Genomic DNA, 54,707 nt, shown 5'->3' with positions numbered 1-54,707 from the left:
GGTGCAGCGGGAAATTTCCGGCTATGCCCAGCTCAGCCAGGCCGCGATGAAATCCACCCGCATGATCGCCGACAACGTCACGCAGTGGAAACGCGCCGCCGACGGGTTGCGCAACAGCTGATCGCCTAGATCTTCCATTTATCATCGCCGCCGCCCTCCCCGGCCGGGGAGCGCGGCGGCTATATTTTAACCAATTTGTATTGAACTTAACCGACCTGATTCGCGACCAAGACAGAGCGCTATTGCGGCGCTAGGCGCGGTGTGGGGGGAAGAGTTTCATGCAGACTATCAGGCCGGATAATGCCGATCCGATTCCGCTGCGGAATGATGCGCCTCGGATGGGCACCATCATGATCCGGTTTGTCGGTCTGCTGGTGCTGGCCGTGATCGTCCTGGCGCTGGCCTGGAGCCGTTAAGCGCTAGCGAGCCGCAATGGGGTGGCCCAGGCTCGCATTGGTCTCCAGCGAATAGGCGCCGTCGGCATAGCCCTTCACCACCATCCCGGTGGCCAGCATCACCGCCAGGGTCACGGTTGCGAAGATAAAGCCAAGAAATTTCAAGCCGCTACGGTCCGCCATCGTGTTCCCCTGCCCGTCCCCCGTGGATCGACTATGCGGGCACAGGGTTAAGATGCGTTACCAGAAGGTTGCCTCTCGCAGGCGCATTTGATGCAAAATGGTTTACGAAAGACTGCGCCGGCGCTGCCTTGGCTAGCCGGCACTGCGCCGCGGCACGAAGGCCGTCGCCAGCAACGAGAACACCGGTTCGCCGCGCTGGTTGGCGCCGCTGTTGCGGGCCTGCGCGATCCCCCATTCGGGACGCTTCTCGGAGGTCCGCAGCGTTTCGATTGCGCTGGCGAAACTGATGGTGTCGCCGGCCAGCACCGGCTTGATCCAGCGCAACTCACGAAACCCCGGCGACGGCCCCCAGACCGCGACCTTCTCGCCGCGCGCGGCCGCTTCCGCGGACTGACGCTGCCCGTCGGCCACCAAAAGCTTCATGCAGACCGACCCGACATGCCAGCCCGAGGCGGCCAATCCGCCGAACAGCGAGTTACGCCCCGCTTCCTCGTCGAGATGAAAGCGCTGCGGGTCGAACTCTGTCGCGAATTTCCGGATCAGTTCCGCGCTGAAGGTGAACGATCCCAGTTCACGCCGCTGCCCGATCTCGAGGTCCTCGAAGAAACGCATCAGCCTGGTTGCTCCGCGGCCGCATCGGCGCGGCGTTTGACGATGATCGGCGTGACGATCTCGCACAACGCCAGCCCGGCGGCGTTGTGGACCACGCCATGGAACGTCACGATCCCGGTTTGCGGGCGGCTCTGCGAAACCCTGGCCTCGGTGACGTCGATGTCCAGCGTCAAATCGTCTCCCGGGCGGAATGGCGCCAGCCAGCGCAACTCATTGACCCCAGGCGATCCCAGCGACGCGGTACGGCCGATAAAGCCGTCGAACATCATCCGCATCATGATCGAACAAAGATGCCAGCCCGAGCCCGCCAGCCCCCCAAGCAACGAACGCTTCGCCGCCTCGTCGTCGAGATGCATCGGCTGCGGATCGAACTCGGCGGCAAACGCCAGAATTTCCTCGCGCGTGACATGACGCGGTCCGAAACTGCCGAAATGGCCGAGCTTAAAATCTTCGAGGGTCAGCGTCATCATGGGGATTGCCGGAGGGAGGCCTGATTGTGGCCGTTATTTGCAGCAATCTCAAGCCATCGATGAGCATGGCTCGTGTCCGCGGGCGGACATCGCCCGTCGGTCCGGTCCGTGACTTGCCCTGTCTTGCCGGTCCTTTGCTCGACTTGCTCAAGACGGCGTTCGGAGCTAGGCCCTGTGCCATCAGGAGCCGGATTGGACGCCAATCACATTCGACTTGCCGGGAGAACGAGCGATGTTTGATTTTCAGGATCTGTTTCAGTGGGATCGCTTCATCACGCCCACCATCATCAAGACCTTTTACTGGCTGGTGATCGCATTGATCGTGCTGTTCGGCATCTCCGGCATTTTTTCCGGTCTCGCCATGATGGCGATCAGCCCGTTCGGCGGATTCATCATGTTGTTGTCCGCCATCGCCGGCGTGATCGTCGGCGTGATCTTCTCGCGCATCGCCGCCGAATTCATCCTGATCGTGTTTCGCATCAACGAACACCTCGGCGCGATCCGCGACCAGGGGCAGGGACACTAGGTTTCAACAACCCCACCATCATCCTGAGGAGCATCGCGCAGCGATGCGTCTCGAAGGATGGTGTTCAGCGCGGTGCTTGCGGCCATCCTTCGAGGCTCGCAAGAGCGAGCACCTCAGGATGACGCCGAGAGTGAGGCGGGCGCTGCTCTGATTTCTAAGTATTAAACCGGAAATGCATCACATCGCCGTCGGCGACGACGTACTCCTTGCCTTCCAGCCGCAGCTTGCCGGCATCGCGGGCGCCGGCTTCACCGTTCAGCGCGGCGTAATCGGCATAGGCGATGGTTTCGGCGCGGATAAAACCCTTTTCGAAATCGGTGTGGATGACGCCCGCCGCCGCCGGCGCCTTGGTGCCGCGATTAATGGTCCAAGCGCGGGCTTCCTTCGGCCCGACGGTGAAATAGGTGATGAGGTCGAGCAGTTGGTAACCGGCTCGGATCAAGCGGTCGAGACCGGCTTCCTCGAGGCCAAGCGTATCGAGAAACTCCGCGCGCTCCGCGCGTGACAGCGTCGCAATCTCGGATTCGATCTTGGCCGATATCGCCACCGCGACCGCGCCTTCCTTCTTGGCGTGCTCGAACACCTGCTTTGAAAAACTATTGCCTTCCGCGGCCGAACCTTCCTCGACATTGCAGACGTAAAGCACCGGCTTGGAGGTCAACAGCCCGAGCATGCCGAAGGCGCGTTCTTCTTCCGGCTTGCGGGTGAGGAACCGCGCCGGTCTGCCCTCACGCAACAGCACCAGCGCGCGATTGACGAGGTCGAGTTGTTCCTTGGCTTCCTTGTCGTTGCCCTTGGCCTTCTTGGTCAGATTGTCGACGCGCTTTTCCAGGCTGTCGAGATCGGCCAGCATCAGCTCGGTCTCGATAGTCTCGATGTCCGCCAGCGGCGCGATCTTGCCCTCGACATGGGTGATGTCGGAATCCTCAAAGCAGCGCACCACATGGGCGACCGCGTCGACCTCGCGGATGGTCGCAAGGAACTGGTTGCCGAGGCCCTCGCCCTTTGAGGCGCCACGCACCAGGCCCGCGATGTCGACAAAGGTCAGCCGGGTCGGGATGATCTGGGCTGATTTGGCGATCGCCGACAATCTGTCGAGCCGCACATCCGGCACCGCGACCTCGCCGACATTCGGCTCGATGGTGCAGAACGGGTAATTCGCCGCCTGCGCCGCCGCCGTCTCAGTCAGCGCATTGAACAGCGTCGACTTGCCGACATTGGGCAATCCGACGATACCGCATTTGAATCCCATCGCGTTTCTCGATCCTTCGCGACATCGCGCGCGTGAATTTATTCGGGGCCGTCATACCCGGGCTTGACCCGCGTATCCATCTTCTTCGAAAGATGGATCGCCGGATCAAGTCCGGCGATGACGCGTCATGCTTTATCTTCCTGTTCGAAAAATCCCTTGGCCTGCATCGCCAGATGCACCTTGTTCTGGAACGTCGAGTCGCGACGCGCCACCAGCAGTCCGGCGTTGTCGGCCACCGCCTCGCACAGCGCCTCGACCCAGGGCCGGTCGCTCTTGGCAAAGTCCGACAGCACGTGACTATGCACCAGTTCCTTGACGCCGGGATGGCCGATCCCCAGCCGCACCCGGCGATATTCATTGCCGATATGGGCCGAGATCGAACGCAGGCCATTGTGACCGGCAATGCCGCCGCCGACTTTGACGCGGACCTTGCCCGGCGGCAGCTCGAGTTCATCCTGAAACACGGTGATCTCGCTCTCGCCGAGTTTGAAGAAGTTCGCGGCGTCCTGAACCGCGCGCCCCGACTCGTTCATGAAGGTTGTCGGGCGAAGCAGCACCACCCGTTCGCCGTCGAGCGTGGCTTCGGAGGTCTCGCCGTGAAAACGACGGCGCCATGGTGCGAAACCATGACGCCGTGCAATCTCGTCGACGGCCATGAAGCCGATATTATGCCGGTTATGCGCGTACTTCGTGCCGGGATTGCCGAGACCAACAAAGAGACGCATGACGCGGCATCCCGCGCTTCGTTACTTCTTCTTGTCGCCACCGGCAGGCTTGGCGCCGGCCGCCGGCGCCTTCGCGGCCGCAGCGGGAGCTTTCGCACCCGCAGCCGGAGCAGCACCCGCCGCCGGAGCGGCACCGGCCGCCGGAGCAGCCGTCGCAGCGGGACCTGCCGCGGCAGCAGCCGCAGCCGCCTTGAGTTCTTCGGCATAGCCGGACGGCGGCACGATGGTCACCAGCGTGGCATCCTCGCGCGACAGCGATCGTACGCCGGTCGGCAGCTTGACGTCGGACAGATGCAGCGAGTGGCTGATCTCCAGAGAGCTGACGTCAACCTCGATGAATTGCGGAATGTTGTCGACCGAGCATTCCAGATCGAGGGCGTGGGTGACCACGTTGACGGCGCCGCCGCGCTTCACGCCCGGTGCCGATTCGGCGTTCTGGATGTGCAGGGGAACGCTGACGCGGATGGTGGCGCCTTCGCCGAGCCGCATGAAGTCGACATGGATCGGGAAATCACGCACCGGATCGAGATGGAAGTCGCGCGGAATCACGCGGTGCTTCTTGCCTTCCAGATCGATGTCGTAAATCGTGGTGAGGAACCGGCCGGCCAGAATACGCTGGCGCAATTCGGCATCTTCGACCGAGATGGTCACGGGGGGCTGGTTGTTACCATAGATCACTCCGGGCACTCTGCCGGCGCGACGCTCTGCCCGTGCGGCCCCCTTGCCGCCTGCCGGACGTGTGGTCGCCTTCAATTCCTTGACGGTCGCCATTGTCTTAAGTCCTTGTTTTTCAAAAAGTTAAAGGCCGCATCGCGGCCCGTTGAGCGCCGCAGCAAGCCTCCAGGGGTGCGGGGGCTGCGGACGTGGCGGGGTTCTAGCCCCAAAGTCCGGAAATGACAAGGAAATGAAGGGATTTTTGTAGGGTTTTGAGCCCCAGACCGTCATTGCCGGGCTCGACCCGGCAATCCATCCGCTTTGAAAGAGTCTCTGAAAATGATGGATGGCCGGGTCAAAGGCAAGCGGAAGCGACGCCGTCCTTTAGATGGCTATGCCCGGCCATGACGGAATTTCAAATGGCCGAGCCCGAAGCCGAACCGCCCAGCTTGGCTTCCAGCGCCGCGATGCGGGTCTTCAGCGCCTCGTTTTCCTCGCGCGCCAGCCGCGCCATTTCCTTGACCGCCTCGAACTCCTCGCGCTTGACGATATCGAGGTCGCGCAGGATTTTTTCGGCCTGATTGCGCACCACCGTATCGACTTCGCGCTTCACCCCCTGGGCGGCGCCGGCGGCGTCATTCATCAGGCGGCCGATCTCGTCGAAAAACCGATTGCTGGTCTGGGTCATCTGGGACGCTCCGGTCGTTGCAGTGGGGTGGCTTGAGGACGGCTTGGCAGAGGGACGGCTTGCCCCTCCACAATGGCGATCCCGGCCCGATGGTTCAAGGCCGGAATGCCCAAGCAAAGCCTTGATCGGCAAGCCAAGTCATCTGCGAAGTCACCTGCCAAGTCGTCTGCCAAGTCGTCTGCCAAGTCAGCTTGTCATGTTGCGGTTTCCTTGCAATCGTAGTGAGCGCCATCCGGCCAAGCCGAAAAATCACACCAGAAAAAGAAACGCCCATGATCGACCAGCAAATCGACATTCCGACCAAGGACGGCAAGACCACCACCTTCATCAGCCACCCCGAGCGCGGCGGCCCGTTTCCAGTCATCATTTTCTACATGGATGCGCCCGGTATCCGCGAAGAATTGCGCGACATGGCGCGCCGGCTGGCGACCTCGGGTTACTACGTGATGCTGCCCAACATGTATTACCGCGCCGGTGCCATGGAACTCGGGCCGATCAATCCCGATCCGGAATCGCCTGAACGCAAGCGCATGTTCGAGCTGATGCACTCGCTCACCATCCCGCTGGTGATGGAAGACACCAAGGCGCTGTTGGCCTACGCCGAGACGCAGAAGGCGGCGAACACCGGGATCGTCGGTACGGTCGGCTATTGCATGAGCGGACGATATGCCGTCAACGCCGCGACGCATTTTCCGGCGGTCAAGGCCGCCGCCTCGATGTACGGCGTGAGCCTGGCCACCGACCAGCCGGACAGTCCGCATCTTGCCGCACAAAAGACCAAGGCCGAGTTGTATTTCGGCTGCGCCGAGACCGATGTCTACGCGCCGATGGAAGTGATCGAGCAAGTCAAAGCCGGCATGACGGGATCCAACAACGAGGTCGAGATCTATCCCGGTACGCATCACGGCTTTGCGTTCCCCAAGCGCCCGGTCTATCACCGCGACGCTGCGGAACGGCATTGGGAGCGGCTCCTCGCGCTCTACCGCCGCAACCTCTCTGCCTGAGCTCTTTAAGGACTAAATGCCCTTTCTCACCATCGCCTTTCCGGTCTTCAATCCGATCGCGATCTCGATCGGGCCCATCGCGATCCGCTGGTATGCGCTGGCGTATATCGGCGGCATCGTGCTGGGGTGGATCTACGCCCGCGCGCTGCTCAAGAACGAGCGGTTGTGGGGCGGCCCGGCGCCGATCTCGCTGCTGCAACTCGACGATTTCATTCTCTGGGTCACGGTCGGAATCATCCTCGGCGGCCGCACCGGCTATGTGCTGTTCTACAATCTGCCGTTTTTCATCGCCCATCCGGCCGAGATTCTCGAACTGTGGAAGGGCGGCATGTCGTTCCACGGCGGCTTTCTGGGCTGCGTCGCCGCGGTGATGCTGTTTTGCCGCAAGAACGACCTGCCGATTCTCTCGCTCGGCGATATCACCACCGCGGTCGGGCCGATCGGGCTGTTCCTCGGGCGGCTCGCCAATTTCATCAACAGTGAGTTATGGGGCCGGCCGGCCGACGACAGCGTGCCCTGGGCGATGGTGTTTCCCAATGGCGGCCCGCTGCCGCGCCATCCGAGCCAGCTTTACGAGGCGACGCTTGAAGGTATCGTGCTGTTTACGCTGCTGGCGGTGCTGATCCGCATGGGGGCGCTGAAGCGGCCGGGCCTGATCCTCGGAAGCTTTATCGCCTTTTACGGTTTTGCGCGTATCATCGGCGAACATTTTCGCGAGCCGGACCCGCAGCTCGGATTTTTGTGGGGCGGGCTCACCATGGGTATGCTGCTGTCGGTGCCGATGATCATTGCGGGCGCAATCATTTTCGTGATGGCATGGCGCGGTAAATTTCCGAAGCACGTTCCCAGTTCCGTTCAAGGCACGCCGTGACCGAAACTTCGCCGCTGCAGTCCGAACTCAAGAAGCTGATCAAGTCGTCCGGGCCGATGCCGGTCTGGCGTTACATGGAGATGTGCCTGACGCATCCCCAACATGGCTATTACATCTCGCGCGATCCGCTGGGACGCGAAGGCGATTTCACCACCGCGCCGGAAGTGAGCCAGATGTTCGGCGAGTTGCTCGGGCTGTGGGCGGCCTCGGTATGGAAGGCGATCGGATCGCCACCGGTGCTGCGGCTGATCGAGCTTGGGCCCGGCCGCGGCACCATGATGGCGGACGCGCTGCGGGCGCTGCGGGTGTTGCCGCCGCTATACCAGGCGCTGAGCGTTCATTTGGTCGAAATCAATCCGGTGCTGCGCGAGAAGCAGAAGGCCGCGTTGTCGGGCGTGCGCAACGTCGCCTGGCACGACGGCATCGACGACGTGCCCGACGGCCCCGCGGTGATCCTCGCCAACGAATATTTCGACGTGCTGCCGGTCCATCAGGTGGTGAAGCGCGAGACCGGTTGGCACGAGCGCACGGTGGAACTCGACGTCAACGGCAAATTGGCGTTCGGCGCCGCCGCCGAGCCGATGCCGCGCTTCGAGGTGCTGCTGCCGCCGCTGGTCCGCGCCGCCCCGGTCGGCGCGGTGTTCGAATGGCGGCCCGACGGCGAGATCATGAAGCTCGCAAGCCGCGTCCGCGACCAGGATGGGGCGGCGCTGATCATCGATTACGGCCATTTGCGCAGCGATGCCGGCGACACCTTCCAAGCGATCGCCCGCCACAGTTTCACCGACCCCCTGAAAAATCCGGGCCAGGCCGACGTCACCGCCCATGTCGACTTCCAGGCGCTGGTGCGCGCCGCGGAGGATTTGGGCGCGGCGGTCCATGGCCCGGTGCCGCAAGGCGAGTTTCTTAAGCGCCTCGGCATTGAAACCCGCGCGGTTGGCCTGATGGCGAAGGCTACGCCGGAAGTCTCCGAGGACATCGCCGGCGCACTGAAGCGGCTGATCGGCGGCGGCCGCGGCGGCATGGGCTCGATGTTCAAGGTGCTGGCGGTTTCAGAACCCCGCCTCACCTCTCTGGTCGGCTTCAACGATGAAGAGCCGGCGGCACGGGCTGACACCGATGACGCCTGATTCAGACATTCTTGATTCCATGACTCTTGCGTCCCCGCTGCTCTCGGCGATACCCGGCCTGCGCCACGCTTTTTTCACCCGCGAAGGCGGCGTCTCCGGCGGCATCTACCAAAGCCTCAACGCCGGTGTCGGCTCGCACGACGATCCCGCCAATGTCGCGGAAAATCGCCGCCGCATGGCAGCGCGGGTCGGCGTCCCGTCGACGCATTTTCTCACCTTGCATCAGGTCCATTCGCCTGACGTCATCGTCGCCACCGAACCGTGGGATGCCGGATCGCGACCGCGGGCGGACGCCATCGTCACGTGCATCGAGGGGCTCGCGATCGGCGCTTCCGCGGCCGATTGCGGCCCGATCCTGCTGGTCGATCCCAGTGCCCGCGTGATCGGTGCGGCGCATGCGGGATGGAAGGGCGCGCTGACCGGCGTGCTGGAATCCACCATCGCGGCGATGGAAAAACTCGGCGCCGAGCGCAACGGCACCATCGCGTCGATCGGCCCGCTGATCCGGCAGCCGAGCTACGAAGTCGGCGGCGAATTCGTCGAGCGGTTTATCGAAGCCGACGCCGAGAACGCGCTGTTTTTCATTCCGTCGGTGCGTGAGGGCCATTCGATGTTCGACCTCGCCGGCTTTATCCGGCGGCGGCTCGAAAACGCCGGCGTGTTGATGATCGACGACCTCGGCATCGACACCTATGCCGACGAGAATTTCTTCAGCTACCGCCGCTCGGTACATCGCAAGGAGCCGGACTACGGCCGCCACGTTCATGCGATCGTCCTGGAGCCTTGAGTTCGACCGAACTGTTTCAACTTGAAGCAGATTTTCTCGATCGGAGCGCGCCACACCGGCCCGCCCAGCGATCTTTGTAATATTCCCGCCCTAGACCTTAATGCGTTTTAACGATATCGCTCGGGGTAATGAGGGAAGCGTCATCAGTTCTGTTCCGGGCCAGCCGGACCTGTTCGCGTGCGGCCGTTGCGGCAGCACTGCTGGTGGTGGCGTGCGCGCTTGGCGGCTGCGCCGCCGGCGGCGGCCCGAACAACGCTTTTGCGATGGCCGGTGCTGGTGGAAATGGCGCGACCGTCGCCTTCGAATCGATCGATGGACCGCCGCCTCAAGTGTTCGACCGCATGGTCGGCGTGCTGGACAGCGAGTCAAAGCTGCGCAACCTCTCGATCGTATCCCGCGAAGGCCAGGCGGCGTACCGCGTGCGCAGCTATCTCGCGGCCCAGCTCTACCACGGCCGCACCACCATCGCATGGGTCTGGGACGTCTATGACGCCAACCAGCAGCGCGCGCTGCGGCTATCCGGCGAAGAACCGGCCGGCAAAGGCGGGCGCGGCGATACATGGGCCGCGGCCGACGATCTGGTGTTGCGGCGTATCGCCCAGGCCGGCTTTGCCGGCCTGGCCGCCATGGTCAACGGAACCGCGCCGGCGGACCAACCGCTGCCGGCCACGTCCCCGGCGCCGGACCGAGGCGGCCCGGCGGTGGCGAGCGCGGAGCAGGCTGCGCCGGCGGCGGATGCATTCAACGTCAGCTCGCTAAGTTACAGCAGCACCCGCTGACGGCGAAATTAGCTTTCGTTTAGCCTTCTGGGGCGCATCTGGCCTGCATCACGATTTTGCGCAGGAAAACCGGGGGCTATGGGTTGCCAGCCGCGCCACCTCCTTGATATCACCTCGCTCGTCGAAGGCGCCGGTTCCGTGGGTATTCCGATATGCTGAACATCGTATCCAGCAAGGCGCGAGGAGAAGCCTCGATGTCGGCCAAAAACGGCTCCATCAAGCTCGTCACCGGCAATTCCAATCCCGCGCTGGCACAGGATATCGCTGCGGGACTTGGCCTTCCTTTGACCAAAGCCGTGGTCCGGCGTTTCGCCGACATGGAGATCTTCGTCGAAATCCAGGAAAACGTCCGCGGCTCGGATGCCTTCATCATCCAGTCGACGTCGTTTCCTGCCAACGACCATCTGATGGAATTGCTGATCATGACGGATGCGCTGCGCCGTTCGTCGGCGCGCCGCATCACCGCGGTGATTCCGTATTTCGGCTATGCCAGACAGGATCGCAAATCCGGTTCGCGGACGCCGATTTCGGCCAAGTTGGTTGCCAACCTCATCACCCGGGCCGGCGTCGACCGCGTCATGACGCTCGACCTGCATGCCCTTCAGATCCAGGGCTTCTTCGACATTCCGACCGACAATCTCTTCGCCTCGCCGGTGATGGTGCGTGATATCAAGGAGCGCTTCGACCTCGGCAACGTGATGGTGGTGTCGCCCGACGTCGGCGGCGTGGTCCGCGCCCGCGGCCTTGCCAAGCGCATCAACACCCCGCTCGCCATCATCGACAAGCGCCGCGAACGCGCCGGCGAATCCGAGGTGATGAACGTGATCGGCGACGTCGCCGGCTATACCTGCATCCTGGTCGACGACATCGTCGATTCCGGTGGCACCCTGGTGAACGCGGCCGACGCGCTGCTCGCCAACGGCGCCAAGGAAGTCTACGCCTATATCAGCCACGGCGTGCTGTCCGGCGGTGCCGCCGCACGCATCGCCTCGTCGAAGCTGAAAGAGCTTGTGATCACCGACTCGATCCTGCCGACGGAAGCGGTCAACAAATCGGCCAATATCCGCACGCTGCCGATCGCGCCGCTGATCGCGGAGGCCATCAGCCGCACCGCCGCCGAAGAGTCGGTGTCGAGCCTGTTCGACTGAGGCTGCGGCCTCGTTATCCAGACATCGTTTCGTCATTTCGCAGGGTGGGCAAACAAAGGCGCGCGTGCGCCGTGCCGTGGCTTGCACGAACGGATCACCAAGGGACGATGCGGCCGAGATAGTCGAGATATTGCAAGCCGGGTTTCCCCTGTTTTGCAATCAGGACATTCACCAGGTTCGGCACGCTGTCTTCGATGCTCAAGCGTGCGTCTGGTCCTCCCATTTCGGTGCGGACCCAGCCGGGAGCCATCAGCACCATCGCGCGCGCCGTCCCGGAGTGGCGAGCTGCGAAGCTCCGCATGTACATGTTCAGCGCCGCCTTGCTGCCGCGATAGACCTCCCGCATGCCGGTCTCGTTGTTGCTGACGCTGCCTTGCCCCGATGACATCACGCCGAGCAGGCCCGTCGCGGCGACGCATGGCTGCAGGCTTTCGATCACCCGCATCGGGCTCAGCGCATTGGTGACCATGACCCTGATAAACTCATCGGTCGTCACTTCCGCGATGGTTTCCTTTGCGTCGTTGGTGACCCCGGCGTTGACGAACAGCATGTCGAACACCCGGCCTGACAGGCGGTCGCGCAGCGCTGCGAGTTGATCCGGCTCGCAGATATCCAGAGCCTCGATCTCGACGCGGCCTGCAAACGCCTCCGCGAGGTCGTGCAGCCGTGTTCGGCCTCCGCCTCGAACCGTGCCGACGACGTTCCATCCTTTCGTCAGAAACTCGGCCGCCATGGCGTGGCCGAGACCGCGTGATGCGCCGATCAGAAGGATTGTCGGAGTGGCCGCGTTCAAAATCGCTGGGGGCATGGGCGCAATGTCTTTCGCTGATTGGGTTGACCACGAACATGAGCATCCCGAATGACTGGCGCTATACGCATCAAATGAAAGATATAGTTGCGTTTGACGCTAGGTCTGGTGGCCCGGGTGGGCTAGGCTCGGCGTCATGGATAACGTGGACATGAACCTGCTCGCCGCGCTGGACGTGTTGCTCGCTGAAGGCAGCGTGACCGGAGCGGCTCGCCGCCTCGGCTTGAGCTCGTCGGCGATGAGCCGGACTCTGACGCGACTGCGGTCGGCAACAGGCGATCCGCTGCTGGTGCGCGCCGGACGCAGGCTGGTCCCGACACCTCGCGCGGCCGAACTGCGCGACCGCGTCCATGAACTTAGCCGGGACGTGCGCGCGGTTCTGCGGCCGCAAATCGCTGATCTGGACATAGCCGCGCTCGAATTGACCTTCACCATTCGCGCCAGCGAAGGCTTTGTCGAGTTGCTTTCCGCTCCGCTGGTCGCAGCCGTCATGCAAGCGGCGCCACGCATCCGCCTCCGCTTTGCACCCAAGCCCGACAAGGATGCGGGTCCGCTGCGGGAGGGACTGATCGATCTGGAGATCGGCGTGCTGGGCGTGTCCGCGCCGGAGATACGCACCCAATTGCTGTTTCGCGACCGGTTTGTCGGCGTGGCACGGATCGGGCACCCGCTTCTGGCAGACCCCGGAGTGACGCCCGCACGATATGCGGCGTGCGATCATATCGTGGCGTCACGCAACGCGGATTTCACCGGACCGGTCGACGATGCCCTCGAGAAGCTCGGCCTTAGCCGGGCGATACGCGTCGTCGTGCCTGGATACCCGGATGCGATGCGGATCGCGCGGCACTCGGATCTGATCGCGCTGGTGCCGCGTTCGTGCCTGGGTAACAGCGAGGCGAGCGACCATGCCGCGACGTCGGGTCTTGAAAGCTTCGAACTGCCGGTCTCCACGCCGGAGATCACGATATCGGCGATGTGGCATCCTCGCGTGGATGCCGATCCGGCGCATCGCTGGCTGCGCGACACCGTGACGTCAGTATGCCGGACGGCCTATCCGCGAAGATGAAGATGGGAGGATGTTATGGAAATAAACGGTGTTGCCCACACGTTTATCACGGCTGGAAATTTTGCAGCCGCCCGCGCATTCTACGCGCAGCTTTTGCCGTTTCTGGGTCTTACGATCGTGGCTGACACGGTCAATACTTTCTATGGCGTCGGCGGCCGCACCGGTTTCGGAATTCATGCACCGGCCGCGGAATATGCCGGCCAGCGATTCCGACAAGGCTCCGTTGGATTGCATCACCATTGTTTTCGCGCGCGCGAGCGAGCCGATGTCGATGAGGCCCATGATTTCCTGAAAAAGATCGGGGCGCACATCGTTCACGGACCGAAGCAGGACAGTTTTGCGCCAGGTTACTACTCGGTGCTGTTCGAGGATCCGGACGGCACACGACTGGAGATCAATCATGTCCCGGGAAAAGGCCTGCTGGCCGCCGACGGCATGCAGATCGGCGGTGGTTACGCGGACGGCACGCAAAACGGTTAGAGCATGATCCGGAAAAGTGGAAACCGGTTTTCCCTCGGGACAAACGCGAAGCGTTTGCCCGGAGATCATGCTCAAACAATAAATTAAAAGCGAAACGATATGCCCGAATAGACCTGCGCGGTGGGTGCTGCTTTATTGAGGCCGAGATTGAGGCCGACATCGAGGATCGCGTGCTGGTCGAGCTTGAAGTTCATGCCGAGATCGAACGTATAGACCGGCGGCGTCGCAGGGTCAGTGCCGGTCGAGGCGAATAACTCGACCGTCGCGTTGACGGCATCGAAGCCGGGAACCGGATGACTGACGCCGATGAGGTTGACGAAATTGGCATACCTGCCGTCGCCGACCGCCGTCTTCAGCACATCGACCTCCGTCATCAAGGTGATGATGAAGTCATCGGGCCGCAGCGCGAGCGGCGCGATCAGGCCGCCCTCGACCGCATTGTTGCTGATGACCGGGGTCGATGACGGCAATTTAACGTAAGGGATCAGGGCAAAACCGGCGGGGCCGGAATCATTGCCGAACAGATTCATCTTGGTCCTCAGGAACACATCGCCGAAGCCCGCGCCGTTGAGGACCTCGTTGCCCGACGCAGCGTCGAACGACCGCGAAGACTGCAGGCCATTGAACTGGACCTCGAAGTCCATCCAGTTCGTCAATCCGAGTTTGACGGTCGGGTCGAGGGCTTCGATGCTGCGGGTGACCGTGCCGCGATCGTTCGAGGTGGTATAGTTGACGATGTCGGTTTCCAGTTCGAAATGCCCGGCGTCGATGGTCCGGACCGAGAAACCCTTGGCCGGACGGTCGGGCGTGAATTTCCGCATCTGGTTATCGGGGGTTGGATTGAAGAGATTATAGCCGCTCTTGTCGGGCGCAGGGTCGGACGAGGCGGTGGTAGTAGTGGTCGTTGTAGTGGTCGAACTCGTGGTGCTGTCGGCCGCGTGAACCGCAGACGAACAGGCCACCGCGCCGATCGCTGCGCCTGCAAGCCAAGCTGCGAGGCGCGAAGTGGCGAGGCTTCTCCAGATCACGACGTGCACCACCGACGCTCGCCCTAGCTACGCTTTGTCGCCTGATATGACCTGAATTTCCTATCCGAGATCTGACGCAACGGATGCGGCCGTCCCGGTCTCCTGACCGATTCGACCACACCCCAAAGCGCAAAGCAAATAGCTTTTATGGCTATCAAAAAGCCGTGCTGAGACGGACGGGCGCGTCCATCATCTTGATGTCGCCTTCTCAACACTTTTTGGACTTCGAGCGGCTTTCGCCGCCTGCAACGCTTCAGGTCCCGGTCAGCTTGCTGATCCAGCTCTTCGAACCGGCATCTGCTGCTGCCGCACCGGCGCTGCCACCAACCACCGCCGCGAACGACGTGAAGAACTCACCGGCGAGTTTCTTCGCGGTCGAATCGATCAGGCGCCCGCCGAGTTGCGCCAGCTTGCCGCCGATCTGCGCATCGACTGCGTAATGCAGGATCGTGATATCTGAGCTTTCGGCCTCCAGCCCCACGCTGGCGCCGCCCTTTGCGAACCCGGCGACGCCGCCGGAGCCCTCGCCCGAGATCCGATAGGAGTTCGGCGGATCGAGATCGGACAATGTCACCTTGCCGCCGAACGTCGCCTTCACCGGACCGACCTTGAATACCACGGTCGCCGTCATCTCGGTCGGCGACGACATTTCAAGCGACTGGCACCCCGGAATGCACTTCTTCAAGACTTCCGGATCGTTCAGCGCGGCCCACACCTTCTCTTTGGATGCCGGGATACGCTGGCTGTCGTTCATCTGCATAATTGAACTTCCTCAAGTCGCGATATGAGTGGAATTGCGCTGGCCGCGGCGGCGCTCGATGGTGATTTCGGCCAATATCGACATCGCGATTTCTTCCGGCGTGATCGCGCCGAGATCGAGACCGGCGGGCGCCTTGACGCGATCTAGCGCCGCGGGCGCGACGCCGGCGGCAACGAGCTTGTCGTGCAACACCGCCATCTTGCGGCGGCTGCCGACGAAGGCGTGATATTGCGCATCGATGGTAACCGCCGCGCGCAACGCCGCCTCATCGCCCTTGCCCTGCGTCGACACTACGATAAAGCGCCGGGTCTGGGTGAGCTCGCCCAGCGCATAGCCATCGACCAGCGTGTCGGTGTCGGGGATGACCACGAGATCGGCCGAGGGTGCGGCCAAGGTGACGTGATAACCCAATTGGCGCGCCTGCGCGGCCAGCGACATCGCGACCGGGCTGGCGCCCAGGATCACCAGCGAGGGATGCGGCAGCACCGGCTCCACGAAGATATCCATCGTGCCCTTGCTCGGGCACATGTTGGAGGCGAAGCGCACGCCGTCCTTGGCCTCGCCCGGCTTGACGCCGAGTTCGGCGAGCAAGTCTTCCGGCTGCACCGAGACCATGCGCGGCTCACCGTCGGCCAGCGCCTCGCGCGCCGCCTTCAGCACCGCGCCTCTGGCGCAGCCACCGCCGATCCATCCCGCCACGATGGTGCCGTCGGGACGAATGATCGCCTTGGCGCCGGCTTTGGCGGCCGTCACCGACACCGTGCGCACGACGGTGGCCAGGACGAAAGCCTGCTCGGCGGCTTTCATCCGCGCCACCAGATCCATCACTTCGACATGAACGGTCATCGGCGTCTTCTCCTTCACCTCTCCCCGCCGGGGAGAGGTCGCTTTGCGTCGGGCGATGCGAAGCATCGTCCGAAGCAAAGCGGGTGAGGGGGCGCTGTTCGCACGAGGGAGCGTAACCCCTCACCCGCGCCGGAGCCTGTCATCGGGCGCGCCTTTGGCGCGACCCGTTGGGCGCGACCTCTCCCGATGGGAGAGGTGAAGAAAGCGTCGCGGCTCAATTTCATCTCATCCATTCTCACAGTCTCGCCAGATAGGGTTCGAGCGCGATCAAGCTGTTCAGCGTGTTGGCCGGCGCATAGAGATCGACATGCGGCAGCGCGGCCTTGATGCCGGCAGCCTCGGGCGCATAGCCCTCCCACGCCATCATCGGGTTGAGCCAGGCGATGCGGCGGCAGCGTTTTGAAAGTGCTGCCATCTCACGGCCCAGCAACATGGCGTCGCCGGTCTCGTAACCGTCAGACACGATCATCACGCAGGTGCGCGAATGGATCACGCGGGCGGCGTGCCAGCGGTTGAAGGTTTGCAGGCTCTCGCCGATCCTGGTGCCGCCGCCGGCGCCCTGCGCCATGATCGAGAGGCGATCGAGCGCCCGCGCCGCGTCCTTTTCCTTCATCGCATCGGAAACATGCGCGAGCCTGGTGTGAAACAGGAACGCCTCGGCCTGCCGGAACTCGTCCAGCACGCCGTGGATGAAGCGAAGAAAGACACCGGTGTACATGCTCATCGAGCCGGAGGCGTCGAGCAGGATCACCAGCCGCAGCGGCTTTTCCTTGCGCTGGCGCTTGACCAGCGAGATCGGCACGCCGCCATGGCTGATATTGCCATGGATGGTACGCCGCAGATCGAGCCGATAGCCGCGACGGCGCGCCAGATCGCGCCGGGTCAACCGCGTGCGCATGATCCTGGCCAGCCGCGCCGCGGCGGCGTGGGCTTGCTCGATCTGGCCGGGCTCGGTCATTTTCCGGAAATCGATCTCGGCGATGTTGGAGGCCGTGGACGCGCCCTCCATGCGGCCTTCGCCGGCGCGGTCTTCCGGCGCTTCATCGGCTGACGGAATCTGGTCCATCGCACTGTCGCCGCCGGCGCGCGGATCGCCGGGATTGTTCGGCAGGCTTTTGAGTGACGGATTGTTGGCGGCCTTCGCTGAACCCATCGTCGTCGAGCGCGACCTCAGGCGCTTGCCGAGCCAGAACGCATCGAACAGCCCGTCGAACTTTTCCCAGTCGGATTTGCGCGCCGAGAACAGATGTTTGAACGCCGAACGCAAAAGGCCCGGTTTGGCGGCATAGCCTGATGTCATCAAGGATGCCGCGTCCTGCCCTTCATGCAGCCCGACGGCAAAACCATTGTCGCGCAACGTCGCCAGAAACGCCGCCAGCCGGCCCGCGACGAATCGTGAGACCTCGTCGATCTCGTCGTAATTCGCGCCGGGGCCACAGCAGCTCATGCCACTTTCCCCAACAATCGTTCCGTCACCTCGCGCGTGACCCGCGATTTGTCTTCGTGGGTCTTGAGCAGGCACATCAGCGTGTCGTGCACGATTTCCGGCGCATCGTGCAGATCGCGGACGTCGATGCCGACCAGCGCGGCCGCCCAATCCAGCGTCTCGGCGACGCCGGGCACCTTGCGCAGTTCCTCTTTCCTGATGCCTTCGACCATGCGCGCGATCTGCAGCGACAGCGAGGTGCTGGCGCCATCGATCCGCGCCATGATGATGCGGGCCTCGCGGTCGACGTCGGGATAATCGACGTAGTGATAGAGGCAGCGGCGGCGCAACGCGTCGGACAATTCACGGGTGCCGTTCGAGGTCAGGATCACGTGCGGAATCGTCACCGCCGCGATGGTGCCGAGTTCGGGAATCGACACCTGGAAGTCGGACAGCAATTCCAACAGAAACGCCTCGAACTCGTCGTCGGCGCGGTCGATCTCATCGATCAACAGCACCGGCGCCTTGTGGCGGCGGATCGCGGCCAATAACGGCCGCTCCAGGAGATATTTCTCGGAAAATATCTGATCCTCGATGCCCTCGGCCTGTTCACCGCGATGCGCCTGGATCGCCAGCAACTGGCGCTGGTAGTTCCATTCATAGAGCGCTGCCGATTGGTCAAGGCCCTCGTAGCATTGCAAACGTATCAACTCGGTCGTGTGCATTTTTGCCAGCGCTTTTGCCACTTCGGTCTTGCCGACGCCGGCTTCGCCCTCCAGCAGCAGCGGCCGCTTGAGCAATTGCATCAGCGAGACCGCGGTAGCCAGTTCGCTATCGGCGATGTAGCCGCTAGCTGCGAGGCGCTCTGCGATCTCGTCGCGGCTTTTCATTGCTCGTGTGCCTTACGGTTCGCTTGAATCATTGCAGCTCCTTCTGCCGCCTCATGGTGATCGTCATCCTGAGGTGCCCGCGCTCTTGCGCGGGCCTCGAAGGATGGCCACGAGTCCGTGCGTGTCACCGTCCTTCGAGGCTCGCTTCGCTCGCACCTCAGGATGACGCAGCGATTCAAGGCAAGCGCCGTGAGCAACCGAACTACGCCGCGAACACGCCCAAATTCTTCGCCGCCCGCCAGTTGCGCCAGAAATCATGCGGCATCTGGATATGGGTTGACCCCAGGAACGAGAACGCATCGTTGACGGCGTTGGAGAACGCCGGCACGCCGCCGACATTGGGGCTTTCTCCGACGCCCTTGGCGCCGATCGGGTGATGCGGTGACGGCGTCACGGTAAAGTCGGTCTCCCAATGCGGGGTTTCGACCGCGGTTGGGATGAAGAAGTCCATGAACGACCCGGTCACAACGTTGCCTTCGTCGTCGTAGCGGATCTCCTGGCCCATCGCGATCGCGAAGGCTTCGGTCAGGCCGCCATGGACCTGGCCTTCGATGATCATCGGGTTGATACGGGTGCCGCAATCATCCAGCGCGTAGAAGCGGCGCACCTTGTAGACCCCGGTATCGACGTCGATGTTCATGACGCAGATATAGGCGCCGAACGGATAGGTCATGTTGGGCGGGTCGTAATAGCTGACCGCTTCAAGACCCGGCTCCATGCCCGGCGCTACCGAATTATACGCAGCCCAGCAGATGTCCTTCATCGACATCGATTTCTCCGGCAGGCCTTTGACGCGAAAGCCATCAATATCCCATTCAAGATCGCCCTCGTGGACCTCGAGCTTGTAGGCCGCGATCATCTGCGCTTTCGCCTTGATCTTGCGCGCCGCCATCGCAATGGCAGCGCCCGCCACCGGCGTCGAACGCGAGCCGTAGGTGCCGAGCCCGTAAGGCGCGGTATCGGTGTTGCCTTCTTCGACCATGATATCGTCGGCGGGAATGCCGATTTCGGTGGCGATGATCTGCGCCCAGGTCGTCTCATGGCCCTGACCCTGGCTCTTGGAGCCAACCCTGGCGATACCCGCGCCGGTCGGATGCATGCGGATTTCGCAGGAATCGAACATCGCTATCCCCAAAATATCGCAATTCTTCGAGGGGCCAGCGCCGACGATCTCGGTGAAGAACGACACGCCGAGGCCCATGATCTCGCGGGTCTCGCCACGCTTGAACGCCGCGCGCTTTTCCACCTGCTCCTTGCGCAGGCCGGCGTAATCGACCGCCTCCATCATCTTGCGCATCGCGGTGTGGTAGTCGCCGGAATCATATTCCCAGCCCAGCGCCGAGTGATACGGGAATTGCTCGGCCTTGATGAAGTTCTTCAGCCGCAGTTCGGCCGGGTCCATCCCGAGCTTCTGGGCCAGAATATCCATGCCGCGCTCGATGCAATAGGCGGCTTCCGTGACGCGGAACGAGCAGCGATAGGCGACGCCGCCCGGCGCCTTGTTGGTGTAGACGCCATCGACCGAAAGATGCGCGGTCGGGAAATCGTACGAACCCGTGACGATGTTGAAAAAGCCTGCCGGCCATTTCGACGGGTCGGCGCAGGCATCGAACGCACCGTGATCGGCCAGCACGTGCACGCGCAAACCGGTGACCTTGCCTTCTTTAGTCGCCGCGATTTCCGTGGTCATGTGATAGTCGCGCGCGAATGAAGTCGCGGTCAGGTTTTCGATCCGGTCTTCCACCCACTTTACGGGTTTGCCGGTGACGATCGACGCCACCGCGGCACAGATGTAGCCGGGATAGGCGCCGACCTTGTTGCCAAAACCGCCGCCGATATCGGGCGCGATGACATGGATCTTGTGCTCCGGAATCTTGGCGATCAATGCCACCACGGTGCGGATTACATGCGGCGCCTGAAAGGTGCCCCAGATCGAAAGCTCACCCTTGATCTTATCGAACGAGCAGACGCACTGGCAGGTTTCCAGCGGCGACGGATGGGTGCGATGATAGGAGATCATCTCCTTGATCGAGACTTCCGCGTTGCGGAAGGCAGCGTCGGTGAGATCCTTGTCGCCCACGACCCACTCGAAAATGTGGTTGTGATGCTTGCGCGGGCCGTGCGCGCCTGACGTCTTGCCGGCAAGGTCCTCGCGCAATACCGGCGCATCCGGATCCATCGCCTTGAACGGATCCATCAGCGGCGGCAGCGCTTCATATTCGACCACCACCTTGTTGATGCCGTCATCCGCCGCATAGCGGTCGGTCGCGACCACGAAGGCGACTTCCTGATTCTGGAACAGCACCTTGCCGTCGGCCAGCACCATCTGCACGTCGCCGGCCAGGGTCGGCATCCAGGCGAGGTTGACGGTTTTGAGCGTTTCGGCGGTGATGACCGCGAGCACGCCCGGCACTTTCAGCGCTTCTTCCGAGTTGATGGATTTGACGCGCGCATGGGCGTGCGGCGAGCGGACAAAATCGCCGTGCAGCATGCCGGGCAGTTTGACGTCGTCGACGTAATTGCCACGGCCTTGGGTGAAGCGGATGTCCTCGACCCGCTTACGCTTGCAGCCCATGCCTTCGAGTTTGGCTTCGCGTTGTTCCCGTGTGGGAGTCATGTCGTTCATTCCGCAGCCTCCTGGAATTCGACGCCATTGATCTTGGCGGCGGCGTACTGGATCGCCTTGACGATGTTCTGGTAGCCGGTGCAGCGGCAGAGATTGCCGGCGATGCCCATCCTGATTTCAGCCTCGGTGGGTGACGGATTTTCCGTCAGCAGCCGCTGCGCGCGCACGATCATGCCCGGCGTGCAGAAGCCGCATTGCAGCCCGTGCATCATCCGGAAACCTTCCTGCAACGCCGACAGCGAGCCGTCGGCGTTGGCGATGCCTTCGATCGTGGTGATGTCGGAGCCCTGGGCCTGCACCGCGAACATGGTGCAGGACTTCACCGACATGCCGTCGATATCGACGGTGCAGGCGCCGCAATGGGTGGTCTCGCAGCCGATATGGGTGCCGGTGAGCATTAAATTTTCGCGGATGAAATGCACCAGCAAGGTGCGCGGTTCGACGAGGCCTTCGACCTCGGCGCCGTTCACTTTCATGGTGACGTGGGTTTTTGCCATCGGTCTGTTCCTCTCAGGCTGCTTTTGCAAACGCGCGCTGTAGCGCCCGCATCACCATGATGCCGCCGACATGCTTGCGGTATTCGACCGGGCCGCGGGCGTCCGCGGCCGGTGACATGATCGCGCTGGCGGCAGCCGCGGCGTTTTTCAGTGTGGCGTCATCGAGGCTGGTGCCGATCACGAGCTTGGCGGCGGCGTCGGCCGAGAGCGGCGTCTCCGACAGATTGGTGAGGCCGATCGCACATGTCGCGACCTTGCCATTGGCTTTGGTCAGCATCACCGCAGCGGCGGCGGTGGCATAGTCGCCAACCTTGCGCTTGAGCTTCTCATAAGCGTGGCCGTGGCCGGCGGCGGGAACCGGGATCAGGATCGAGGTGAGGATTTCGCCGGGCTCGAGTGCGGTGAAGTAGGCACCCTGGTAGAACTCGGAAGCCGCGATGTCGCGCACGCCTGACGCGCCTTCGAGCCGGTAGCTGGCGCCGAGCGTCAACATCAGTGCCGGCATGTCATTGCCGGGATCGCCATTGGCGACATTGCCGCCGAGCGTGCCGCGGTAGCGCACCTGGGGATCGGCGATCAGCAGCGCGGTTTCGTGCAGGATCGGCAGCGACCCCGCGATCTCGCTGGAGGCGAGCAGATCATGCTGGGTGGTCATGGCGCCGATCACGATATTGGCGCCGTCGCGGCGGATGCCTTTCAGCCCGTCGATGCCGTGCAGATCGATCAGATGCTCCGGCGTCGCCAGCCGCAACTTCATCATCGGCACCAGGCTGTGGCCACCGGCCAGCGGCCGGGCATCATCGCCCAAATCCGAGAGCAACTTGATCGCATCGGCGACAGTCGCCGGCCGGTGGTAGCTGAACGGGCCAGGGATCATGGGCTTCCTCCATCGTCTTTGGGCGCTCTTAACGAGGCACCAACGTTGGAGGGACGCTTATCCCGCAGCCGTCCGGCGGCAATGGCTGGGTCACAGAAGCGGAAATTTCGCACGAAATGCGCCTTCTCGCGCACGAAATGCGTCAGGTTTGGCGACCTAACGGAGTCGAGCGGCTTATTTCGTCGTCCCTGCGCGCGGGACAAGTCGAATTAAGCTGGCTTTCCCGCGCGGGTATTGCGCTGGGCCTCAATTGCCTGGGAGCGCGATTGCCGAGGCGGGTTACGCCGCACCTTCGGATCCGGCCGCCGCAAGCTGGCGTCAATCTCTCGGAATCCGACTTAGCATACCCTTGCCAACACCACCCGAGTTGCCGCAGCAGCGAAAGGGCGGGAAAGGTGCTTTTCATGAAGCGGGTTAGGGAGGCAATAGCATCTGAACCATCTACTTTTAGTTGTAAAACTATGAGATTTACGTAAAAATTGCCCGATGGGCATCGAGGGAGATTGCATTGATGAGAACGATTCGAGGCGCTGCGGCATTCGTCATGTTATTTGGTGCGTCTAATTTTCCACTTGGTGCGCATGCTACAATTGTTTCGTGGAAAGTCTTGAATAACAATCGTGTTTTTCTAAACGAAGACAATCAGAAAAAATTTCAACAGGAGTTGTGTCGCGCACGCGAGTGCTCCAAAGAGAATGAAGACAGCGATCATCTCTGCCAGCCATACAGGGATGTTCTGAAGGGCCAATATTGCGCGAAAGACCGTCTTCGTAAAAATGATGGCGTCTCATATTGGATCCCCCTGCCAGAATCGCTTCCGACAGCGTGGGACGAGTACACGGCAACCTACGGACCGAAAGCCGACTACATTTTTTCAAAAATTCGCAAAATAAGAGGGCGCGCGCACGATTTGCCGGACAATGCCTCGTGCCGCTGGGAACTGATTCCCCCGGGCCCAAACGCGCCTGAGAACACAAATTGCGCTGAGTTTATTGGCAAGGTCGAGCTTGATGTTCCTTACAAGCTCACGATCCACGTCACGAAGCCCGACAATACCATCGAAGACACCTCACGCGACGTATTGGTACATGACATTTTCGTAGTTGCACTGGGAGACTCTTATTCTTCAGGCGAAGGCAACCCGCACACGGTGCGTGGCATTCTAGACCAAGGCCCGTACAAGTCGATGCAGCTCGATACATGGTGGGACCGACGTTGCCATCGATCGCTGTTCAACTTTACTTCTATGGCCGTGGGCCTGGCGGCGATTCAAAACACGCTTTTAGATTCACCCAAGCACACCTTCACATATTTGAACTACGCCTGCTCCGGAGCTCAGGTAAAAGACCCAAGCCCGGCAACGCAAGGTGAAGGCGGCCTGCTTACGACTTACGCCGGGCGCGAGACGCTGGATCAAATCTCTTACTACGAAAAATTATTTTCGACCGATCTCGGCCTTGGTAAACGCAATGCTGCTAGCGATTCAAAATTTCTGCCGGCGCAAATCGATCAGTTGAAGGCGATGATCTGTCCCGAAGGCGCCTTCAAAAAAGACTGCGAAAATATGCGGAGGCCTGACTATGTCATCATGACGATCGGCGGAAATGACGTCGGCTTCGGCGACATCATCCGGCAAGCCCTCCTGATGTGCAATTCCACACTTTCTAATCTTGGCCACGCACTTGGTGTCTCCGAGCAATGCGCCATTGATGCAGTCAAAGGCCGATTGGATCGGCTCGCGAGAGATTTAGGATCGCTGGCCACTGTGCTGGAAGATGTCAAACCCAAGAAGGTACTGCTATCCGAGTACGTCGATCTGACGCACAACGAAAAGCGGGTATCATGCGACGATTTTAATATGGATCGCACTCTCGGACCCGCCGATCTTCGCATCGTCGGCGTAGGCATCACTCGCGAGGCTGCCGAAATAACATACCGCACCGTGTTGCTTGAGCTTAACAAGGTATTGAAAGCAGCTGCCGTAGCTCACCGCGATCAAGGCTGGAAATTCGTTTCAGGTATTGAACGCCGATCCGAGATAAGAGGGTGGTGCGCCAAACCAAGCTGGTTTGTGACGTGGGCCGATTCTTCATTCAAGCAGGGGTTTCTTCCTGACAGCAACAGTCAGCTTTCGCGCACCCTCACAACCGGCATAGCACACCCCAACATCTTCGCTCAAAACTTCGCCGCCTGGCGCATTCGGTGCGAGTTCGACAAAGACGGGCTGATTCCAGCCGGATTCTCACAATTGCCGGTTGATTCCAAGGCTTCTTGCGAACCCTTACAGCAATAACGCGTTCCGGTGGCGAGCGCACAGTGGCGAACTAAGCACGCCGAAGACAGGAGTAGCTACGCTTAGAAAAACACTTTGGATTGCGTTTCACCTTGAAGCCGGTGATCTGGTAAGGACGGCGTCGGCCGTCGCTGTCCGTCGATCAAGCGGCTAGGTGTGCCTGCCGGCCAAGCCCAATCGCGCCTTGACCTCGGCGATCTTGGCACGGCTGACCGGCACCCGATGCGGCGAGGGGCCATCGAGTTCGACCACAGCACCATCGCCTTCCTTGCGCACGAAGGTGACGTGCGGGATCGCCACGATGTGGCTGCGGTGCACCCGGACGAACAGCCCGGGGTCGAGCTGGGCTTCGGCCTCGGAGATCGACCACGGACACATCCGCTCGCGGGTGCCGTCATGGACCTTGGTATAGTGGGCGTCGGCGCGGACGCTGCGCACATCGGCGGTATCGATGAAATGGGTGCCATCGGCGCCCTCGACCGGAAGCCGCGGCGCCGGCGCGGCGCGCGGCGGCTGGCCGATACCGCCGAGCGGCGTCGGCCGCAGCCGCGAACCGGGCGTCGCCGCAAGCTCACCAGCCGGGAGGGCATCGGCCTCAAGGCCAGCCGCTTCCACCAACGGGACGGCTCTATCGTCGGGCGCTTTGCGGCGCGGCTCCGGCACCAGCGACAGTAAAAACCCCGCTGCGATCACAAAACACAGCAGCGCCACCACCAACGACAGGATCTGCGGCGATGCGGCGAGACCCTCGATGTGGTGGTGCGCGCCTTCGGACGCCGGAACAAACTGCATGCCGGCCATCGCGGTATAGTGCATGCCCGATACCGCGATCCCGAATGCGACCGCGCTCAGGATCAACTGCACGCCGCCCTGCCGGGCCAGGAACGCGCGCAAGCCGCCATAGGCCGCGGCGATCGCGATCAAGGCCGAGAGCACGACCATCGCGCCCTCATGCTCCATCGCGAAGCCGCCGGACAGGCCGTGCATGCCGACATAATGCATGCTGACGATGCCAAGCCCGAGCAGCACCGCCGAAGACACCACCCGCAACAGCGAGGGCTCGCCGACGCTGACAAAGAACAGCGAAACCCCCACCACCAGGGCGCAGATCAGGAACGATACGATGGTCGGCAACACCAGATAGACGGTGCCTGACGGCAGCGGCGCCGCCAGCATGCCGACGAAATGCATGGTCCAGATGCCGACGGCAAGGAAGCCCGCGGCGCCGGCCAGCAGCACGCGATGGCTCACATCCGGCGTCCCGCGGATACGTGCCGCGAGGCCGAAGCCGGTGTATCCTCCCAGAATCGCGATCACCACCGAGAGCGCGACGAGATAGGGATCGTGTCCTACGAACATGATCGTCTCGGCCACCCGTCTCCACGGATGTGCCTCCTCCCGCCGCCGAGTTTACAGGTGCGGCGGCGGGAATGACAATCGGCTGATAGGCGCTACGGCAGATAGTTTACTAAACAATCCCCGCCGCCACCTGGCCGCGCAGCCGTTCCAGGCTGTGCAGCGTGTTGGCGCAGGCTTCCGCGACCTCGATGCCTTTGGTGGCAAAATGCTTGCGGAAGAAATCGAAATGCGCCGCACTTTCGTGGAATTGCTGCGGCGTCAGCACCGCCGAGAAGATCGGCACCTCGGTCTTTAGCTGTACATCCATCAGTGCCTTGATCACGGTGTCGGCGACGAATTCATGGCGGTAGATGCCGCCATCGACCACGAGGCCGGCGGCCACGATCGCGGTGTAACGCCGGGTCTTGGCCAGCAACTGAGCGTGCAATGGAATCTCGAACGAGCCCGGCACCTCGAACACGTCGACCTGCGCCGGCGCGATATGGCGTGCCTCGATCTCGGCCAGGAATGCGATACGGCATTCCTCGACCACCTCGCGATGCCAGGACGATTGCACGAACGCGACCCGCTGCGGTTTTGTAAAACGCGGATGCGCCGGCGCCGGAGGAAGATCCGGCGTTTCGGGAACGTGGCTGGTTTGGGTTATTGCTTGGGAGACTTCTTGGGAGACTTCAGGCTCTTGCAACATCTGATTCATGGCTTTCCTCTTTCAGGACCAGAATCAGGGCACACGGAACGAGACAGCCACGCGCCAACGCGCGGGACCTTTCGCAACCGTTCTCTTTCATCCGGACTATGACCGTCGGCTTCGGAATCACACCGAATCTGCTGACCCTTCATTTTCAGTTGCCTGAAGCAGAAGGCGCTCGCGGGCTTGGGCTTCGTCACCCTTACCGCCGGTGGGGATTTTCACCCCGCCCTGAGAACATCGGCCGCCCGGAATGGACGACCTGACGGGAACTATGACGAATCACCGGCGGCCCAGCAAGCGCCTTGGCTCCCGGAAATCTGCATGTCCCCATGCCGCCAGAGCAAAGTCCGCGCGGAAAGTTCCGTGAAAAGAGTCACTTGCGCCGGATTTCCGCGCGGCGGCTGAGGTCGCGCCAAAAGTTAACGAATATGGCGCGGCACGATCCGATTCCGGTTTGTTCTCATCTTAATAATTATGGCGCGCGATGAGCTGTGGACGACGGCGTTTGTCTTGTGGACGGACTCTAGGGTCGGTTGCGCGGATTCCGCAAATCACATCAGTTGATCCTCGCAGGCCCCAATTGTTCCCAGGCGTTCGGGGGATTGCAGTCGGCAACGACGCACCGGTTCTCGCGCGGGCCGGACCCCGTATGCGTATCAACAGAATCAAGAAATAAGGTCGAGACGGAAATGTCCCTCCTCGAAGGCATGATCGATTCCCGGAACAACCCGCTTGCGGTGGTCGAGGATATCGCAGCCGACAATAACTGGTCGTTCGAACGCTCGGGCGAAGACGAAGTGACGATCGTGTCCAAGGGCGACTGGACCGATTATCAATTGTCCTTCACCTGGATGAACGAGATCGAGGCGCTGCATCTGGCGTGCGCCTTCGACATGAAGATTCCCGAGCCGCGGCGCGCCGAAGTGCAGCGGCTGATCGCGGCGATCAACGAGCAATTGTGGGTCGGCCATTTCGATATCTGGACCCACACCGGCATGATCATGTACCGGCAGGCGCTGGTGCTGCCAGGCGGCATGACCGCCTCGACCGCGCAATGCGAGACCATGCTGGTCAGCGCCATCCACGCCTGCGAACGTTATTACCCGGCGCTGCAATTCGTGGTCTGGGCCGGCAAGACCGCCGCCGAGGCCATGACGGCGGCGATGTTCGATACGCAGGGCGAGGCGTAGGGTTCGCGCTCCACATTCAGCGTGGTCCCGGCGCAGGCCGGGATCCATACGCCGTGTCACCGACGTTCAAGCAAGATGCTTGTGGCCTTTCTTGCGTTTTACTAGAAACGCAGGGGTTATGGGTCCCCGCGTTCGCGGGGACGACGCAGGAATTTGCTTCTAATGTCTTCAACCACCACCAGCTCGCTAAAAAATCTTTCTGGCACCATCGCGCTCGCCGGCGCGGGAAAGATGGGCGGCGCGATGCTGGCGGGCTGGCTGGCCGGAGGGCTCGACGCCAAACAAGCCGTCGTGATCGAGCCTCAGCCTTCGGACGACATCAACGCGCTGGTCAAAACCGGCGTTCGCCTCAATCCGCCGACCCAGGATGTCGGCGCCGTCGAGACGCTGGTGATCGCGGTAAAACCGCAATCGTTTGCCGAGGCCGGCGCCAAACTGAAACCGCTGGTCGGACCATCGACGCTGGTGGTCTCGATCATGGCCGGCGCCACCATCGCATCGATCTCGCAGATCTGCGGCGGCGCCGTGGTTCGCGCCATGCCCAACACGCCGGCCGCGATCGGCCGCGGCATCACGGTCGCGGTAGCCGCCAACACTGTCAGCGCCGCGCAGCGCGCGACCACCGACGCGCTGTTGCGCGCCGTCGGTTCGGTCGAGTGGGTCGATGACGAACAATTGATGGATGCGGTGACCGCGGTCTCCGGCTCCGGTCCCGCCTATATCTTTCTGCTGGCCGAAGAACTCGCACGCGCCGGCGTCGAGGCTGGCCTGCCGGCCGAACTTGCAACCAGGCTGGCGCGCGAAACCGTCGCCGGCGCCGGCGAATTGCTGCGCCGCTCGGAAGCCTCCTCCGCGACCTTGCGCCAAAACGTGACCTCGCCCGGCGGCACCACCGCCGCAGCACTTGAAGTGCTGATGGGAGCGGGCGGCATGCAATCGCTATTGATCCGCGCGGTCGCGGCGGCGACGAAGCGCTCGAAGGAACTGGCGAAGTAGGTTTTCTTTCGGCCGCCAACTAAATAAAAGCCGTCATCCTGAGGAGCGCGCTCTTGCGCGCGTCTCGAAGGATGGCCGCACGCACGATGCTGAACACCATCCTTCGAGACGCGGCGAAGACGCCGCTCCTCAGGATGACGGTTGTTATGTGACGGGGTCAGCCGGTGGCGGCTTCAGCCACAGTGATGCGCGACTACTTCTTGCCGAACTGCGCTGTAAAGCTCGCGAGATTGACCAGGCCGCGGGCGTGGCGGCCTTCGCCGATCCGGCGCTTGTCATCGAAGGCTTCGACCTCGAAGCGGATCACCCGGCGTTCCACCGCGACCACCTTGGCGGTGGTGCGTACCGTGGCGCCGACCGGCGTCGCCGCGAGATGGCGGATATCGACCTCGGTGCCGACGGTGATCCAGCCTTGCTCCAGCACGGCTGCGATGGCGTCGCCGGACGCCATCTCCATCTCCAGGATCATCATCGGCGTCGCATAGACCATCGGCATGTGCGAGACGAAATGCCCGACCGTCCGCTCGGGCGGCACCACCAGCGTGCGCTCCGCGCTCATGCCGACCTTGATGACGTCGCGTGCGTCCATCGGACCCTCTATCAGCGTCGTCCCGGCCTTGAGCCGGGACCCATACGCCGAGGAATTCGCGTTGGAACGATGAGGCTAACGCCTTCAACAACACCAACGCGAGGGGTTATGGGTCCCCGCCCCCCGTGCGCAATTGCGCACTAGGCGGGGACGACGAGAAACCTACTTCTTCGCGGCAGCCGCGCGTTCGACAAAAGTCTTGCCGCCCTTCATCTTGTGGGCGAGCGGCGCTTCGTTGATCTGGATCACGACCGCATCGGCGTCGACGCCGAGGTTTTTCACCAGCGCTTGCGTGATGTCGCGCATCATGCCGGCCTTCTGCTCGTCGGTGCGGCCGGTGGCCATGCTCACGGTAATCTCAGGCATTTTGTTGCTCCCTTTGCTCTTGCTACGTTACTCGCCAGACCGTTGTTGCCGGACATAGCCGTCTGAAGGACGGCGTCTCTCCCGTTCGCCTATGTCCGGTAATCCATCATTTTAAAGATGGATGCGCGGGTCAAGCCCACGCATGACGGAATTACTATCCCCACTTCACATCATGCCGCGCCAGCACTTCACGCACTTTTGCGACCAGTTCGTCCTCGCCGCAAGAAAACTGCGCCGGACGGGTCTCGCGCCATTCCGCGTTGGAGGCAATCGCGGCAGCCGCCTTGGCGCCCTCGATCAAATCTTTGATCTGCACCTCGCCGCGCGCCTTTTCGTCCGAGCCCTGGATGATCACGCAAGGCGAATGGCGGCGGTCGGCATATTTGAGCTGGTTGCCCATGTTCTTGGGATTGCCCAGATAAAGCTCGGCGCGGATGTTGGCGTTGCGAAGTTGCGCGACCATCTTCTGGTAATCGGCGACGCGGTCGCGATCGAACACGGTGACGACCACCGGCCCAAACACAGGCGTGGTGTCGATCTTGCCGAGCATCGTCAGCGCCGCCTGCAGCCGCGACACGCCGATGGAGAAACCGGTCGCCGGCACCGGTTCGCCGCGAAACCGCGAGACCAGCCCATCATAGCGCCCGCCGCCGCCCACCGAGCCGAAGCGGACAGGACGGCCTTTTTCGTCTTTTGTCTCCAGCGTGAGTTCAACCTCGTAGACCGGGCCGGTGTAATATTCGAGACCGCGAACCACGGAAGGATCGATGCGGATGCGATCGTCGCCGTAGCCGGAAGCTGCGATCAATTTCGCGATTTCTTCCAGTTCGCTGACGCCCGCTTTGCCGGTTTCACTTTTCGCCAGATAGGTCTCGGCCTGCGCGACCGCTTGCTTCCAGTCGTCCCGCTTTTGCGTAACAGCCAGAACGATGTCGGCATCCGCCGCACTCAGCGCAGCGCCTTTGGTAAAATCACCTTTACCTTCTTCACCGCCGTCCCATCGTCCGGGACCAAGCAGCTTGCGCACTTCATCGGCCGGAAATTTATCGAGCTTGTCGATCGCGCGCAGCACCGTCAGTCGTCGGCCGGCATTTTCGTCGCCGGAGAGTCCAATCGCCTCCAGCACCCCATCGAGCACCTTGCGGTTGTTCACCTTCACCACATAGCTGCCGCGCGGAATGCCGAGCGCTTCCATCGTATCCGCCGCCATCATGCACATCTCGGCGTCCGCGGCGGGTGACGCACTGCCGACCGTATCGGCATCGAACTGCATGAACTGGCGGAAGCGGCCGGGGCCGGGCTTTTCGTTACGGAATACCCAGCCGTGACGATAGCTACGATACGGAAGAACCAGGTTTTCGGTTCCGTAGTTTTCTCCGACGTAGCGCGCCAGCGGCGCGGTCAGGTCGTACCGCAGACTGATCCACTGCTCGTCGTCGTCCTGGAACGAGAACACGCCCTCATTGGGCCGGTCCTGATCGGGCAGAAACTTGCCGAGCGCGTCGGTGTATTCCATCGCCGGGGTTTCGACCGGCTCAAACCCGTAGCGCTCATAGACCTCGCGAATCTTGTCGGTCATCGCCCGCGTTGCTGCGATCGCGGCGGGGCCACGATCCTCCAGCCCGCGCGGCAGCCGGGCTCTCAGTTTCTGCGGTTTTTTGGGTTTGTCGGCCATGGCTGGTTGGTACCAGCGTGGGCGCGGCGCGGCAACCCGGTTCGATGTGTCGCCACAGCGCCTAATGCCTTAGCGGCTCCATCTGCGCGCGCATGGCGTCGGCTTCTTCTTTCGGCATCGACTTGAGGAGGAGTTTGATGGTCTCTCCGCCGACGACCTTTCCATTTCGGATGAACAACCAATCGGTGATATCGGCCTGTTTGAATTCGACCTGATCGCCCTCGTTCTTGTCGGGCAGATCGCTCGGCTGATTAGCGAACCGGCCGGAAAAATTGCCATCTGGAAGCTTCTCCACCTCGCTCATCCAGATGTGCTCAAAGCGGTGGGGGCCGACCGCAAATCGAACTTTCAGCCCGTGTCCGGTTTCGGATGGCTTCGGCGCATCAAAGGATGCCCAGAACATGGGAAGCGTATCGCGAGCACGCGCGATCGCAGCGTTCATATCCACGTCGGCGCTGGTAATTTTGACAATCGGTGGGTCTTCGGCCATCTCGTAAGCACTCCCCCACGAATTATATGACCTTCCTGATCCAGTCGTGCGGGTCGTTGGTGCGGCCGTACTGGATGTCGACCAGCTTTTTGCGCATGCCCATGGCGACGGGGCCGGCGACGCCGCCGCTGATCAGGAAATCGCCGCTCGCCGAACACACCTTGCCGATCGGCGAGATCACGGCGGCGGTGCCGCAGGCGAACGCCTCTTTCAGCCGGCCGCTGGCGGCATCGGCGCGGAACTGATCGATCGTGTAGGCCTCCTCGCGCACGCGGGTGCCGGAATCCTTGGCCAAAGCGATGATCGAATCCCGCGTGATGCCCGGCAGGATGGTGCCGAGCGGCGGCGTCAGCAGCGAACCGTCATCGAACACGAAGAAGACGTTCATGCCGCCGAGTTCCTCGATGTAGCGGCGCTCGACCGCATCGAGGAACACGACCTGATCGCAGCCATGATCGATGCCCTCGGCCTGCGCGCGCAGGCTCGCGGCATAGTTGCCGCCGCATTTGACGGCGCCGGTGCCGCCGACCGCTGCGCGCGTGTAATTCTCCGACACCCAGATCGACACCGGCGCGGGTCCGCCCTTGAAATAGGAGCCGACCGGCGAGGCGATCACCGCGAAGATATATTCGGAGGATGGTTTGACGCCGAGGAACACCTCGCTCGCGATCATGAACGGCCGCAAATAGAGACTGCCCTCGCCGCCCGGGATCCAGGCGCGATCGATCCGCACCAGCTGCTCGACCGCTTCGATGAACACCGGCGCAGGAATCGGCGCCATCGCCATCCGATCGGCCGAATTGTGGAAGCGCTTGGCATTGGCGTCGGGGCGGAACAGGTTCACGCCGCCGTCGTCGCGGGTGTAGGCCTTGAGGCCTTCGAAAATCTCCTGCGCGTAATGCAGCACCGCCAGGGCCGGATCGAGCGGGAAATTGGCGCGGGATTCGACGCGCGCGCCATGCCAGCCCTTGGCCTGATTGTAGCGGACGATCGCCATGTGATCGGTGAAGATACGGCCGAAGCCGGGATCCACCAGCCTTGCCGCGCGCTCCGTCTCGGGCGTCGGATTGGCCGTCGGCTGGATTTCGAATTTCAAACTCATTGCTTTGCTTTCTGCGGTCTGAGCCGGCGCGGTCTCCGGTGCGGGCCCATCTCGCCGGGCTTGCAGGACAGATGTATCCAACGAAACTCCCATGGGCTCTCTCCCGGATCGAAGCGCCTTCCGCGCCTATTTGCGCGGTGGTGCGGTTTATTATGCCTGGGCACCTCCGCGCCAGCCCCTGCGGCTGGTTGCCGCTTCGCCTGTCCGAGGACATGCTTTTGCCAACGGCGGAAGTCCAGTATGTTTGCCGAAATGCCGCTCGACAATGTTACGGTCAACAAGTGCCGCGGCGATCGCCGCCAAATCTCAATCTGCCTGGCTTGCTCCGGCCATCGGCAACGTATCCGCCGCACAGCAACGACTTAAAATTTCGCCGTGACTGACAGTTTTGTAACATTGAACCCAAGATACGTCAATATGGCTGACATAAATTTCTCAAATCCTACCCGAGACCCTGACGTCAGGGGAACAGACCGCCCGGCTGCGCCGCGCTCCGGCGACCTGCGCTGGGACATCATCGAGCTGTTGTTCTTCGCCTATCGGGACTTCGTCGGCGACGCCGACAATGAACTGGAAGCGTTCGGTTTCGGCCGCGCGCATCACCGTGTGCTGCATTTCGTCCACCGTTACCCCGGTTTGAAGGTGGCCGATCTGCTCGACGTGCTGCGCATCACCAAGCAGTCGCTGGGCCGGGTGCTCAAGCAATTGCTCGATGAAGGGTATATCGTGCAGCGAACCGGCAATAACGACCGGCGGCAGCGCCTGCTTTTTGCGACCCCAAAGGGTGAGACGCTGGTGGCAAAGCTCGCAGGGCTGCAGACCGATCGGATCACCCACGCGCTGCGCGACATCAACCCGGCCGGCATCGACACGGTCCGCCAGTTCCTGCGCGCCATGATCGACCAGGACGATCCCGACAAGGTGCTGGAAGTGATCCTCAAGCCGGCCGGCGCAACCGCGAAGGCATGAGGAATAGAAAGGCGAAGGAATAGATCTTGGCCCAGGCCGCAACCCTCGTTCAGGCACCGCCCCGACCGGCCGACGACGCGCCGCATCTCTTGCTGGTCGATGACGACCGCCGCATCCGCGATTTGCTGTCGCGCTTTCTGTGCGGCGAAGGCTACCGCGTCACCACCGCGGCGAGCGCCAAGGACGCCCGCGCCAAGCTGCTCGGACTGCATTTCGACATGCTGATTCTCGACGTCATGATGCCCGGCGAAACCGGCTTCGACCTCGCCCGCTTCATCCGCACCTCCTCGTCGGTACCGATCATCATGCTGACCGCGCGCCACGAGGCGGAAAGCCGGATCGAGGGCCTGCAGATCGGCGCCGACGATTACGTGGCAAAACCGTTCGAGCCGCGCGAACTGGTTCTGCGCATCGGCAACATCCTCAAGCGCACCGCGCCGCCGCCGGTCGAGACATTGGAGTCGGTCGCGTTCGGACCTTACGTCTATCATCTGGAGCGTGGCGAACTGCGCCAGGGCGATGAGGTGATCCACCTCACCGACCGCGAGCGCGACATGCTGCGTATCCTGGCGGCGGCGCCGGGCGAAACCGTGCCGCGCGGCGCGCTGACCGGCGGCGACGGCTCGGTCAACGAGCGCGCGGTCGACGTGCAGATCAACCGCCTGCGCCGCAAGATCGAACGCGATCCGGCAAGCCCGTTGTTCCTGCAAGCGGTGCGCGGCATCGGCTATCGCCTGGTCGCATCGCCGTGAACAAACCCGAGATGAAACCGGCCTCATGAGCACGATCGACACCGGCCTGACGCTGATCCGCACCGCCGCCGGCCGCGTCTCCGCGATCAATGGCTGGATGGGCAACGCGTTCAAGGGCTGGATGCCGACCGGGCTCTATGCCCGCGCGCTGTTGATCATGATCGTGCCGATGGTGATCCTGCAATCGGTGGTGGCGTTCGTGTTCATGGAGCGGCACTGGAACACCGTGACGCGGCGGCTGTCGGCCTCGGTGGTGCAGGACGTCGCAGCGCTGATCGACGTCTATAACGGCTATCCGCAGGACAAGGACCGCGCGCAGATCCGCCGGATCGCGCAGCAGCGGCTCAATCTGGTGGTCGACTTCCTCGCCGTCGGCGACATGCCGCCGCCCGGCCCGAAGCCGTTTTTCTCGCTGCTCGACCAGTCGCTCTCGGTACAACTCGGCCGTCAGATCGGCAAACCGTTCTGGATCGATACCGTCGGCAAGTCCAATCTGGTCGAGATCCGGATCCAGCTCGACGATTCCGTGATGCGGGTGTTCGCGCAACGCAGCGCCGCCTACGCGTCGAATTCGGAAATCTTCCTGTTCTGGATGGTCGGGACCTCGTCGATCCTGCTGATCGTCGCGGTGTTGTTCCTGCGCAACCAGATCAAGCCGATCCTGCGGCTGGCCGATGCCGCCGAAAGTTTCGGCAAGGGCCGCGAAGCGCCGAACTTCCGTCCGCGCGGTGCGCGGGAAGTACGCCGCGCCGCCGGCGCATTCCTCGAAATGAAATCGCGCATCGAGCGCTCGATCGAGCAGCGCACCGCGATGCTGGCCGGGGTCAGCCACGATCTGCGCACCATCCTGACCCGCTTCAAGCTCGAACTGGCGCTGATCGGCGACAGTCCCGAACTCGAGGGCATGCGCAAGGACGTCGACGAAATGTCCGGCATGCTGGAGGCCTATCTGGCGTTCGCCCGCGGCGACGGCGGCGAGCACGCACAACCCACCGACATGACCCAGGCGCTGGAGGATTTGCGCAGCGACGCCGAGCGCAACGGCCACACCGCGACGGTGCAATTCCATGGCCTCCCCGTGGTCACGGTAAAGCCCGCCTCCTTCAAGCGCTGCCTCGGCAATCTGGTGTCGAACGCGGCGCGCCACGCCGACGCCATCGCGATCACCGGCCACCGCGATCACCGTTATTTGACCGTGACGATCGACGACGACGGGCCGGGCATTCCGCCCGACATGCGCGAGGAAGTGTTCAAGCCGTTCCTGCGGCTGGACGACGCCCGCAACCAGGATGAGGGCGGCACCGGTCTCGGCCTAGCGATTGCCCGCGACATCGCCCGCTCCCATGGCGGCGACATCATGCTCGGCGACAGCCCGATGGGCGGGTTGCGCGCCACGGTACGGATCCCGGTTTAACGGGTTCTAGAGCACGATGAGATGAGGTTCGATCACCGACTAGGCCGTCATTGCGAGGAGCGACAGCGACGAAGCAATCCATTCTTCGTTTGACGCCATGGATTGCTTCGCGGAGCCTGTCATCGGGCGGGCATTCGCCCGACCCGTTGGCTCGCAATGACGATGCAACTGATCCCATCATGCTTCAGTTTTGTTTGAGCATCCCTTTGGGAATCAAGCTCTTCAGCTTGTCCATGTCGTGGATGTTCATCTTCATGCCGCCGGGCATCACAAAGTCACCGGGCTTCTGATCGGGTTTGCAGGCGCCCAGCCACTTCGCTTCGACCGTCGTCACGTGATCGCCCTTCATCGCCGCGGTGCCGCCCTCGCTGTGAGAGGTCGACATCATGGTGTAGGCAGAGTTGAAATCGCCGGTGATTTCGGAATGCGACGTGATGGAGACGCCGGCGACGCCGCACACGGAATCGCTGACATAGCCGGTCGCGGTCTTTTGAATATCCCTTTTGGAGCAGATTTCCTTGGCCAGTGGCGTGGCCGCGGTGCTCATCTCCTTGTCGGTGGTCTCATCGGTGCACTGCTGCATCGTCATCTCGGGCATCGGCGAATTGCTCCGCTGCATCTTCATTTCCCACAGCCCGGGCTTGCGAATCGGAAGCTCGTCGGCGCCGGCCGGACCGGCCGGCAGCAGCGTCAGCAGGCAAGACGCCAGACCAAATGACAAAATCCGCCGGATCATCATCAGCGCGTTCCCTTGCGTCTCGTCGAATGTACGGGTGCGAAGTACCGGGCGCCCGTCAGTAGCGGGCGCGCAGCGGCCGATCGACGGCGGCGTACGGCAACCAACGGCAGGAGAACGAGATGTAGCCGCCATAATGGGCCTCCACGGCCAGGAATTTCACGACCTTGCCGTAAGACGCACAATGATTGATCGCCAGCGCGCGGATATCGATCTGGCCGGTCAGCGGATAGGCGATGATGCCGCCGGTGTCGTTGCCTTTGAACGGCGGCACGGTATCGGCATCGGCCCGCGCCGGCGTCAACGCCAGCATCCCGCATCCGGCAACCAGGCCAGCAGCAAACAGGCTCTTGGCAACCAAACGCTTGGCAACCAGGCTCTTCGCCCCAATCATTCGCATCGCAGTCTCCATTTCGCTGGAGCGCACCTTAAAGCGCATCCGCCGCCATGAAAAGAACGGCTGGCGCTTCGCCGCCGGGTTATCGGCAGGTGTTGCCGCGTTGCACTTGACCTTATCCGGGCTTCACGGCACCGTCCCCGCTTCAGATCATCGGGCGGATTACCCATGCACGACCTCGTACCATCCATCAAAAAGGCTGGCCTCTCACGTAGCAGCCTTGGTCGTAGCAGCCTTGGTGCCGCGCTCGGCGTCCTGATGGGGCTGTTCGCGTTCGGGCAGGCGGCCGAGGCGGCCAACCCGTTCGAACTGAATTTCTGGCTTTCCGGTCCGCGATATGATGGCCGTGTCGCCCCTTGCGAAGCCGCGCTGTCGACGATCTCTTCGGAGTTCCGGGAAAAAGAAGGCAAGTTCTGGAATTCAGACCTACAGATCACGGGCTTTGGCGATATTCGCGAGACCGCGTTCCGGCCCTGGCAATCCGACAATATTCCGCGCCGCTATTGCAGCGCCGCCGTCATGCTGACCGACGGCAAGCCGCGCACCGTGCATTACTCGATCGTCGAAGATGGCGGGTTTGCCAGTATCGGCCAGGGCGTCGAGTGGTGCGTCACCGGGCTTGACCGCAACTGGGCTTACGGCCCGGCCTGTCGTGCCGCCCGCCCCTGAATTGTCGCGTCACTTTCCGTGGTGACGCTTTTCGTGATGGCCGTTCTATAGCCTCGCTCTGGCTCTACTTGAGCTTTCCTTGAGCTTTGATCGGCTTCCCGCTATTTTGTTCTTGAAATGTTCCGATCGCCTGCTAGGCTTCCGGACGTTTCGGGTATGGGAGCGTTTGTGATGTCTAATGTTTCACGGAATTGGGGCTCGAGACTGAGCTCCTGCGGCCTGATGGTCTCTTGCGGCCTGATGATCTTGGCGTCGCTGATCGGAACCGGCGCGGCATCGGCGCAGGATCGCCGCCAGAATAATCCGGGCGAGTTCGACTATTACGTATTGTCGCTGTCATGGTCGCCTTCATTCTGCGAAGAGGCCGAGGAGCGCGGCAGTGGCGGGCGCTCGCAGCAGCAATGCGGCGGACGGCCGTTTTCCTTCGTGGTGCACGGGCTGTGGCCGCAATATGAGCACGGCTTCCCCGAATATTGCGATCGGTCCTCGGAATGGCTTGATCGCAAGATCATGACCTCGATGCTGGACCTGATGCCGGCACCCGGGCTGATCTTCAATGAATGGAAGAAGCACGGCACCTGTTCGGGCCTCGAGGCACGGGCCTATTTCGAAACCATCCGCAAGGCGCGCGCCGTGGTCAAAATCCCCGAGGAATATCTCCAGCTCTCCGAGACCAAGACGGTGGCGCCGGCCGATATCGAGGCCGCCTTCGTCAAGGCCAATCCCGGATTGACCACCTCGGAGATGGGCGTCACCTGCAACCGGAGCCGGCTCAGCGAAGTGCGGGTATGCTTGACCAAGGACCTGCAATTCCACCCGTGCGAGGAAATCGCAAATCGGAGCTGCCGGCGCGACCAGGTATCGATGCCGCCGACGCGGGGCGGTTAACCTCGGTCTTTGCCGTCATGCCCGGGCATAGCCGTCCGAAGGACGGCGTCGCTCCCGCTCGCCTATGACCCGGGCATCCACGTCTTCCCTGTTTTTTGGCTAAAGACGTGGATGGCCGGGACAAGCCCGGCCATGACGGGTAGAAGACGTCGGATGAACTACCGTCACGCCTTCCATGCCGGCAACTTTGCCGATGTCGTCAAGCACATCGTGCTGGTGCGCATTCTGACCTACCTGCAGGAAAAGCCGGCGGCGTTTCGCGTCATCGACACCCATGCCGGCGCCGGGCGCTACGACCTCACCGGTGAGGAGGCGCAGCGTAGCGGCGAATGGCTCACCGGCATCGCGCGGGTGATGCAGGCGCGATTTTCCGAAGCCGCAAGCCCCCTGGTCGCGCCCTATCTCGACATCATCCGGGCCTTCAACCCGCCACGCGAACTCAAGGCGTATCCGGGATCGCCGCTGATCGTGCGCGCGCTGCTGCGGCTGCAGGACCGCCTCACCGCGTGCGAAATCGAACCGAAGGCCCGCAAGCACCTGATCGCAGCGCTGCGCCGCGATACCCAGGCCCGGGTGGTCGACCTCGACGGCTGGATGGCGTTACCGGCCTTCGTGCCGCCGAACGAGCGGCGTGGGCTGGTGCTGATCGACCCGCCCTACGAGGAAAAGGACGAATTCGCGCGGATGGCTTCCGGCTTCGCGGAAGCCTTCACGAAATGGCCGACCGGCAGTTATTTGTTGTGGTATCCGGCGAAAAGCCGCCGCGCCACCGACGAGCTGGCGCGCCATGTCGCCTCGGTGGCCGCCGGCGGGCCATCGCCCGGAAAGTGCCTGCGCCTGGAATTCAGCGCAGCACCCCAGGCCGCGGACGGCGCCCTGGTCTCGGCCGGCCTGCTGCTGGTCAACCCGCCCTGGAGCCTCGCCAGCGAACTGAAGACGATCCTTCCCGAGCTCGAAAAACCGCTCGGCCAGGGCGGCGCCGGCCGATTCAGGCTCGAAGTGCCCAAACCTTAAATCCGCCCTGGAGCCCACGGCCACACCCGTATTTGCCCCGGTGTGGAAGTCCATTTGAGCCGTAGGCAATTGGCGGAAAACCGTATTATGCTCCCTGCCATTGGGACTGGCTTTACGTTCCGCTTCCGCGAATGGTAGCGGCGGAGTGATTAGGCCTCGAATTTTTTTCAAGACGGATCGGCGACCCCGCCTAATCCGCAACAGATGGCCAAGCTTTCCGGCAGCGAATGTCCGGTCGGCCGATACGCGAGGTGCGTAGCGGCGGAGCAATGCGGGGGAGTTTCCCGATGGCCATGACGGGGACGGTCAAGTTTTTCAATGCGGAACGCGGCTATGGCTTTATCAAGCCCGATGACGGGGGTCGCGATGTGTTCGTTCACGTCACCGCGGTCGAGCGGGCAGGATTGAAGGATCTGATCGAAGGACAGCGCATCACATTCGAGGTCGAACCGGACAAGAAGGGCAAGGGCCCCAAGGCGGTCGATCTGGTGATTTCGTAAAATCTGACTGTTGCCGCTCAAGACGCATGTACGCGTTATCGGTGCGGGCTAAGCGCTTGAGACATTCCCCGGATGCTGCGCAGTACGCCGCATCTTGCGGCGTGGTGCGCTGCTGATCCGGGGTCCGCAGTTCAGGCTTTGCCGTAGTCTGGGTCCCGGCTCTGCGGAGCAACGTTTCACGTTGCACCGCGTCCGGGACACGATGGATCGCGCCATCGTCCATAAAAAAATCCCGGCCGCGACGCGGCCGGGAGGTTGTTACGCGAAGTTTCTTGGTGTTCAGAAGTGATAGTTCACGCCGGCGCGCACGACGCCGAACTGGTAGCCGTTCGACGCGCCGGTGATCGAGAAACGCGAGTCCGAGAGATCGACATAGAGATATTCGATCTTGGCGCTCCAGTTCTGGGCCAGGCCGAATTCCGCGCCGACACCCGCGGTCCAGCCCGCATTGGTGTGGGATTCCGACAGACCGAAGGTCTCGCCGCGCAGCTCGCCGAACGCCAAACCGCCGGTGCCATACAACATGATGTTGTTGAAGGCATAGCCGACCCGGCCGCGCACCGTTCCGAACCACGGGTTCGAGAATTTCCAGGGCGCAAAGGTATCGTCGGCGGCGGTCGCCTGCAGATCGCCTTCAAGGCCGAACACCATTCGACCCGATTGCCAGTTGTAGCCGGCCTGAACGCCGCCCTCGAAGCCGGACGGGTTGGTGACATTGTTATCGACCGAGCCCCAGTTATAGCCGAGGTTGGCGCCGAGATAGGGACCGGCCCAGCTATAGGCATTGAGCGGCTGATTGACGGTGTAGGGAGCGTAGGGAGCGGGCGCTGCATAGTCGGCCGCCTGCGCCGACGCCGTCCATCCGGCTGCGATCAATACGGCGGCGCCCCAAACGATCCTGCTCATCTTTACTCTCCACTACGCAACTGCCGTAATCGCCGACCGGCAACGCTGGTTGCGGCTTCGGATGGTTACGGAATTCCACTTTTTACTGATAAGATTTATCGAGACTTTTAAGTTAAAGGGTTGTTAAGGGCCGCCGGCTGCCGATTCTCATTCTTAAGAAAGCGTTACGATCGCGGTTCCGGCGCCCCCGCCCACCGACCGCGCGGCAGTTCCGCTACCCCCGCCGCACCGCTGGCGATGCGGTCTCCAAGCCCTTATTTTGAGCCCATGGATAGCGACCCGACCGACAGCCCCAGCAGCGCGGACCTGCAACCGGACGCCCGGACCGCCCGGCGCGGTTCCGAATTGGCGCCCGAACGGGCGGATGTGCCGTCGAAAGGGTTGTTGCAGCCGGATTTGGCATCCCAAAATTTGGCACCCCAAGATCTGGCACCCCAAGATCTGGCCTCCCAGGATCTTCCAGCAGGCGACACCGATCCGGCGACGGCCGCCTCCGAGGACGATGACGAGGCGCGGCTGCCCGATCTGGCCGAAGAGACCATCGAGCCGATCCCGGAAGGCCGGCTCGCGGTCGGCCACGCCGCGATCGAAAACGCGATGCGCCTCGCGCCGACCTCGCCCGGCGTCTACCGCATGCTCAATGCGGCGAGCGACGTGCTCTATGTCGGCAAGGCCAAGAACGTCCGCAAACGACTGTCGTCCTATGCCCGGGTCTCGGCGCCGCAACCGGCGCGCATCCTGCGGATGATCGCGGCCACCGTCACCGTCGAGATCATCTCGACATCAACGGAAACCGAGGCGCTGCTGCTCGAGGCCAATCTGATCAAGCAGTTGCGCCCTCGCTTCAACGTGCAACTGCGCGACGACAAATCGTTTCCTTATATCCTGATCACCGGCGATCACTGGGCGCCACAGATCCTCAAGCATCGTGGCGCGCAGTCGCGGCCCGGGCGTTATTTCGGGCCGTTCGCGAACGCCGGCGCGGTAAATCGCACCATCACGGCGCTGCAACGCGCCTTCCTGATGCGCTCCTGCACCGACCCGTTTTTCGAAAGCCGCAGCCGGCCCTGCCTGCTGTATCAAATCCGGCGCTGTTCGGGGCCCTGTACCCGCGAGATCGATTTTCCCGGCTATACCGAACTGGTGCGCGAGGCGACGGATTTCCTGTCCGGCCGCAGCCGCGCGGTGAAGCGGGAACTCGCCGGCGAGATGGAAAAGGCCTCGGCCGAACTCGAATTCGAAACCGCGGCGCTGTATCGCGACCGGCTTGCGGCGCTGTCGGCGATCCAGTCGCAGCAAGGCATCAATCCGCGCACCGTCGAGGAAGCCGACGTGTTCGCGATCCATCAGGAGGGCGGATATTCCTGTGTCGAGGTGTTCTTCTTTCGCACCGGACAGAACTGGGGCAACCGCGCCTATTTTCCACGCGCGGAGAAAACCTTCACCCCGGAAGAAGTACTGGCTTCGTTTCTGGCCCAGTTCTACGACGACAAGCCGCCGCCAAAACTGATCCTGCTGTCGCACAAGATCGAGGAAGGCGAATTGTTGGCCGACGCGCTGTCGGTCAAGGCCGGCTTCAAGGTGGAAGTCTCGACGCCGCAGCGCGGCGAGAAGAAGGAATTGATCGGCCACGCTTTGACCAATGCCCGCGAGGCGCTCGGTCGCAAGCTCGCCGATACCGCGACCCAGAGCCGGCTGCTGCAGGGCATGGCAACCACGCTCGCACTGCCGAAAGATTTGCGCCGGATCGAGGTCTACGACAACAGCCACATCCAGGGCACCAACGCGGTCGGCGCCATGATCGTGGCCGGGCCCGACGGCTTCATCAAAAACCAGTACCGCAAGTTCAACATCAAGTCGGAAGGGCTGACGCCGGGCGACGATTACGCGATGATGCGCGAGGTGCTGCAGCGCCGTTTCAAGCGGCTGATAACGCCGGCGGTCGAGGGCGATGCCGCCAAACCAAAACCCGACGACGATTCGTTTCCGCAATGGCCCGACCTGGTGATCATCGACGGTGGCCGCGGCCAGCTCAATGCCGTCAGGGAGATTTTCGAGGGCCTCGGGTTGACCCAGGTGTCGCTGTTGGCGGTCGCCAAGGGGCCCGATCGCGACGCCGGCCGCGAAACCCTGTTCATGCCGGATCGCGAGGCCATCAAGCTGGAACCGCGCGATCCGGTGCTGTATTTCATTCAGCGGTTGCGCGACGAGGCGCACCGTTTCGTGATCGGCTCGCACCGCAAGCTGCGCAAAAAGGACATTCGCGAGGCCGGTTTGCAGGAGATTCCGGGGATCGGCCCATCACGGAAGCGGGCCTTGCTGCATCATTTCGGAACATTGAAGGAGATCGAACGGGCCTCGATCGCCGACCTCGGCAAGGTTCCCGGCGTCAGCGCGGAAAGCGCACGCAAGATTTTCGAGTTTTTCCACGCCCAACCCAATTAGAGCGTTTTCGAGCGAAGTGGGCACCGGTTCGCGTGAAGAAACGCGTCAAAACAGAAGACTGGAGCCCCGTTCCGATTCCATCGGAACGGAAAAGGCTCCAGAAGCAGGCGGCTGTTTGAGCATGATCTTTTCGCAAAACCGGTTCCCACCCCCGGGTCATGCGCTGGACAGCGGCTGGCGTTACATTTAGGTCATCTCCCACGGATCATGTGCCTCGCCCGGTTGACGTAACTGCCCCAGCGGTATTGGTAAGACGGATGAACATCGCGACCAACAAGGCCCAGGCCAAGGGACAGCCAAAGAGCCTGTCGCTGCCGAATATTCTGACCTACGCCCGGATCGCCGCCATTCCGGTGGTGGTTGGCTGCGTGTTCGAAGAATCGATCATGGAAGGCCCGTTGTGGCTTCGCTGGATCGCTTTGGCCGTGTTCATTGCCGCCGGAGTAACCGACTATCTCGACGGCTATTACGCGCGCATCTGGGACCAGCAATCCGCCTTCGGCCGGATGCTGGATCCGATCGCCGACAAGCTGTTGGTCGCCTCCTGCCTCTTGATGCTGGCGGCGGACAACAGCATCCATGGCTGGACGCTGTGGGCCGCGATCGTGATCCTGTGCCGCGAAATCCTGGTGTCGGGACTGCGGGAATATCTCGCCGCTTTGCGCGTCAGCGTCCCCGTCACCAAGCTTGCGAAATGGAAGACCACCCTGCAACTGGTCGCGATCGGGTTTTTGATCGCGGGCGAAGCCGGCGAGCAGATCCTGCCCGCGACCACGCTGATCGGCATCGTGTTGCTGTGGACGTCGGCGCTGTTCACGATCTACACCGGCTGGGACTATTTCCGCTCCGGCATTCACCATCTCATCCAGGAAGATGAGGGATGAAGGTCAAGTATTTCGCTTGGGTGCGCGAACGGATCGGCAAGGCCGAGGAAACGCTCGAGCCGCCGGCCGATGTGCGCACCGTCGGTGAACTGATCGGCTGGCTGGCGCAGCGCGGCGAGACGTATGCGTATGCCTTCGAGACGCCGCGGGTGATCCGCGCCGCGATCGACCACACCCATGTCAAGTCCGATGCGATGATCTCGGGCGCCCGCGAGATCGCTTTCTTTCCGCCGATGACCGGGGGTTGATACCCCTCATGGCCGCCAACGCAACCATCCGCATCCAGCAAGCCGATTTCGACGTCGGCCACGAGATCGCGGCGCTGACCAAAGGCCGCATCGATATTGGTGCCGTAGTCAGCTTCTCCGGCATCTGCCGCGGCAGCGAAAACGGCGAGCCGATCGCGGCGCTGACGCTCGAGCATTACCCTGATATGGCGGAAGCTGAAATCAAGCGGCACGCCGATGAGGCGATATCGCGCTGGCCGCTGAGCGGCCTCACCGTCATTCATCGCGTCGGCCGCATCGTGCCCGGCGAAAATATCGTGCTGGTGCTGGCGGCCTCGGCGCACCGGCAGGCGGCGTTCGAGGCGGCGGAATTCCTGATGGACTACCTCAAGGCCAACGCGCCGTTCTGGAAGCGCGAGGAAAGTACCGCGGGCACCAGCTGGATCGAGGCGCACGACCACGATGACGCCGCCGCCGCGCGCTGGACCAAATCCTGATGGCCAAACGCGCCACCAAAGCCGCCAACAAGGCTGCCAAAAAGGCTGCCAAAAAGGCTGCGCCGCGCCGTCGCGCCGGATCGAAGGTCCCCAAGGTCGCCAAGGTCGCGGCCGGCGAGTTGCTGACGCTGCTCGACTTCGTCCGCTACGCGGTCAGCCGCTTCGTCGAGGCCGATCTGGTGTTCGCGCATGGCACCACCGATCCGGTCGCCGAGGCCGCGTTTATCGTTTGCGAGATCCTGCATCTGCATCCCGACCAGTTCGAGAATTTCGCGACCGCGCGGGTCACTGCGGCGGAAGCCAAATCAATTCTCGATGTGATCGCGCGCCGGGTTTCGACCCGAAAGCCGGCCGCCTATCTCGTCAACAAGATCTACATGCGCGGCCTGCCGTTTTATGTCGACGAGCGCACCATCGTGCCGCGCTCCTTCATCGGCGAATTGCTGGACCAGCATTTCGGCGGTGCGACCGATGACGAAGATAGCGCGCTGATCGACGATCCTTTGTCAGTGGAAAGCATGCTCGACCTCTGCACCGGCTCGGGATGTCTTGCGATCCTGGCCAGCCGGAATTTTCCCAATGCCGAAATCGACGCGGTCGACATCTCAAAGGATGCCCTCGAAGTGGCAGCGCGCAATGTCGGCGATTACGGCCTTCAAGACCGGCTGACCTTGCACCGCGGCGACCTGTTCAAGCCGCTCGGCGGCAAGCGCTACGATTTGATCATTTCCAATCCGCCCTATGTCGATGCGGAAGGCATGGCGGCGCTGCCGCGCGAATGCCGCACCGAGCCCAAAATCGCCTTCGACGGCGGCGCCGATGGGCTCGATATCGTCCGCCGCATCCTGAACGAGGCCGGGCGGCACCTGACGCCGCAGGGCGGCCTGTTGTGCGAGATCGGCCGCGGCCGCGGAACGGTTGAGGATGCCTTTCCGCAACTGCCGCTGTTGTGGCTCGATACCGAGGACTCCGACGGCGAAGTGTTCTGGATTGCTGCCGCCGATTTGTAAGTGGCGCCACCCCTCGCCCGGGTTCGCTGCGCCGCAAATCCGGGACGCGAGGCTAAAGCGATGGGCCGACCCAGCAACATTTAGCAACGATCGGTCCCCTGGATTGCACACCCGGGATGGTTCCGGCCGCCCCGCAAAGAACACTAGCGTTCCGAATCAACATTAATGCTATGGTTGCAATGCTTTGGGGGAGCGTTGCGCGCCGCATGATCCGCATTTCCACGATTTTCATCGCCATTTGCATGGTGCTGGTCGCAGCCTCGCTTGGCCTCGTTTTGTATTCGATGGCGGGTGTCAGCGGAACGGAATCCGCGATCGTGGCGCTGACCGCGCTGACCTTCCTGATCCTCTACAACGCCGTGTCGATGCGGCTGCGCGATCGCACCGACGTCGGCAGCCAGATCGCCGACCTGTCGCGCGGCACCGCCGACCTCGCCCGTCAGGTCGCCGAATTCGGGCGCCGGCTGGCCGCCGTCGAAGGCCGCGTGACCTCGGCCAATTCGATCGGGGCGGACCGCATCCAGGCCGTCGTCGGCGAGATCAATGAGTTGGGCGGGCTGGTCAAGCAACTCGCAGCCTCCGTGGCCACCCATGACGACCAGCTGTCATCGGGCGCGCTGATCGCGGCGGCGCCGGCCAACAACGCCGAAAGTGGCGGACAACATGAACTGCCGCCGCCCGGTGTCGAGATCGGCACGATGGCGGCCACCGCCGCGCCGGCCGCCATCATCGCCGAACCCGCGGCTTCCCCAAGCCAGGCGCAAGTGCTGGCGGCGGTGAAAAGCGCGATCGAGGAAAACCGGCTCGATCTTTATCTGCAGCCGATGGTGAGCCTGCCACAACGCAAGGTGCGCTTCTACGAAGCGGTCACCCGGATGCGCGACGGCAGGGATCAGATCATCACCGCCGACGATTTCGTCGGCATCGCTGAAGCGGCCGGGCTGATCGGGCGGATCGATCACATGGTGATGCTGCGTTGCGTGCAGGTGCTGCGCCGGCTGATGGTGCGCAACAAGGAGGTCGGGGTGTTCTGCAATGTCGCCGCGGCGACGCTGGCGCATCCGGCCACCTTCGCGCAATGCCTCGATTTCCTGGAAGCCAATCGCGCGCTGGCGCCCTCGTTCGTGCTGGAATTCAAGCAGGCGACGTTTCGCAATCTGGGCCCGACCGAGATCGAACATCTGGCGGCGCTGGCGCAGCGCGGATTCCGTTTCTCGATGGACCACGTCACCGACCTGCGGATCGAGCCGCGCGAACTGGCCGATCGAGGCGTCCGCTTCATCAAGGTGCCGGCGGCGCTGCTGCTCGATCAGCGCCAGAGTTCGGCGTCCGACATCCACCCTTCCGATCTTTCCGACCTGCTCGGCCGCTTCGGCATCGATTTGATCGCGGAGCGGATCGAAGGCGAACGCGCCGTGGTCGACCTGCTCGATTACGACGTGCGGTTCGGACAGGGCTTCCTGTTTGCGCCGCCTCGGCCGTTGCGGCCGGAGGGAGCATCTGCTACCGGCGGGGCGCCCGCCGGCAACGGGCAGGACGCGAAAATCCAGAACTCCTTCAAAGAAGACTCTTCCAAATCTCCTGACAGGGCTCCCGATTCCAATGGCACCGGCAAGAAAGCTTCGATCGATGCTCCGGCCATCGATACTCCCAGGGCATCCGGGGTCGCCGCCTTGGCGCGCCGCATCGCCGGGCCGGGCTAAGCGGCGACAGCGGCGATGACAACCCTTCGGTTTGCCGAGCAATTGCGCGATCTGGTTGCCGGCGTCGATGTGCTGCTCAGCGACATCTGGGGCGTGGTTCACAACGGCCTCGTCGCGTTCCCGGAAGCCTGCGAGGCGCTGCATACTTTTCGCAGCCGCGGCGGCACCGTCATTCTGATCACCAACGCGCCGCGTCCGGCCGATTCGGTGCAGCGGCAATTGCGCAAGCTCGGCGTCGCCGACGACACCTATGACGCCATCGTCAGCTCCGGCGATCTGACGCGGCAATACGTCGCCGATCATCCGGGGCGGAAAGTGTTCTGGCTCGGCCCGGAACGCGACAATTCGATCCACCGCGGGCTCGATCCGGTGCTTTCACCGCTGGAGCAGGCCGACTACATCATCTGCACCGGCCTCTACGACGACGAGACCGAATCCGCCGAAGACTATCGCGGCATGATGCTGCAGGCGCGCGAACGCAAGCTGACGCTGATCTGCGCCAACCCCGATATCGTGGTCGAACGCGGCGACCGCCTGATCTACTGCGCCGGCGCGATCGCCGAGCTCTACCGCGAGCTCGGCGGCGAGGTGATCTTCTACGGCAAGCCGCACCGGCCGATCTATCAACGCGCGATGCAATTGGCCGCCAAGCATCTCGGCCGTCCGGCAGAGCTCAGCCGCGTGCTGGCGATCGGCGATTCGGTGCGCACCGACCTGGCAGGCGCCCATGGTTTCGGGATCGATTGCCTGTTCGTGACCCGCGGCATCCACGCCGAGGATTTCGAGGGCGTCGATCAACTCGATCCCGCCTCGGTCAAGGAACTGTTCGGCCACCCGCCCCGCGCGCTGACGCGGGAATTGAAGTGGTAGGGCGATCGACGCCGAAACGTAGACCTTCACCACTTTAGATCATCATGATTTCATGACCGTCATGGCCGGGCTTGTCCCGGCCATCCACGTCTTAAAACCGTCACCGCACCAAAGACGTGGATGCCCGGGACAAGCCCGGGCATGACGAACTTTGATGCTTGCCACTTGGTAAGATCAGGCAGCGCGCCTTACGCGCTCGCCATGTCGGGGAAGACCGCTTCGATCTTGGTCTTCAAGGTCGCGGCGTTGAACGGCTTGACGATGTAATTGTTGACGCCGGCCTTCTTGGCCGCGATCACGTTCTCGGTCTTGGATTCCGCCGTGATCATGATGAACGGCGTGGTGGCGAGATTGGGATCGGCCCGTACTTCGCGGAGCAGGTCGTAGCCGGTCATCGGCTCCATGTTCCAGTCCGAAATCACCAGGCCGTATTTCTTGCCGCGCATCTTGTTCAGCGCCGCCGAGCCGTCACTGGCATCGTCGATATTCTCGAAGCCAAGCTGCTTCAGGAGATTCCGGATGATGCGGATCATGGTGTTGTAGTCATCCACCACCAGAACCGACATCGACAAATCAACCGCCATTGGATCCCCCACACGACACTACGCGAACAAGCCTGCATGGGACCGAGATGCCCCGCAGTTCGCCTTCAGCAGTAGCATCAGCCATTAAACAGCCCGTTAACCGGCCATCGGCCGAATGCATTGCTGCCCCGAGCCGGACGCCGATCCGGCGGCGGCTTGACTTCGCGGGGGCCGCCACGTCACGGTCTTCCCCACCCGTCCGACTTAAGTTGAAGAATCCCGAAAATGACGCCTGATTTCATGGTTATCCGCGATTCGACCGCTGCCGCCGCGATCCCCAAGGGGACTGTGGTCGCGATGGGCAATTTCGATGGCGTTCACCTCGGCCACCGGGCCGTGATCGAGGCCGCCCTGGCAATGGGGCGCGCCCACGGCAAGCCGGCGCTGGCGGTGACGTTCGAGCCCCATCCGCGCAGCTTTTTCAGCCCGAATTCTCCCCAGTTCCGGCTGACCGACGAGGCCGGAAAGCTGCGGCTGCTGGCCGGGACCGGCCTGGCCGGCGCCGTGGTCATGACGTTCGACAAGGCCCGCGCCGGGACCACAGCGCAGGATTTCATTCACCATGATCTGATTGAGCGGCTCGGAATCAGCGGTATCGCGGTCGGATATGACTTTCATTTCGGCAAGGGCCGGGTCGGATCGCCGAGCCTTCTGGTCAGCGAGGCCCCCCGGCTCGGCATCGAGGTCGATGTCCAGCCGCATATCGATATCGCGGAGCGGCCGGTCTCCTCCAGCGCGATCCGCATGGCGCTGGCCGAGGGGCAGATCGATGACGCCACCGCGATGCTCGGCGGCCCCTGGTTCGTCCATGGCGAGGTGATCCATGGCGCGAAGCGCGGCCGCGATCTCGGCTATCCCACCGCCAACATCCGCCTCGACAAGAATTGCGGTCTCAAGCAAGGCATCTACGCGGTGCGGGTTGGCCGCGGCCAGGGAAAGGATCAGGTACGGTTCGACGGCGTCGCCAGTTTCGGCCGCCGCCCGACCTTCGACAATGGCGCGCCGCTGCTCGAGGTTTTCCTGTTCGATTTCAAGGGCGATCTCTATGGAGCGGCACTGGACGTGGCCTTCATCGGCTTCATCCGCGAGGAACTGAAGTTCGACAACATCGAGGCGCTGGTGCGCCAGATGGACGACGATAGCGCCCGCGCCCGCGCCGCGTTGGCGGCTGCCCCGGGAGCTTTCCCGAGGCTTGGAGCGATCGCCTGAGCAGGGGCAGACGGTCACCCGAAATACGGCCCGGCCGCATTTGACGACGTCATCCTGAGGTGCGAGCCCTTGCGAGCCTCGAAGGATGTTGTTCCGCGCAGTGCGTGCGGCTCATCCTTCTAGGCCCGCCGAAGGCGGCGGGGCACCTCAGGATGACGTCAATACCCCTGCGGCGGCCCTTTGCGCTTCCCCCGGCCGGCTGCTATGGAAAGCCCCATGTTTGCGCGGCGCACCATAAGCATTAGCGGCCCGGCTTCTGCCTGAGCTTCGGCTCGGCGGAAAACCGGGACCTGCCCCATTCATCCGCGATTCCCTCGCGTTCCAGCGCCCTTCGAGCCAAACCAGAGCATTCATGTCCGACAAGCCGCAAAAATCCGACGCCAAAAAATCTGAAGTCCAGAAATCTGAAGCTCACGACTATTCCAAGACCCTGTTCCTGCCGCAGACGGAATTCCCGATGCGCGCCGGCCTGCCGCAGCGCGAGCCGGAAATCCTCAAGCGCTGGAACGAGATCGGCCTCTACGACCGCCTGCGCAAGGCTGCCGCCGGCCGTGCCAAATTCGTGCTGCATGACGGGCCGCCCTACGCCAACGGCAACATCCATATCGGGCATGCGCTGAACAAGATCCTCAAGGACGTGGTGACCAAGAGCCAGCAGATGCTGGGCTTCGATTCCAATTACGTGCCGGGCTGGGACTGCCACGGCCTGCCGATCGAATGGAAGATCGAGGAGGAGAACTACCGCTCCAAGGGCAAGCAGAAGCCGGATTTCCGGGATTCCGCCGCGATGGTGGCGTTCCGCCGCGAATGCCGGGCCTATGCCAACCATTGGCTCGACGTGCAGCGCGAGGAGTTCAAGCGGCTCGGCATCATCGGGGACTGGGATCACCGCTACGCCACCATGGATTATTTCGCCGAAGCCCAGATCGCGCGCGAGCTGATGAAATTCGCGGCCAACGGCACGCTCTACCGCGGCTCCAAACCGGTGATGTGGAGCGTGGTGGAGAAGACCGCGCTCGCCGAAGCCGAGGTCGAATACGAGGACTACACCAGCGATACCGTCTGGGTGAAGTTTCCCGTCACAAATCCGGCGCATGGCGCGCTGGCCTCCGCCTCGATCGCGATCTGGACCACAACGCCGTGGACCTTGCCGGGCAACCGCGCCATCAGCTTCTCGCCGAAGATTGCCTATGGCCTCTACAAGGTCACGGACGCCGCCGCCGACAACTGGGCCAAGCCGGGCGATCTTCTGATCCTGGCGGATGCGCTGGCGGAAAGCGTCTTCAAGCAGGCGCGCGTCACCGCCTATGAAAAGGTTCGCGACATTCCGGCCGACACCCTCGATGTGGTCGAATGCGCGCACCCGCTGAAGGGTCTTGATGGCGGCTACGAATTCACCGTTCCGCTGCTTCCCGGCGACCACGTCACCGACGATACCGGTACCGGCTTCGTGCACACCGCGCCCGGCCACGGCCGCGAGGACTTCGACGTCTGGATGTCGAATGCGCGCGAGCTGGACGCGCGCGGCATGAACACCACCATCCCCTACACCGTCGATGAAAACGGCGCGCTGACCAATCAGGCGCCGGGCTTCGAAGGCAAGCGCGTCATCAACGACAAGGGCGAAAAGGGCGACGCCAACGAGGCGGTGATCAAGGCGCTGGTTGAGCGCGGCATGCTGCTGGCGCGCGGCCGGCTCAAGCATCAATACCCGCATTCGTGGCGTTCCAAGAAGCCGGTGATCTTCCGCAATACGCCGCAATGGTTCATCGCGATGGATAAGGATATTGCCGATGATGGCAATGCCAAGTCCGGCGACACCCTACGCGCCCGCGCGCTGCAGGCGATTTCGGTGACGCAATGGGTGCCGCAGTCGGGCCAGAACCGCATCAACGGCATGATCAACAGCAAGCCGGATTGGGTGATCTCGCGCCAGCGTGCCTGGGGCGTGCCGATCGCGGTGTTCGTGCGCGAAAAGGGCGATGGCTCCGCCGAAATCCTGCAAGACGAGGCCGTCAACGCCCGCATCGCCGATGCCTTCGAGAAGGAGGGCGCCGACGCCTGGTACATGGACGGCGCGCGCGAGCGCTTTCTCGGCCCGCACGCCAATGAGGAATGGAAGAAGATCGACGACATCTGCGACGTCTGGTTCGATTCCGGTTCGACCCATGCTTTCGTGCTCGAAGACCCCGTGCACTTCCCGGGCCTTGCCGGCATCAAGCGCAAGGTCGATGGCGGCGGCGACACCGTGATGTATCTGGAAGGCTCGGACCAGCATCGCGGCTGGTTCCAGTCGTCGCTGCTCGAAAGCTGCGGCACCCGCGGCCGCGCGCCGTTCGACGTGGTGCTGACGCATGGGTTCACGCTCGACGAGAACGGCCGCAAGATGTCCAAATCCGTGGGCAACACCGTCGAGCCGCAAAAAGTAATGAAGGATTCCGGCGCCGATATCCTGCGGCTCTGGGTTTGCGCCACCGACTATGCCGACGACCAGCGCATTGGCGCGGAGATCATCAAGAACACCATCGAGACCTATCGCAAGCTGCGCAACTCGATCCGCTGGATGCTCGGCACGCTGCATCATTTCAAGCCGGACGACGCGGTCGCGGTCGCCGAGATGCCCGAACTGGAGCGGCTGATGCTGCATCAGTTGGCCGAGCACGCGGCGATCGTGCGCACGGCCTATGCCGAGTTCGACTACAAAACCGTGGTCGCGAGCCTTGCTGCGTTCATGAACACCGAACTGTCGGCGTTCTATTTCGACATCCGCAAGGACACGCTGTATTGCGACCCGCCATCGTCATTGGCGCGCAAGGCGGCGCTGACCACGATCGACATGATCTGCGATGCGATCCTGAAATGGCTGGCGCCGGTGCTGTCGTTCACGACCGACGAGGCCTACCGGATGTACCGGCCGGACGCCGAACCCTCGGTGCATCTGACCTTGTTCCCTGAGGGACTCGAGGCATTCCGCGATGACGCTCTGGCCGCGAAGTGGGAAACCATCCGCAACGTCCGCCGCGTCGTCACCGGCGCGCTGGAAGTCGAACGCGCCGCCAAGCGGATCGGCTCGTCGCTGGAGGCCTCGCCGCTGATTTACGTTTCGGACCGGGCGATTTTGAGCACGCTGTTCGACGTCGACGTCGCCGAAGTCTGCATCACCTCGAATTACGAAGTGAGAGAGGATGAAGCGCCCACCGATGCGTTCCGGCTGAAAGATGTGCCCGGTGTCGCCGTGGTGGTCGAAAAGGCCGTCGGCATCAAATGCGCGCGTTCCTGGAAGATCCTGCCTGACGTCGGCGCGGATCCCGAATACCCCGATGTCTCGCCGCGCGATGCCGAGGCACTGCGAGAATGGAAGGCGTTGGGAGTTTCGGTTTGAACGCTCACCTCCGCCCCGGCGTGATTGCCGCCGTCGCCGTGCTGGTGCTCGACCAGCTGACCAAGCTCTGGCTGCTGTACGTGTTCGACATCGCCCATCGCGGCGCGGTGACGGTCACGTCGTTCTTCGACCTGGTGCTGGCATGGAATCCGGGGATCAGCTTCGGCTGGTTTCAGAACGACGGCACCACCGCCCAGATCGTCCTGATGCTGGTCAAGGCGGTGGCGGTGATCGTCCTGGCGGTCTGGATGGCGCGGTCGCGAACCCTGTTGGCCACCCTGGCGCTCGGCCTGATCATTGGCGGCGCCATCGGCAACGCCATCGACCGTTTCGCCTATGGCGCGGTGGTCGATTTCGCCCTGTTCCACGTCC

Annotated in this window: 58 protein-coding genes and 1 riboswitch (1 of these 59 cut by a window edge); of the genes, 31 read left to right on the top strand and 27 right to left on the bottom strand. The window is 62.7% G+C overall.

The annotated features are described in order from the left end of the window. Together GSQ88_RS06515 and GSQ88_RS34915 are read left to right on the top strand one after the other, a co-directional pair. Positions 1-121, top strand: the 3' end of a protein-coding gene (locus GSQ88_RS06515; protein WP_159006568.1) for a hypothetical protein. The gene continues 326 nt to the left of window position 1, outside the view; 121 of the gene's 447 nt are visible here — the last part of the coding sequence; its start codon lies beyond the left edge, outside the window; the stop codon is at positions 119-121. A 157-nt stretch (positions 122-278) separates the two neighbouring features. Next, entirely contained in the window at positions 279-416 is a 138-nt protein-coding gene (locus GSQ88_RS34915) for a hypothetical protein (RefSeq protein WP_174247935.1), read from the top strand. A gap of 3 nt (positions 417-419) precedes the next feature. Here the strand turns inward: GSQ88_RS34915 and GSQ88_RS34910 are convergent, their stop codons facing one another. From GSQ88_RS34910 to GSQ88_RS06505, 3 genes are all read right to left on the bottom strand, one after another. Further along, positions 420-578, bottom strand: a complete 159-nt coding sequence (locus GSQ88_RS34910) for a hypothetical protein (protein ID WP_174247934.1) — start codon at positions 576-578, stop codon at positions 420-422. Between the two features lie 132 nt (positions 579-710). After that, complete coding sequence (locus GSQ88_RS06510; protein ID WP_159006567.1) at positions 711-1,190, bottom strand: MaoC family dehydratase; 480 nt, start codon at positions 1,188-1,190, stop codon at positions 711-713. Continuing rightward, positions 1,190-1,657, bottom strand: a complete 468-nt coding sequence (locus GSQ88_RS06505) for a MaoC family dehydratase (RefSeq protein WP_174247940.1) — start codon at positions 1,655-1,657, stop codon at positions 1,190-1,192. Before GSQ88_RS06505 ends, GSQ88_RS06510 begins: the two co-directional genes overlap by 1 nt. Before the next feature lie 235 nt (positions 1,658-1,892). Between GSQ88_RS06505 and GSQ88_RS06500 the strand changes: the two genes are divergently transcribed. Continuing rightward, positions 1,893-2,186: a DUF4282 domain-containing protein gene (locus tag GSQ88_RS06500; RefSeq protein ID WP_159006565.1), complete on the top strand. Its 294-nt coding sequence runs from the start codon at positions 1,893-1,895 to the stop codon at positions 2,184-2,186. A 154-nt stretch (positions 2,187-2,340) separates the two neighbouring features. On the opposite strand, the gene ychF is transcribed toward GSQ88_RS06500, so the two are convergent. From ychF to GSQ88_RS06480, 4 genes are all read right to left on the bottom strand, one after another. Then, positions 2,341-3,438: a redox-regulated ATPase YchF gene (ychF, locus tag GSQ88_RS06495; RefSeq protein ID WP_159006564.1), complete on the bottom strand. Its 1,098-nt coding sequence runs from the start codon at positions 3,436-3,438 to the stop codon at positions 2,341-2,343. 125 nt (positions 3,439-3,563) lie between these two features. Continuing rightward, on the bottom strand, positions 3,564-4,163 hold the full coding sequence (gene pth / locus GSQ88_RS06490; RefSeq protein WP_159006563.1) for an aminoacyl-tRNA hydrolase: 600 nt from the start codon (positions 4,161-4,163) through the stop codon (positions 3,564-3,566). A 21-nt stretch (positions 4,164-4,184) separates the two neighbouring features. Next, the gene (locus tag GSQ88_RS06485; RefSeq protein WP_159006562.1) at positions 4,185-4,934 is read right to left on the bottom strand and encodes a 50S ribosomal protein L25/general stress protein Ctc; all 750 of its coding nucleotides are present in this window, start codon (positions 4,932-4,934) and stop codon (positions 4,185-4,187) included. Positions 4,935-5,232: 298 nt separating this feature from the next. Next, a complete protein-coding gene (locus GSQ88_RS06480) occupies positions 5,233-5,505 on the bottom strand; it encodes an accessory factor UbiK family protein (protein ID WP_159006561.1) in 273 nt (90 codons plus the stop codon). Between the two features lie 272 nt (positions 5,506-5,777). Between GSQ88_RS06480 and GSQ88_RS06475 the strand changes: the two genes are divergently transcribed. From GSQ88_RS06475 to GSQ88_RS06450, 6 genes are all read left to right on the top strand, one after another. Further along, entirely contained in the window at positions 5,778-6,509 is a 732-nt protein-coding gene (locus GSQ88_RS06475) for a dienelactone hydrolase family protein (protein WP_159006560.1), read from the top strand. A gap of 16 nt (positions 6,510-6,525) precedes the next feature. Continuing rightward, on the top strand, positions 6,526-7,380 hold the full coding sequence (lgt, locus tag GSQ88_RS06470) for a prolipoprotein diacylglyceryl transferase (RefSeq protein ID WP_159006559.1): 855 nt from the start codon (positions 6,526-6,528) through the stop codon (positions 7,378-7,380). Beyond that, complete coding sequence (locus GSQ88_RS06465; RefSeq protein WP_159006558.1) at positions 7,377-8,510, top strand: class I SAM-dependent methyltransferase; 1,134 nt, start codon at positions 7,377-7,379, stop codon at positions 8,508-8,510. The genes lgt and GSQ88_RS06465 overlap by 4 nt, the downstream gene beginning before the upstream one ends. Positions 8,511-8,529: 19 nt before the next feature. Beyond that, on the top strand, positions 8,530-9,297 hold the full coding sequence (gene pgeF / locus GSQ88_RS06460; protein WP_159006557.1) for a peptidoglycan editing factor PgeF: 768 nt from the start codon (positions 8,530-8,532) through the stop codon (positions 9,295-9,297). Between the two features lie 128 nt (positions 9,298-9,425). Further along, positions 9,426-10,076 (top strand): hypothetical protein, encoded by a 651-nt coding sequence (locus GSQ88_RS06455; RefSeq protein WP_159006556.1) that lies wholly within the window; start codon positions 9,426-9,428, stop codon positions 10,074-10,076. A gap of 194 nt (positions 10,077-10,270) precedes the next feature. Beyond that, positions 10,271-11,224 carry a ribose-phosphate pyrophosphokinase gene (locus tag GSQ88_RS06450; protein WP_174247933.1) on the top strand — a complete coding sequence of 318 codons (954 nt, stop codon included), beginning with the start codon at positions 10,271-10,273 and terminating at the stop codon, positions 11,222-11,224. A gap of 94 nt (positions 11,225-11,318) precedes the next feature. Here GSQ88_RS06450 and GSQ88_RS06445 read toward each other — a convergent pair whose 3' ends face one another. After that, positions 11,319-12,032: an SDR family oxidoreductase gene (locus GSQ88_RS06445; protein WP_159006554.1), complete on the bottom strand. Its 714-nt coding sequence runs from the start codon at positions 12,030-12,032 to the stop codon at positions 11,319-11,321. A gap of 136 nt (positions 12,033-12,168) precedes the next feature. On the opposite strand from GSQ88_RS06445, the gene GSQ88_RS06440 reads away from it, so the two are divergent. After that, entirely contained in the window at positions 12,169-13,098 is a 930-nt protein-coding gene (locus GSQ88_RS06440; RefSeq protein ID WP_159006553.1) for a LysR family transcriptional regulator, read from the top strand. 15 nt (positions 13,099-13,113) lie between these two features. Continuing rightward, entirely contained in the window at positions 13,114-13,578 is a 465-nt protein-coding gene (locus GSQ88_RS06435; RefSeq protein ID WP_159006552.1) for a VOC family protein, read from the top strand. Between the two features lie 83 nt (positions 13,579-13,661). On the opposite strand, the gene GSQ88_RS06430 is transcribed toward GSQ88_RS06435, so the two are convergent. From GSQ88_RS06430 to GSQ88_RS06395, 8 genes are all read right to left on the bottom strand, one after another. After that, positions 13,662-14,606: a transporter gene (locus GSQ88_RS06430; protein ID WP_159006551.1), complete on the bottom strand. Its 945-nt coding sequence runs from the start codon at positions 14,604-14,606 to the stop codon at positions 13,662-13,664. A 253-nt stretch (positions 14,607-14,859) separates the two neighbouring features. Beyond that, the gene (locus tag GSQ88_RS06425; RefSeq protein ID WP_159006550.1) at positions 14,860-15,366 is read right to left on the bottom strand and encodes an SRPBCC family protein; all 507 of its coding nucleotides are present in this window, start codon (positions 15,364-15,366) and stop codon (positions 14,860-14,862) included. A gap of 12 nt (positions 15,367-15,378) precedes the next feature. After that, the gene (locus GSQ88_RS06420) at positions 15,379-16,212 is read right to left on the bottom strand and encodes an XdhC family protein (RefSeq protein WP_159006549.1); all 834 of its coding nucleotides are present in this window, start codon (positions 16,210-16,212) and stop codon (positions 15,379-15,381) included. A 235-nt stretch (positions 16,213-16,447) separates the two neighbouring features. After that, a complete protein-coding gene (locus GSQ88_RS06415) occupies positions 16,448-17,659 on the bottom strand; it encodes a vWA domain-containing protein (protein ID WP_159006548.1) in 1,212 nt (403 codons plus the stop codon). Continuing rightward, positions 17,656-18,528, bottom strand: coding sequence for an AAA family ATPase (locus GSQ88_RS06410; protein ID WP_159006547.1), 873 nt, complete (start codon positions 18,526-18,528; stop codon positions 17,656-17,658). The genes GSQ88_RS06415 and GSQ88_RS06410 overlap by 4 nt, the downstream gene beginning before the upstream one ends. Positions 18,529-18,730: 202 nt before the next feature. Then, positions 18,731-21,154 carry an aerobic carbon-monoxide dehydrogenase large subunit gene (locus GSQ88_RS06405; protein WP_159006546.1) on the bottom strand — a complete coding sequence of 808 codons (2,424 nt, stop codon included), beginning with the start codon at positions 21,152-21,154 and terminating at the stop codon, positions 18,731-18,733. Next, a complete protein-coding gene (locus GSQ88_RS06400) occupies positions 21,151-21,651 on the bottom strand; it encodes a (2Fe-2S)-binding protein (protein WP_159006545.1) in 501 nt (166 codons plus the stop codon). The genes GSQ88_RS06405 and GSQ88_RS06400 overlap by 4 nt, the downstream gene beginning before the upstream one ends. A gap of 13 nt (positions 21,652-21,664) precedes the next feature. Next, the gene (locus GSQ88_RS06395; protein WP_159006544.1) at positions 21,665-22,528 is read right to left on the bottom strand and encodes an FAD binding domain-containing protein; all 864 of its coding nucleotides are present in this window, start codon (positions 22,526-22,528) and stop codon (positions 21,665-21,667) included. A gap of 508 nt (positions 22,529-23,036) precedes the next feature. Between GSQ88_RS06395 and GSQ88_RS06390 the strand changes: the two genes are divergently transcribed. Beyond that, complete coding sequence (locus tag GSQ88_RS06390; protein WP_210253760.1) at positions 23,037-24,821, top strand: SGNH/GDSL hydrolase family protein; 1,785 nt, start codon at positions 23,037-23,039, stop codon at positions 24,819-24,821. Between the two features lie 150 nt (positions 24,822-24,971). Here GSQ88_RS06390 and GSQ88_RS06385 read toward each other — a convergent pair whose 3' ends face one another. Together GSQ88_RS06385 and GSQ88_RS06380 are read right to left on the bottom strand one after the other, a co-directional pair. Then, entirely contained in the window at positions 24,972-26,180 is a 1,209-nt protein-coding gene (locus tag GSQ88_RS06385) for an MHYT domain-containing protein (protein ID WP_159006542.1), read from the bottom strand. 109 nt (positions 26,181-26,289) lie between these two features. After that, entirely contained in the window at positions 26,290-26,877 is a 588-nt protein-coding gene (locus tag GSQ88_RS06380) for a 6,7-dimethyl-8-ribityllumazine synthase (RefSeq protein ID WP_159006541.1), read from the bottom strand. A gap of 75 nt (positions 26,878-26,952) precedes the next feature. Further along, a riboswitch (FMN riboswitch) is annotated at positions 26,953-27,111 on the bottom strand. Positions 27,112-27,560: 449 nt separating this feature from the next. Here GSQ88_RS06380 and GSQ88_RS06375 point away from each other — a divergent pair. Beyond that, a complete protein-coding gene (locus GSQ88_RS06375) occupies positions 27,561-28,061 on the top strand; it encodes a type III secretion system chaperone family protein (protein ID WP_159006540.1) in 501 nt (166 codons plus the stop codon). A 162-nt stretch (positions 28,062-28,223) separates the two neighbouring features. Then, positions 28,224-29,057 (top strand): pyrroline-5-carboxylate reductase, encoded by an 834-nt coding sequence (gene proC / locus GSQ88_RS06370; RefSeq protein WP_159006539.1) that lies wholly within the window; start codon positions 28,224-28,226, stop codon positions 29,055-29,057. 193 nt (positions 29,058-29,250) lie between these two features. Here the strand turns inward: proC and GSQ88_RS06365 are convergent, their stop codons facing one another. The 5 genes from GSQ88_RS06365 to GSQ88_RS06345 form a co-directional block, all read right to left on the bottom strand. Then, positions 29,251-29,646, bottom strand: coding sequence for a thioesterase family protein (locus GSQ88_RS06365; protein WP_159006538.1), 396 nt, complete (start codon positions 29,644-29,646; stop codon positions 29,251-29,253). A gap of 162 nt (positions 29,647-29,808) precedes the next feature. Next, a complete protein-coding gene (locus tag GSQ88_RS06360) occupies positions 29,809-30,012 on the bottom strand; it encodes a tautomerase family protein (protein WP_159006537.1) in 204 nt (67 codons plus the stop codon). Between the two features lie 154 nt (positions 30,013-30,166). Then, a complete protein-coding gene (hisS, locus tag GSQ88_RS06355; RefSeq protein WP_159006536.1) occupies positions 30,167-31,687 on the bottom strand; it encodes a histidine--tRNA ligase in 1,521 nt (506 codons plus the stop codon). Positions 31,688-31,748: 61 nt separating this feature from the next. After that, a complete protein-coding gene (locus GSQ88_RS06350) occupies positions 31,749-32,177 on the bottom strand; it encodes a YegJ family protein (protein ID WP_159006535.1) in 429 nt (142 codons plus the stop codon). A gap of 22 nt (positions 32,178-32,199) precedes the next feature. Next, positions 32,200-33,279, bottom strand: coding sequence for a branched-chain amino acid aminotransferase (locus GSQ88_RS06345; RefSeq protein WP_159006534.1), 1,080 nt, complete (start codon positions 33,277-33,279; stop codon positions 32,200-32,202). A 417-nt stretch (positions 33,280-33,696) separates the two neighbouring features. On the opposite strand from GSQ88_RS06345, the gene GSQ88_RS06340 reads away from it, so the two are divergent. Genes GSQ88_RS06340 through GSQ88_RS06330 form a run of 3 tightly spaced genes read left to right on the top strand, consistent with a single transcriptional unit; the run spans position 33,697 to position 36,414 of the window. Then, positions 33,697-34,248 carry a MarR family winged helix-turn-helix transcriptional regulator gene (locus GSQ88_RS06340; RefSeq protein ID WP_159006533.1) on the top strand — a complete coding sequence of 184 codons (552 nt, stop codon included), beginning with the start codon at positions 33,697-33,699 and terminating at the stop codon, positions 34,246-34,248. Positions 34,249-34,274: 26 nt separating this feature from the next. After that, entirely contained in the window at positions 34,275-35,000 is a 726-nt protein-coding gene (locus GSQ88_RS06335; RefSeq protein WP_159006532.1) for a response regulator, read from the top strand. Positions 35,001-35,025: 25 nt separating this feature from the next. After that, positions 35,026-36,414 carry an ATP-binding protein gene (locus tag GSQ88_RS06330; RefSeq protein WP_159006531.1) on the top strand — a complete coding sequence of 463 codons (1,389 nt, stop codon included), beginning with the start codon at positions 35,026-35,028 and terminating at the stop codon, positions 36,412-36,414. A 184-nt stretch (positions 36,415-36,598) separates the two neighbouring features. Here GSQ88_RS06330 and GSQ88_RS06325 read toward each other — a convergent pair whose 3' ends face one another. Both GSQ88_RS06325 and GSQ88_RS06320 read right to left on the bottom strand, forming a co-directional pair. Further along, positions 36,599-37,150: a DUF3617 domain-containing protein gene (locus GSQ88_RS06325; RefSeq protein ID WP_159006591.1), complete on the bottom strand. Its 552-nt coding sequence runs from the start codon at positions 37,148-37,150 to the stop codon at positions 36,599-36,601. 58 nt (positions 37,151-37,208) lie between these two features. Further along, a complete protein-coding gene (locus tag GSQ88_RS06320) occupies positions 37,209-37,544 on the bottom strand; it encodes a hypothetical protein (protein WP_159006590.1) in 336 nt (111 codons plus the stop codon). Positions 37,545-37,805: 261 nt separating this feature from the next. On the opposite strand from GSQ88_RS06320, the gene GSQ88_RS06315 reads away from it, so the two are divergent. From GSQ88_RS06315 to GSQ88_RS06300, 4 genes are all read left to right on the top strand, one after another. Continuing rightward, positions 37,806-38,216: a hypothetical protein gene (locus tag GSQ88_RS06315; RefSeq protein WP_174247938.1), complete on the top strand. Its 411-nt coding sequence runs from the start codon at positions 37,806-37,808 to the stop codon at positions 38,214-38,216. 222 nt (positions 38,217-38,438) lie between these two features. Further along, the gene (locus GSQ88_RS06310; protein ID WP_159006589.1) at positions 38,439-39,104 is read left to right on the top strand and encodes a ribonuclease T2 family protein; all 666 of its coding nucleotides are present in this window, start codon (positions 38,439-38,441) and stop codon (positions 39,102-39,104) included. A 153-nt stretch (positions 39,105-39,257) separates the two neighbouring features. Further along, positions 39,258-40,118, top strand: coding sequence for a 23S rRNA (adenine(2030)-N(6))-methyltransferase RlmJ (locus GSQ88_RS06305; protein ID WP_159006529.1), 861 nt, complete (start codon positions 39,258-39,260; stop codon positions 40,116-40,118). Between the two features lie 287 nt (positions 40,119-40,405). After that, entirely contained in the window at positions 40,406-40,618 is a 213-nt protein-coding gene (locus GSQ88_RS06300; RefSeq protein WP_159006528.1) for a cold-shock protein, read from the top strand. Positions 40,619-40,897: 279 nt separating this feature from the next. On the opposite strand, the gene GSQ88_RS06295 is transcribed toward GSQ88_RS06300, so the two are convergent. Beyond that, complete coding sequence (locus GSQ88_RS06295; RefSeq protein WP_159006527.1) at positions 40,898-41,524, bottom strand: outer membrane protein; 627 nt, start codon at positions 41,522-41,524, stop codon at positions 40,898-40,900. Between the two features lie 267 nt (positions 41,525-41,791). Between GSQ88_RS06295 and uvrC the strand changes: the two genes are divergently transcribed. The 7 genes from uvrC (at position 41,792) to GSQ88_RS06260 (ending at position 49,160) form a co-directional block, all read left to right on the top strand. After that, the gene (gene uvrC, locus GSQ88_RS06290) at positions 41,792-43,969 is read left to right on the top strand and encodes an excinuclease ABC subunit UvrC (RefSeq protein ID WP_246735094.1); all 2,178 of its coding nucleotides are present in this window, start codon (positions 41,792-41,794) and stop codon (positions 43,967-43,969) included. 257 nt (positions 43,970-44,226) lie between these two features. Then, a complete protein-coding gene (gene pgsA, locus GSQ88_RS06285; RefSeq protein WP_159006526.1) occupies positions 44,227-44,853 on the top strand; it encodes a CDP-diacylglycerol--glycerol-3-phosphate 3-phosphatidyltransferase in 627 nt (208 codons plus the stop codon). Then, a complete protein-coding gene (gene moaD, locus GSQ88_RS06280; RefSeq protein WP_159006525.1) occupies positions 44,850-45,101 on the top strand; it encodes a molybdopterin converting factor subunit 1 in 252 nt (83 codons plus the stop codon). Before pgsA ends, moaD begins: the two co-directional genes overlap by 4 nt. Positions 45,102-45,109: 8 nt before the next feature. Next, positions 45,110-45,577, top strand: coding sequence for a molybdenum cofactor biosynthesis protein MoaE (locus GSQ88_RS06275; RefSeq protein ID WP_159006524.1), 468 nt, complete (start codon positions 45,110-45,112; stop codon positions 45,575-45,577). Next, on the top strand, positions 45,577-46,587 hold the full coding sequence (prmB, locus tag GSQ88_RS06270) for a 50S ribosomal protein L3 N(5)-glutamine methyltransferase (protein WP_159006523.1): 1,011 nt from the start codon (positions 45,577-45,579) through the stop codon (positions 46,585-46,587). Before GSQ88_RS06275 ends, prmB begins: the two co-directional genes overlap by 1 nt. Positions 46,588-46,793: 206 nt before the next feature. Beyond that, a complete protein-coding gene (locus GSQ88_RS06265) occupies positions 46,794-48,290 on the top strand; it encodes an EAL domain-containing protein (protein ID WP_159006522.1) in 1,497 nt (498 codons plus the stop codon). Positions 48,291-48,305: 15 nt separating this feature from the next. Next, positions 48,306-49,160 (top strand): TIGR01459 family HAD-type hydrolase, encoded by an 855-nt coding sequence (locus GSQ88_RS06260; protein WP_159006521.1) that lies wholly within the window; start codon positions 48,306-48,308, stop codon positions 49,158-49,160. Between the two features lie 188 nt (positions 49,161-49,348). Here GSQ88_RS06260 and GSQ88_RS06255 read toward each other — a convergent pair whose 3' ends face one another. Next, entirely contained in the window at positions 49,349-49,744 is a 396-nt protein-coding gene (locus GSQ88_RS06255) for a response regulator (RefSeq protein WP_100386047.1), read from the bottom strand. A 225-nt stretch (positions 49,745-49,969) separates the two neighbouring features. On the opposite strand from GSQ88_RS06255, the gene GSQ88_RS06250 reads away from it, so the two are divergent. The 3 genes from GSQ88_RS06250 to lspA all read left to right on the top strand — a co-directional run. Then, positions 49,970-50,953 carry a bifunctional riboflavin kinase/FAD synthetase gene (locus tag GSQ88_RS06250; RefSeq protein ID WP_159006520.1) on the top strand — a complete coding sequence of 328 codons (984 nt, stop codon included), beginning with the start codon at positions 49,970-49,972 and terminating at the stop codon, positions 50,951-50,953. 352 nt (positions 50,954-51,305) lie between these two features. Continuing rightward, positions 51,306-54,335, top strand: a complete 3,030-nt coding sequence (ileS, locus tag GSQ88_RS06245) for an isoleucine--tRNA ligase (protein WP_159006519.1) — start codon at positions 51,306-51,308, stop codon at positions 54,333-54,335. Then, positions 54,308-54,707 (top strand): signal peptidase II (lspA, locus tag GSQ88_RS06240; RefSeq protein WP_159006518.1); only part of this gene is annotated, 400 nt, incomplete at its 3' end. The genes ileS and lspA, both read left to right, overlap by 28 nt.

It is taken from the genome of Bradyrhizobium sp. S69, assembly GCF_009766005.1.
GTDB lineage: Bacteria > Pseudomonadota > Alphaproteobacteria > Rhizobiales > Xanthobacteraceae > Bradyrhizobium.
Note: the sequence above shows the minus strand (reverse complement) of the source record. Positions and strands in the feature narration are given on the sequence as shown.

What these genes read in the sequence shown, in the direction of transcription:
- GSQ88_RS06325 (WP_159006591.1), bottom strand. Translation starts at nt 37,150, where the DNA reads ATGATCCGGCGGATTTTGTCATTTGGTCTGGCGTCTTGCCTGCTGACG.
- GSQ88_RS06360 (WP_159006537.1), bottom strand. Translation starts at nt 30,012, where the DNA reads ATGCCTGAGATTACCGTGAGCATGGCCACCGGCCGCACCGACGAGCAG.
- GSQ88_RS06450 (WP_174247933.1), top strand. Translation starts at nt 10,271, where the DNA reads ATGTCGGCCAAAAACGGCTCCATCAAGCTCGTCACCGGCAATTCCAAT.
- GSQ88_RS06440 (WP_159006553.1), top strand. Translation starts at nt 12,169, where the DNA reads ATGGATAACGTGGACATGAACCTGCTCGCCGCGCTGGACGTGTTGCTC.
- GSQ88_RS06445 (WP_159006554.1), bottom strand. Translation starts at nt 12,032, where the DNA reads ATGCCCCCAGCGATTTTGAACGCGGCCACTCCGACAATCCTTCTGATC.
- lgt (WP_159006559.1), top strand. Translation starts at nt 6,526, where the DNA reads ATGCCCTTTCTCACCATCGCCTTTCCGGTCTTCAATCCGATCGCGATC.
- GSQ88_RS06345 (WP_159006534.1), bottom strand. Translation starts at nt 33,279, where the DNA reads ATGAGTTTGAAATTCGAAATCCAGCCGACGGCCAATCCGACGCCCGAG.
- GSQ88_RS06385 (WP_159006542.1), bottom strand. Translation starts at nt 26,180, where the DNA reads ATGTTCGTAGGACACGATCCCTATCTCGTCGCGCTCTCGGTGGTGATC.
- GSQ88_RS06425 (WP_159006550.1), bottom strand. Translation starts at nt 15,366, where the DNA reads ATGCAGATGAACGACAGCCAGCGTATCCCGGCATCCAAAGAGAAGGTG.
- GSQ88_RS06380 (WP_159006541.1), bottom strand. Translation starts at nt 26,877, where the DNA reads ATGAATCAGATGTTGCAAGAGCCTGAAGTCTCCCAAGAAGTCTCCCAA.
- hisS (WP_159006536.1), bottom strand. Translation starts at nt 31,687, where the DNA reads ATGGCCGACAAACCCAAAAAACCGCAGAAACTGAGAGCCCGGCTGCCG.
- GSQ88_RS06400 (WP_159006545.1), bottom strand. Translation starts at nt 21,651, where the DNA reads ATGGCAAAAACCCACGTCACCATGAAAGTGAACGGCGCCGAGGTCGAA.
- pth (WP_159006563.1), bottom strand. Translation starts at nt 4,163, where the DNA reads ATGCGTCTCTTTGTTGGTCTCGGCAATCCCGGCACGAAGTACGCGCAT.
- GSQ88_RS06415 (WP_159006548.1), bottom strand. Translation starts at nt 17,659, where the DNA reads ATGAGCTGCTGTGGCCCCGGCGCGAATTACGACGAGATCGACGAGGTC.
- GSQ88_RS06260 (WP_159006521.1), top strand. Translation starts at nt 48,306, where the DNA reads ATGACAACCCTTCGGTTTGCCGAGCAATTGCGCGATCTGGTTGCCGGC.
- GSQ88_RS34915 (WP_174247935.1), top strand. Translation starts at nt 279, where the DNA reads ATGCAGACTATCAGGCCGGATAATGCCGATCCGATTCCGCTGCGGAAT.
- GSQ88_RS06375 (WP_159006540.1), top strand. Translation starts at nt 27,561, where the DNA reads ATGTCCCTCCTCGAAGGCATGATCGATTCCCGGAACAACCCGCTTGCG.
- GSQ88_RS06420 (WP_159006549.1), bottom strand. Translation starts at nt 16,212, where the DNA reads ATGACCGTTCATGTCGAAGTGATGGATCTGGTGGCGCGGATGAAAGCC.
- GSQ88_RS06455 (WP_159006556.1), top strand. Translation starts at nt 9,426, where the DNA reads ATGAGGGAAGCGTCATCAGTTCTGTTCCGGGCCAGCCGGACCTGTTCG.
- GSQ88_RS06310 (WP_159006589.1), top strand. Translation starts at nt 38,439, where the DNA reads ATGGTCTCTTGCGGCCTGATGATCTTGGCGTCGCTGATCGGAACCGGC.
- GSQ88_RS06255 (WP_100386047.1), bottom strand. Translation starts at nt 49,744, where the DNA reads ATGGCGGTTGATTTGTCGATGTCGGTTCTGGTGGTGGATGACTACAAC.
- GSQ88_RS06510 (WP_159006567.1), bottom strand. Translation starts at nt 1,190, where the DNA reads ATGCGTTTCTTCGAGGACCTCGAGATCGGGCAGCGGCGTGAACTGGGA.
- GSQ88_RS06505 (WP_174247940.1), bottom strand. Translation starts at nt 1,657, where the DNA reads ATGACGCTGACCCTCGAAGATTTTAAGCTCGGCCATTTCGGCAGTTTC.
- proC (WP_159006539.1), top strand. Translation starts at nt 28,224, where the DNA reads ATGTCTTCAACCACCACCAGCTCGCTAAAAAATCTTTCTGGCACCATC.
- GSQ88_RS06405 (WP_159006546.1), bottom strand. Translation starts at nt 21,154, where the DNA reads ATGAACGACATGACTCCCACACGGGAACAACGCGAAGCCAAACTCGAA.
- GSQ88_RS06435 (WP_159006552.1), top strand. Translation starts at nt 13,114, where the DNA reads ATGGAAATAAACGGTGTTGCCCACACGTTTATCACGGCTGGAAATTTT.
- GSQ88_RS06315 (WP_174247938.1), top strand. Translation starts at nt 37,806, where the DNA reads ATGGGGCTGTTCGCGTTCGGGCAGGCGGCCGAGGCGGCCAACCCGTTC.
- GSQ88_RS06350 (WP_159006535.1), bottom strand. Translation starts at nt 32,177, where the DNA reads ATGGCCGAAGACCCACCGATTGTCAAAATTACCAGCGCCGACGTGGAT.
- GSQ88_RS06305 (WP_159006529.1), top strand. Translation starts at nt 39,258, where the DNA reads ATGAACTACCGTCACGCCTTCCATGCCGGCAACTTTGCCGATGTCGTC.
- GSQ88_RS06485 (WP_159006562.1), bottom strand. Translation starts at nt 4,934, where the DNA reads ATGGCGACCGTCAAGGAATTGAAGGCGACCACACGTCCGGCAGGCGGC.
- GSQ88_RS06475 (WP_159006560.1), top strand. Translation starts at nt 5,778, where the DNA reads ATGATCGACCAGCAAATCGACATTCCGACCAAGGACGGCAAGACCACC.
- GSQ88_RS06265 (WP_159006522.1), top strand. Translation starts at nt 46,794, where the DNA reads ATGATCCGCATTTCCACGATTTTCATCGCCATTTGCATGGTGCTGGTC.
- uvrC (WP_246735094.1), top strand. Translation starts at nt 41,792, where the DNA reads ATGGATAGCGACCCGACCGACAGCCCCAGCAGCGCGGACCTGCAACCG.
- moaD (WP_159006525.1), top strand. Translation starts at nt 44,850, where the DNA reads ATGAAGGTCAAGTATTTCGCTTGGGTGCGCGAACGGATCGGCAAGGCC.
- GSQ88_RS34910 (WP_174247934.1), bottom strand. Translation starts at nt 578, where the DNA reads ATGGCGGACCGTAGCGGCTTGAAATTTCTTGGCTTTATCTTCGCAACC.
- GSQ88_RS06275 (WP_159006524.1), top strand. Translation starts at nt 45,110, where the DNA reads ATGGCCGCCAACGCAACCATCCGCATCCAGCAAGCCGATTTCGACGTC.
- GSQ88_RS06300 (WP_159006528.1), top strand. Translation starts at nt 40,406, where the DNA reads ATGGCCATGACGGGGACGGTCAAGTTTTTCAATGCGGAACGCGGCTAT.
- GSQ88_RS06480 (WP_159006561.1), bottom strand. Translation starts at nt 5,505, where the DNA reads ATGACCCAGACCAGCAATCGGTTTTTCGACGAGATCGGCCGCCTGATG.
- GSQ88_RS06330 (WP_159006531.1), top strand. Translation starts at nt 35,026, where the DNA reads ATGAGCACGATCGACACCGGCCTGACGCTGATCCGCACCGCCGCCGGC.
- GSQ88_RS06365 (WP_159006538.1), bottom strand. Translation starts at nt 29,646, where the DNA reads ATGGACGCACGCGACGTCATCAAGGTCGGCATGAGCGCGGAGCGCACG.
- prmB (WP_159006523.1), top strand. Translation starts at nt 45,577, where the DNA reads ATGGCCAAACGCGCCACCAAAGCCGCCAACAAGGCTGCCAAAAAGGCT.
- GSQ88_RS06500 (WP_159006565.1), top strand. Translation starts at nt 1,893, where the DNA reads ATGTTTGATTTTCAGGATCTGTTTCAGTGGGATCGCTTCATCACGCCC.
- ileS (WP_159006519.1), top strand. Translation starts at nt 51,306, where the DNA reads ATGTCCGACAAGCCGCAAAAATCCGACGCCAAAAAATCTGAAGTCCAG.
- pgeF (WP_159006557.1), top strand. Translation starts at nt 8,530, where the DNA reads ATGACTCTTGCGTCCCCGCTGCTCTCGGCGATACCCGGCCTGCGCCAC.
- GSQ88_RS06295 (WP_159006527.1), bottom strand. Translation starts at nt 41,524, where the DNA reads ATGAGCAGGATCGTTTGGGGCGCCGCCGTATTGATCGCAGCCGGATGG.
- GSQ88_RS06340 (WP_159006533.1), top strand. Translation starts at nt 33,697, where the DNA reads ATGGCTGACATAAATTTCTCAAATCCTACCCGAGACCCTGACGTCAGG.
- GSQ88_RS06410 (WP_159006547.1), bottom strand. Translation starts at nt 18,528, where the DNA reads ATGAAAAGCCGCGACGAGATCGCAGAGCGCCTCGCAGCTAGCGGCTAC.
- GSQ88_RS06250 (WP_159006520.1), top strand. Translation starts at nt 49,970, where the DNA reads ATGACGCCTGATTTCATGGTTATCCGCGATTCGACCGCTGCCGCCGCG.
- pgsA (WP_159006526.1), top strand. Translation starts at nt 44,227, where the DNA reads ATGAACATCGCGACCAACAAGGCCCAGGCCAAGGGACAGCCAAAGAGC.
- ychF (WP_159006564.1), bottom strand. Translation starts at nt 3,438, where the DNA reads ATGGGATTCAAATGCGGTATCGTCGGATTGCCCAATGTCGGCAAGTCG.
- GSQ88_RS06395 (WP_159006544.1), bottom strand. Translation starts at nt 22,528, where the DNA reads ATGATCCCTGGCCCGTTCAGCTACCACCGGCCGGCGACTGTCGCCGAT.
- GSQ88_RS06320 (WP_159006590.1), bottom strand. Translation starts at nt 37,544, where the DNA reads ATGATTGGGGCGAAGAGCCTGGTTGCCAAGCGTTTGGTTGCCAAGAGC.